This is a genomic window from Paenibacillus sp. FSL R5-0527 (assembly GCF_038008055.1).
Taxonomy (GTDB): Bacteria; Bacillota; Bacilli; order Paenibacillales; family Paenibacillaceae; genus Fontibacillus; species Fontibacillus macerans.
This window is the reverse complement of sequence record NZ_JBBOYI010000001.1, coordinates 5,788,897-5,846,567: the sequence shown is the minus strand read 5'-3', so window position 1 is coordinate 5,846,567 and position 57,671 is coordinate 5,788,897. Positions and strand designations below refer to the sequence as shown.

Annotated in this window: 56 protein-coding genes, 1 pseudogene and 3 riboswitches (2 of these 60 only partly in view); of the genes and pseudogenes, 48 read left to right on the top strand and 9 right to left on the bottom strand. The window is 52.0% G+C overall.

The window, feature by feature from the left end:
- The 3 genes from NYE69_RS25970 to NYE69_RS25960 form a co-directional block, all read right to left on the bottom strand.
- On the bottom strand, positions 1–72 hold the beginning of the coding sequence (locus tag NYE69_RS25970) for a hypothetical protein (RefSeq protein WP_316561843.1). It extends 303 nt beyond the left edge of the window; only the first 72 of its 375 coding nucleotides appear in the window; the start codon lies at positions 70–72; its stop codon lies off the left edge, out of view.
- A gap of 3 nt (positions 73–75) precedes the next feature.
- The gene (locus NYE69_RS25965; protein WP_316561842.1) at positions 76–675 is read right to left on the bottom strand and encodes an ImmA/IrrE family metallo-endopeptidase; all 600 of its coding nucleotides are present in this window, start codon (positions 673–675) and stop codon (positions 76–78) included.
- 118 nt (positions 676–793) lie between these two features.
- Positions 794–1,147, bottom strand: coding sequence for a helix-turn-helix domain-containing protein (locus tag NYE69_RS25960; protein ID WP_316561841.1), 354 nt, complete (start codon positions 1,145–1,147; stop codon positions 794–796).
- 572 nt (positions 1,148–1,719) lie between these two features.
- Here NYE69_RS25960 and NYE69_RS25955 point away from each other — a divergent pair.
- The 18 genes from NYE69_RS25955 (at position 1,720) to NYE69_RS25870 (ending at position 15,722) form a co-directional block, all read left to right on the top strand.
- Positions 1,720–2,220 carry an ArpU family phage packaging/lysis transcriptional regulator gene (locus tag NYE69_RS25955; RefSeq protein ID WP_340928586.1) on the top strand — a complete coding sequence of 167 codons (501 nt, stop codon included), beginning with the start codon at positions 1,720–1,722 and terminating at the stop codon, positions 2,218–2,220.
- 797 nt (positions 2,221–3,017) lie between these two features.
- Positions 3,018–3,944, top strand: coding sequence for a hypothetical protein (locus NYE69_RS25950; RefSeq protein WP_316561446.1), 927 nt, complete (start codon positions 3,018–3,020; stop codon positions 3,942–3,944).
- Positions 3,945–3,949: 5 nt separating this feature from the next.
- Entirely contained in the window at positions 3,950–4,282 is a 333-nt protein-coding gene (locus tag NYE69_RS25945; protein ID WP_316561447.1) for a hypothetical protein, read from the top strand.
- A gap of 2 nt (positions 4,283–4,284) precedes the next feature.
- Positions 4,285–5,742 carry a phage tail sheath family protein gene (locus tag NYE69_RS25940; RefSeq protein ID WP_316561448.1) on the top strand — a complete coding sequence of 486 codons (1,458 nt, stop codon included), beginning with the start codon at positions 4,285–4,287 and terminating at the stop codon, positions 5,740–5,742.
- A 22-nt stretch (positions 5,743–5,764) separates the two neighbouring features.
- Positions 5,765–6,181 (top strand): phage tail tube protein, encoded by a 417-nt coding sequence (locus tag NYE69_RS25935; protein WP_251595850.1) that lies wholly within the window; start codon positions 5,765–5,767, stop codon positions 6,179–6,181.
- Between the two features lie 43 nt (positions 6,182–6,224).
- Entirely contained in the window at positions 6,225–6,689 is a 465-nt protein-coding gene (locus NYE69_RS25930) for a phage tail assembly chaperone (protein ID WP_036620919.1), read from the top strand.
- 23 nt (positions 6,690–6,712) lie between these two features.
- Positions 6,713–6,832, top strand: coding sequence for a MucR family transcriptional regulator (locus NYE69_RS25925; protein ID WP_164815305.1), 120 nt, complete (start codon positions 6,713–6,715; stop codon positions 6,830–6,832).
- Between the two features lie 68 nt (positions 6,833–6,900).
- Positions 6,901–8,769: a hypothetical protein gene (locus NYE69_RS25920; RefSeq protein WP_340928578.1), complete on the top strand. Its 1,869-nt coding sequence runs from the start codon at positions 6,901–6,903 to the stop codon at positions 8,767–8,769.
- 16 nt (positions 8,770–8,785) lie between these two features.
- Positions 8,786–9,421 carry a LysM peptidoglycan-binding domain-containing protein gene (locus NYE69_RS25915; RefSeq protein ID WP_340928576.1) on the top strand — a complete coding sequence of 212 codons (636 nt, stop codon included), beginning with the start codon at positions 8,786–8,788 and terminating at the stop codon, positions 9,419–9,421.
- Entirely contained in the window at positions 9,421–10,422 is a 1,002-nt protein-coding gene (locus NYE69_RS25910; RefSeq protein WP_340928574.1) for an XkdQ/YqbQ family protein, read from the top strand. The genes NYE69_RS25915 and NYE69_RS25910 overlap by 1 nt, the downstream gene beginning before the upstream one ends.
- Entirely contained in the window at positions 10,412–10,816 is a 405-nt protein-coding gene (locus NYE69_RS25905) for a hypothetical protein (RefSeq protein WP_340928573.1), read from the top strand. Before NYE69_RS25910 ends, NYE69_RS25905 begins: the two co-directional genes overlap by 11 nt.
- The gene (locus NYE69_RS25900; protein ID WP_124332530.1) at positions 10,809–11,270 is read left to right on the top strand and encodes a DUF2634 domain-containing protein; all 462 of its coding nucleotides are present in this window, start codon (positions 10,809–10,811) and stop codon (positions 11,268–11,270) included. Before NYE69_RS25905 ends, NYE69_RS25900 begins: the two co-directional genes overlap by 8 nt.
- Complete coding sequence (locus NYE69_RS25895; RefSeq protein ID WP_340930537.1) at positions 11,270–12,388, top strand: baseplate J/gp47 family protein; 1,119 nt, start codon at positions 11,270–11,272, stop codon at positions 12,386–12,388. Before NYE69_RS25900 ends, NYE69_RS25895 begins: the two co-directional genes overlap by 1 nt.
- Positions 12,389–12,524: 136 nt before the next feature.
- On the top strand, positions 12,525–13,064 hold the full coding sequence (locus tag NYE69_RS25890) for a YmfQ family protein (protein WP_340930535.1): 540 nt from the start codon (positions 12,525–12,527) through the stop codon (positions 13,062–13,064).
- On the top strand, positions 13,054–13,695 hold the full coding sequence (locus NYE69_RS25885; protein ID WP_340928571.1) for a phage tail protein: 642 nt from the start codon (positions 13,054–13,056) through the stop codon (positions 13,693–13,695). Before NYE69_RS25890 ends, NYE69_RS25885 begins: the two co-directional genes overlap by 11 nt.
- Positions 13,696–14,176: 481 nt before the next feature.
- The gene (locus NYE69_RS25880) at positions 14,177–14,464 is read left to right on the top strand and encodes a hypothetical protein (RefSeq protein WP_036620935.1); all 288 of its coding nucleotides are present in this window, start codon (positions 14,177–14,179) and stop codon (positions 14,462–14,464) included.
- A 14-nt stretch (positions 14,465–14,478) separates the two neighbouring features.
- Positions 14,479–15,426 carry a peptidoglycan recognition protein family protein gene (locus tag NYE69_RS25875; RefSeq protein WP_340928569.1) on the top strand — a complete coding sequence of 316 codons (948 nt, stop codon included), beginning with the start codon at positions 14,479–14,481 and terminating at the stop codon, positions 15,424–15,426.
- Between the two features lie 17 nt (positions 15,427–15,443).
- Positions 15,444–15,722, top strand: a complete 279-nt coding sequence (locus tag NYE69_RS25870; RefSeq protein WP_340928566.1) for a holin — start codon at positions 15,444–15,446, stop codon at positions 15,720–15,722.
- A gap of 78 nt (positions 15,723–15,800) precedes the next feature.
- On the opposite strand, the gene NYE69_RS25865 is transcribed toward NYE69_RS25870, so the two are convergent.
- The 3 genes from NYE69_RS25865 to NYE69_RS25855 all read right to left on the bottom strand — a co-directional run bounded on the left by NYE69_RS25865 (position 15,801) and on the right by NYE69_RS25855 (position 17,064).
- Positions 15,801–16,199 carry a hypothetical protein gene (locus tag NYE69_RS25865; RefSeq protein ID WP_036620939.1) on the bottom strand — a complete coding sequence of 133 codons (399 nt, stop codon included), beginning with the start codon at positions 16,197–16,199 and terminating at the stop codon, positions 15,801–15,803.
- A 263-nt stretch (positions 16,200–16,462) separates the two neighbouring features.
- On the bottom strand, positions 16,463–16,582 hold the full coding sequence (locus NYE69_RS25860) for a putative holin-like toxin (RefSeq protein WP_445744792.1): 120 nt from the start codon (positions 16,580–16,582) through the stop codon (positions 16,463–16,465).
- 164 nt (positions 16,583–16,746) lie between these two features.
- Positions 16,747–17,064 (bottom strand): DUF6809 family protein, encoded by a 318-nt coding sequence (locus tag NYE69_RS25855; RefSeq protein ID WP_340928563.1) that lies wholly within the window; start codon positions 17,062–17,064, stop codon positions 16,747–16,749.
- A gap of 145 nt (positions 17,065–17,209) precedes the next feature.
- On the opposite strand from NYE69_RS25855, the gene NYE69_RS25850 reads away from it, so the two are divergent.
- The 18 genes from NYE69_RS25850 (at position 17,210) to NYE69_RS25765 (ending at position 34,683) form a co-directional block, all read left to right on the top strand.
- Positions 17,210–17,443, top strand: coding sequence for a helix-turn-helix domain-containing protein (locus tag NYE69_RS25850; RefSeq protein WP_340928562.1), 234 nt, complete (start codon positions 17,210–17,212; stop codon positions 17,441–17,443).
- 617 nt (positions 17,444–18,060) lie between these two features.
- Positions 18,061–18,267 (top strand): hypothetical protein, encoded by a 207-nt coding sequence (locus NYE69_RS25845; RefSeq protein ID WP_340930534.1) that lies wholly within the window; start codon positions 18,061–18,063, stop codon positions 18,265–18,267.
- 197 nt (positions 18,268–18,464) lie between these two features.
- Positions 18,465–19,265: a hypothetical protein gene (locus NYE69_RS25840; protein WP_340928560.1), complete on the top strand. Its 801-nt coding sequence runs from the start codon at positions 18,465–18,467 to the stop codon at positions 19,263–19,265.
- Positions 19,249–21,462: a peptidoglycan-binding domain-containing protein gene (locus tag NYE69_RS25835; protein ID WP_340928558.1), complete on the top strand. Its 2,214-nt coding sequence runs from the start codon at positions 19,249–19,251 to the stop codon at positions 21,460–21,462. Before NYE69_RS25840 ends, NYE69_RS25835 begins: the two co-directional genes overlap by 17 nt.
- A 20-nt stretch (positions 21,463–21,482) precedes the next feature.
- Positions 21,483–22,040, top strand: a complete 558-nt coding sequence (locus NYE69_RS25830) for a hypothetical protein (RefSeq protein WP_340928556.1) — start codon at positions 21,483–21,485, stop codon at positions 22,038–22,040.
- Between the two features lie 546 nt (positions 22,041–22,586).
- Complete coding sequence (locus NYE69_RS25825; RefSeq protein WP_340928554.1) at positions 22,587–23,219, top strand: 4Fe-4S single cluster domain-containing protein; 633 nt, start codon at positions 22,587–22,589, stop codon at positions 23,217–23,219.
- Positions 23,216–23,674: a hypothetical protein gene (locus NYE69_RS25820; protein WP_340928553.1), complete on the top strand. Its 459-nt coding sequence runs from the start codon at positions 23,216–23,218 to the stop codon at positions 23,672–23,674. The genes NYE69_RS25825 and NYE69_RS25820 overlap by 4 nt, the downstream gene beginning before the upstream one ends.
- Before the next feature lie 10 nt (positions 23,675–23,684).
- Entirely contained in the window at positions 23,685–24,254 is a 570-nt protein-coding gene (locus NYE69_RS25815) for a hypothetical protein (protein WP_340928551.1), read from the top strand.
- Positions 24,255–24,272: 18 nt separating this feature from the next.
- Complete coding sequence (locus NYE69_RS25810; RefSeq protein WP_340928549.1) at positions 24,273–25,955, top strand: AAA family ATPase; 1,683 nt, start codon at positions 24,273–24,275, stop codon at positions 25,953–25,955.
- Between the two features lie 12 nt (positions 25,956–25,967).
- Positions 25,968–26,171 carry a DUF2997 domain-containing protein gene (locus NYE69_RS25805; protein ID WP_340928547.1) on the top strand — a complete coding sequence of 68 codons (204 nt, stop codon included), beginning with the start codon at positions 25,968–25,970 and terminating at the stop codon, positions 26,169–26,171.
- A gap of 4 nt (positions 26,172–26,175) precedes the next feature.
- Entirely contained in the window at positions 26,176–26,472 is a 297-nt protein-coding gene (locus NYE69_RS25800) for a WXG100 family type VII secretion target (RefSeq protein WP_036620960.1), read from the top strand.
- Positions 26,473–26,495: 23 nt separating this feature from the next.
- Positions 26,496–27,677, top strand: a complete 1,182-nt coding sequence (locus tag NYE69_RS25795; RefSeq protein WP_340928544.1) for a hypothetical protein — start codon at positions 26,496–26,498, stop codon at positions 27,675–27,677.
- Between the two features lie 11 nt (positions 27,678–27,688).
- Entirely contained in the window at positions 27,689–27,973 is a 285-nt protein-coding gene (locus tag NYE69_RS25790; RefSeq protein WP_340928542.1) for a hypothetical protein, read from the top strand.
- The gene (locus NYE69_RS25785) at positions 27,949–28,296 is read left to right on the top strand and encodes a hypothetical protein (protein ID WP_340928540.1); all 348 of its coding nucleotides are present in this window, start codon (positions 27,949–27,951) and stop codon (positions 28,294–28,296) included. Before NYE69_RS25790 ends, NYE69_RS25785 begins: the two co-directional genes overlap by 25 nt.
- Positions 28,297–28,367: 71 nt before the next feature.
- On the top strand, positions 28,368–29,099 hold the full coding sequence (locus NYE69_RS25780) for a hypothetical protein (RefSeq protein WP_340928538.1): 732 nt from the start codon (positions 28,368–28,370) through the stop codon (positions 29,097–29,099).
- Positions 29,099–31,519: an Mbeg1-like protein gene (locus tag NYE69_RS25775; RefSeq protein ID WP_340928536.1), complete on the top strand. Its 2,421-nt coding sequence runs from the start codon at positions 29,099–29,101 to the stop codon at positions 31,517–31,519. Before NYE69_RS25780 ends, NYE69_RS25775 begins: the two co-directional genes overlap by 1 nt.
- A gap of 276 nt (positions 31,520–31,795) precedes the next feature.
- Positions 31,796–33,196 carry a glycoside hydrolase family 64 protein gene (locus NYE69_RS25770; RefSeq protein WP_340928535.1) on the top strand — a complete coding sequence of 467 codons (1,401 nt, stop codon included), beginning with the start codon at positions 31,796–31,798 and terminating at the stop codon, positions 33,194–33,196.
- A gap of 50 nt (positions 33,197–33,246) precedes the next feature.
- Positions 33,247–34,683: a glycosyl hydrolase family 18 protein gene (locus NYE69_RS25765; protein ID WP_340928533.1), complete on the top strand. Its 1,437-nt coding sequence runs from the start codon at positions 33,247–33,249 to the stop codon at positions 34,681–34,683.
- Between the two features lie 68 nt (positions 34,684–34,751).
- On the opposite strand, the gene NYE69_RS25760 is transcribed toward NYE69_RS25765, so the two are convergent.
- Entirely contained in the window at positions 34,752–38,120 is a 3,369-nt protein-coding gene (locus NYE69_RS25760; protein ID WP_340928531.1) for a discoidin domain-containing protein, read from the bottom strand.
- A gap of 295 nt (positions 38,121–38,415) precedes the next feature.
- Positions 38,416–38,503, top strand: a riboswitch (cyclic di-GMP riboswitch).
- Between the two features lie 89 nt (positions 38,504–38,592).
- Positions 38,593–38,679, top strand: a riboswitch (cyclic di-GMP riboswitch).
- Positions 38,680–38,770: 91 nt separating this feature from the next.
- On the opposite strand from NYE69_RS25760, the gene NYE69_RS25755 reads away from it, so the two are divergent.
- Entirely contained in the window at positions 38,771–39,424 is a 654-nt protein-coding gene (locus tag NYE69_RS25755) for an anthrax toxin lethal factor-related metalloendopeptidase (protein ID WP_340928530.1), read from the top strand.
- Between the two features lie 53 nt (positions 39,425–39,477).
- Here the strand turns inward: NYE69_RS25755 and NYE69_RS25750 are convergent, their stop codons facing one another.
- Positions 39,478–43,497, bottom strand: a complete 4,020-nt coding sequence (locus tag NYE69_RS25750; protein WP_340928529.1) for an S-layer homology domain-containing protein — start codon at positions 43,495–43,497, stop codon at positions 39,478–39,480.
- Positions 43,498–43,646: 149 nt separating this feature from the next.
- Positions 43,647–43,739, bottom strand: a riboswitch (cyclic di-GMP riboswitch).
- A gap of 329 nt (positions 43,740–44,068) precedes the next feature.
- On the opposite strand from NYE69_RS25750, the gene NYE69_RS25745 reads away from it, so the two are divergent.
- The 3 genes and pseudogenes from NYE69_RS25745 to NYE69_RS25735 all read left to right on the top strand — a co-directional run.
- Positions 44,069–44,890 (top strand): hypothetical protein, encoded by an 822-nt coding sequence (locus NYE69_RS25745; protein ID WP_340928528.1) that lies wholly within the window; start codon positions 44,069–44,071, stop codon positions 44,888–44,890.
- 181 nt (positions 44,891–45,071) lie between these two features.
- Positions 45,072–45,290, top strand: a complete 219-nt coding sequence (locus NYE69_RS25740; protein ID WP_340928526.1) for a hypothetical protein — start codon at positions 45,072–45,074, stop codon at positions 45,288–45,290.
- 40 nt (positions 45,291–45,330) lie between these two features.
- Positions 45,331–45,482 (top strand): annotated as a pseudogene (locus NYE69_RS25735) (GntR family transcriptional regulator); the annotation flags it as partial.
- Between the two features lie 604 nt (positions 45,483–46,086).
- On the opposite strand, the gene NYE69_RS25730 reads toward NYE69_RS25735, so the two are convergent.
- Positions 46,087–46,950, bottom strand: coding sequence for an AraC family transcriptional regulator (locus tag NYE69_RS25730; RefSeq protein WP_340928523.1), 864 nt, complete (start codon positions 46,948–46,950; stop codon positions 46,087–46,089).
- Positions 46,951–47,539: 589 nt separating this feature from the next.
- Here NYE69_RS25730 and NYE69_RS25725 point away from each other — a divergent pair.
- From NYE69_RS25725 to NYE69_RS25690, 8 genes are all read left to right on the top strand, one after another.
- The gene (locus tag NYE69_RS25725) at positions 47,540–49,330 is read left to right on the top strand and encodes an L-fucose isomerase (RefSeq protein ID WP_340928522.1); all 1,791 of its coding nucleotides are present in this window, start codon (positions 47,540–47,542) and stop codon (positions 49,328–49,330) included.
- A 547-nt stretch (positions 49,331–49,877) separates the two neighbouring features.
- On the top strand, positions 49,878–50,546 hold the full coding sequence (locus NYE69_RS25720; protein WP_326044373.1) for a class II aldolase/adducin family protein: 669 nt from the start codon (positions 49,878–49,880) through the stop codon (positions 50,544–50,546).
- A gap of 17 nt (positions 50,547–50,563) precedes the next feature.
- Positions 50,564–52,132 (top strand): rhamnulokinase, encoded by a 1,569-nt coding sequence (locus tag NYE69_RS25715; RefSeq protein WP_340928520.1) that lies wholly within the window; start codon positions 50,564–50,566, stop codon positions 52,130–52,132.
- Between the two features lie 46 nt (positions 52,133–52,178).
- Entirely contained in the window at positions 52,179–52,622 is a 444-nt protein-coding gene (fucU, locus tag NYE69_RS25710) for an L-fucose mutarotase (protein ID WP_340928518.1), read from the top strand.
- 486 nt (positions 52,623–53,108) lie between these two features.
- The gene (locus NYE69_RS25705; RefSeq protein WP_340928517.1) at positions 53,109–55,190 is read left to right on the top strand and encodes a bifunctional aldolase/short-chain dehydrogenase; all 2,082 of its coding nucleotides are present in this window, start codon (positions 53,109–53,111) and stop codon (positions 55,188–55,190) included.
- 114 nt (positions 55,191–55,304) lie between these two features.
- Complete coding sequence (locus tag NYE69_RS25700; RefSeq protein WP_340928516.1) at positions 55,305–56,063, top strand: DeoR/GlpR family DNA-binding transcription regulator; 759 nt, start codon at positions 55,305–55,307, stop codon at positions 56,061–56,063.
- A gap of 205 nt (positions 56,064–56,268) precedes the next feature.
- On the top strand, positions 56,269–56,997 hold the full coding sequence (locus NYE69_RS25695) for a (Fe-S)-binding protein (RefSeq protein ID WP_328273783.1): 729 nt from the start codon (positions 56,269–56,271) through the stop codon (positions 56,995–56,997).
- Positions 56,994–57,671, top strand: the beginning of a protein-coding gene (locus NYE69_RS25690) for a LutB/LldF family L-lactate oxidation iron-sulfur protein (protein ID WP_340928514.1). The gene runs 969 nt beyond the window's last position; the window shows 678 of its 1,647 coding nt (coding positions 1–678); its start codon is at positions 56,994–56,996; its stop codon lies beyond the right edge, outside the window. Before NYE69_RS25695 ends, NYE69_RS25690 begins: the two co-directional genes overlap by 4 nt.

Genomic DNA, 57,671 nt, shown 5'->3' with positions numbered 1-57,671 from the left:
CCGGGCTCGAACCACAAGCTGCAGAGGACGGGGGGCATCATCGTAAAAATCGCAAAAAGCCGCAATCCGCATCCGTTACATTCCTCCATTTCCTTTAATTTGACGCTCCAGTTGGGAAAGCACCCTTTGGGTTTCGCTCGACCATCCTGGAGCCGCTTGCTTTTGCCGCCGATTCGCGGCCTGGGCCGCCGCAATTAGACTGCCGTGCAGCACCCGCCGCTGGATTTGATCCAGCCGCTGCTCGGCTAGTGTAAGCGGGACCTGAAATTGTTCGGCAATATAGGGAATCGCTTCGCCGCGATGGTCCGGCACGGGCAGCTTGGCGAACATGTAAAACGGCACGGCGGCATACAGCACGAACTGCTCGGCTTCGCTTTCCTGGGCGTTTTTGAACAACGCGGTCATACGGCGCTGATCCCCGGCATGCCGGAGCACATGGCACAACTCATGAAAAAAGATAACCCGGGCTTCCGCCGCATCCTTGTATTTGTTGAGAAAAATCACTTTCTCCTCGTTATCGGAAAAGGATGGGCAAGATTCATACACCAGCTCCACGCCAAAAGCTTCGGCCACCCGCTCAATGTCGAGATCCGCCGGGCTCGCAATCCCATGGTTCAGGCATTTCGTATTAATCCACTGCTCCAGAAGGGTCTCATGATAATAGGCGAATAACATCCAAAAACCACCTCGAATAAGAATATATGTTCGGTTTGGGGTCCAAAATAAGGGCCCCGCAATCAGGGCCGTAACGTGCATTATGTAAAAACCGGATGTTGATCGGCATTCCTCTTGATTACTTCGGTTCATCTCCGCCCAGCAGCTTCTTTTTCTGCTCACGGTATGCTTTTAAGGCAGCTTCCATCATGGCGATTTCATCGGCCGTATACGCTTCGGGACCGCCAAAAAAAGACAGATTGCTCCCTTTCTCCCCGGAAGGGGACGGGTCCTGCGTACGGCCCAGCAAATAGTCGGCGTTCGTATCCAGGGCGTCGACGATCTTCCGCAGCGATTCGGGATCGGGCTTGCGGTCGTTCGTCTCATATCTGGACAGCTGCGCGACCGACATTTCCGCTTTGGCAGCCAGGTCTTTTTGCGTGAGGTTATTTTGTTCTCTTAAGGATTTGATCCGCTCACCTAGCGTTTGCATACTTACTCCTCATTTGCCGTTTAGTCCAGTATATCATGAATTGACAAATTGGTAAATAAGAAAAGCTAAATTTGGATGGATTAATGGTTGACAAAATGAACAACGTCCTGCGTTTTAACTTAAATGTACTCGATGCCCCTTTTACCCTGTTCGACAGCAATTTAAAAGAAACGATGCAAATGGGCTAAATCAGCCTATTTTGGAAGGTATACCTGTAGAAACTTTTTTTGCTATGTGCTCGTCTAATTAATAAATGGAAAAATTAAGGTGATTGGAAATTTGCCGAAGTGGCAATTTAATGTGTTGACATTACCAATATGGTAATTTATAATCAGGATACAACTTACCAAATTGGTAAAAATGAGGAGGGCAATTGAATGGGAAGGAGGAAATTTGAAGGAGACGGCTTGACAGAACAAGGAGAAGTCCCGTAATTCATGCTTGGCATATGAAACCTGTAATGGACAAGCAATGCTGTCTAGTGTTACCGAAATGGCATCAATTTAGAACCCGTTTTTATAGATCCGAGAACCGCGGCATTCATTTTAGCATAATGGACAGGAGGGCTTCTAATGGGAAGAAGACGGATTCATGTATATACTACTTTTTTTAGTGCGCTGCCGGTCAATGAGCCGGCCACCCGGTTGGCGGTGGAAAAACGGTTGGAGGAAGTGAGGCAGTTCCGCCAAATCGGAATGATCCGGCAGGAGGCGATGATTACCCCTGGATACGAACCCCGGTACCATGGCGTCACCAACCAGGTCAGCAAACCGACCGAGCATCTGGCGATCCGCAATGCCGACAAGGAGGCGGAGCTGATCCGGAAATCGGAACTGCTCGACATGGCGATGGAGAAATTGTCGGCGGATCAGCGGGAAGTGATCGAACGCAGCTATCTCAGCCCGGAAGGGGAGTACGATTTCATCAGCTGCGGGGAAATGGGCATCTCCGACCGGACCTACCGCCGCATCAAAGCCAGCGCCATCCGCATCTTGGCGGCGGCGATGAGGCTTGAGGTGTATGAGGAGCAGGAAGAGACAAAAGCGAAAAAAACGAAACACGAGGTCGGCTGACGCCGGCCTTTTTGCATATTGTGGGGAGGGGGAGGGCTCAACCTGGAATCCGGTGCTTGACAGCCGGCTGCCGGATCGGCCGAGCGTGGGCTGACAGTCGGCTGACCGTGGCTGGCTGTGAGCTGGCCGTTGGCTCAACCGTTGGCCTTCAAAAATAACGGCACTTTATGTACTTATATTCCGGAACCTAGCACGTTCATCTCCATTAGCGACATTTTATGTACTTATTTTCCTAAGAATGGTTCAGAAGATGGGTATATTCTTGCGACGAGGGAAAATAACGACCTAAATTGCCTCTATTTCTTTCAGATGGACGGATATCGGAGGAATAGCGGCATTTTATGTACTTATTTTTTACACAGGAGTTTTTACGTGGAGTTTCTCAGGCGGCCTGATTTTGTAAAGGGTTTTCCCGACACTATACCTTTCCTGTGCACGCTTTTCATACACTTGTCCGTTAGCTGTCCGGTGAATGTCCGCCGCTTGTCCGGCACATGTCCGGCACTTGTCCGTTCGCTTGGGTTTATCCGTGGTAAATTGGTAGTGTGGAAATCAGGGACACCTGATCTGATCCCTACTATAAACTTTGCGAAAGCCGCTGAGCCATCAGCGGTTTTTGTTTTGGAAGGAAGGATGCGTGTGCGGAAAAAGAGCAATAGCCTGCCGATAAAGGCTTCGGCGCAGGTCTGGGCTCAGCCGGAACGCTGCCGGAGCTGCATTTGGGGACGTTTTGAAGGAACCAGACAGTTTTGCAGCCTTCCGCGCTGCGTGATCAATGAGTTTCACCTGGAAAGGAGGTGAGTATCATTGCTGGAGATGCGATAGGCGTAATTCGCGGCAAACTGCTGGAAGCCGTGCCGGAGTTGCGGGAAGTGTACGATTCGCCGCCACCGGCCCAGACGGAAAGCGCATTGCCTTTTGCGGTTGTGCGGCCGGTCGGCGGGGACGGTGCGGACGGTGCGGACAGTGTGAACAGTGCTGAAAGTGCTTGGAAAGGGCTCAGGCTCTTAAATGAGGTCGATCTCTATGTATCCGCAGTTGTCCCGGAGGAAATGGACCGGCTGGGCGAACTTGTCGTTAATGCGCTTGATAAGCAGTTGCTTAAGGCGGATAGCGGGGAACTTTGGGCCGGTTTGTATTTGGGAATCTCGGGCTCGGAGGGAGACGACCTTGACGAAGAACGCGGGGCGGTAAAGCGCGGGATGCAGATCGCGCTGCTATCGCCGCAGCCTGTCTCGCAGCCGGTGCAGATCACCGGCGATTCGTGGCTTACGGCGTTAGCCGACTGGACGAAACGGACGCTTGGCCCGGAGTGGGCGGCGTTTTGCGGCGCTTGGCCGCCTGGCCATGCAAGGCCCGCGGTGCTGTGGCAAATGATCGGTATGGACGTGCGGACGCTCAGTCCGTCATCCTATGAGATCGAAAAGCGGATGACCGTGTTTTTCCGGGCGGAGAATGCCGATCAGGAGCACGCGGGTATGCTGAAGCTTCTTGAAGCGTTAGGCGCCGCGGTGAAAATCCCGCTGGACCGCGCGGAGCGGACGTTCCTGCGCATCGGCGAGCCAAAGGTGAGCGTGCCGACGGCCGGCTCGGGAACCGGGGCGGCAATGGGGACGATGTCGGCGGTGGGGCCGCTTACCGTTTCGCTAGTGCGGCGAACCGCCAAACCAGCGGAGGAAGCGCCGCTCATGCAATACGTTCATTATCAATCCAATATGAGGTGAGGCAAGTGGCAGGGAAAAAAGGAACGGCGGCCACGAAGGCAGCTCAGACGAGGGCAGTTCAGGAAACTGCCGCTGCGAAGGTCGCGGAAGATCCAGCAGCGAAGGTCGTGGAACATCCAGCAGCGAAGGCCGCGGAAGATGCAGTAACAGAAAAGGCTTATCCGCTTCATGAGCTGATGGCGGTGTCCGAAACGCTGCTGGGGGTTAAGCCGGAGGTGCTGGCCGGTGCTGTGGCTGGGGCCAGAGCCGGGGTCGGAGATGGGGCCGGTAAAGAGATGATGCAAGTGGAGGAAGCCAAGCGGCTGGTCAAACAATTTTTGGGGAAGAAGGTGCTGTAAATATGGCAGGAGGAACATGGAGTTTAACGGATCAGCCGGTATTGCCGGGACTGTACATGAATTTTGTGAGCGCGGCGGGGACCGCCATTCAATCGGGAGCGCGCGGCGTAGTCGTCGCTCCGGTCAAAGCCCACTGGGGGCCGGTGGGACAATTCACGGAGGTGGCGAACGAAGCGGCGATCCGGGAGCTGTTCGGGGATGACGACTCCGATGGCGCATCCGCGCTGACGACGCTGTATCTCGCACTGTTGGGCGGGCCGAAAAAGCTGCTCGCCTACCGGATCGCCGCCAGCACGGCGGCAGAGGCATCGCTGACGCTGAACAATGCGGAAGGCGCCGCTTCGCTTTTGCTCAAGGCCAAGTACCCGGGCAAACGCGGCAACAGCTTCAAGGTTACGGTTCAACCGAGCCTGTCGGTTTCCGGCAGTAAGGAATTGAAGCTGTATGAAGGTTCGACGCTGCTGCGGACGTTCCCGCTTGGCAGCGGATCGGCCGAGCTTGCGGCGGCCGCGATTAACGCGGATACGGCCAACCTCTGGATCACGGCCGAGATTGCCGGTGAAGGCGCGCTAGCCGATGTGTCCGGCGCGGCTTTGACCGGCGGGGAAAGCGGCATTTCCGGCGTCACGAACGCCGATTACGTGGCGGCTATCGCCGCTTTTGAAACCCAGGACTTCCACGTGCTGACGCTCGACGGTGTTTCCGACCCGGCACTGCGCACCAGCATCGTGGCTTGGGTGAAACGCGTCCGCGAAGAGGGCAAAGGTGTCATCGCGGTGCTGGGCGGCTCGGCGGCCGACGATACCGGAGCCGACGCGGTGAGCAAAGCGATCGCACGCAGCGCCGTTATCGATTACGAGGGCATCGTCAACGTCGGCACCGGCGCGGTTCTGAACGGCAAAGAGTACAGCTCCGCACAGATCGCCGCCTGGGTTGCCGGGCTGATCGCCGGCCAATCGCTGAAGGAATCGACGACGTATGCGGCTTCGCCTTTCGACGATGTTACGCGGCGCTGGACCCGCTCTGAGCAAGAGCAGGCGGTGCAGGGCGGCGTCTTCCTGCTCGTCCACGACGGCCGCAGGGTGAAGGTGCTGCGCGGCGTGAACAGCTTGATTTCCCCGCGCCAAGGCCAGAACAAAGGCTGGAAAAAAATCCGCAAAATCCGCGTCATCGACCAGATCAACGCCGATTTGCAGCGCACCGCCGAGGACTATTATATCGGCAAGGTGAACAACACCGAGGAAGGCCGGCTGGCCCTGATCGGCGCCGGGAAGCAGTATTTGCAGACGTTGGCCGCGGAGAGCGTCATTGAGGCAACGGGTTTTGACGTCACGCTTGATCCGCGTTTTTACGGCAGCGCGCCGCAGTTTGTCCCTGAGGACGATCAGGTTTTCCTGGCGTGGAAAGCGGACGACACCGATGTGATGGAACAAATTTTCGGCACGTTTTACGTGCAATAATTTTTGAGGGGAGAGCTTATCTATGGCACAATTTCTTGATCCCGGCCGCGTGATTATGGGCACGTACGGGCAAATTTTTATCGAAGGCCAGTGGCAGTCGAATTTGAATCACCTGGAGGCCAACGTCGAAGCGGAGAAGAAGGAACTGAATCTCGTTGGCACCGACTATACCGTTTACAAGCTGGGGCGCAAAAAAGGGACCGGCACGATGAGCGGCTACAAAGTAACGTCCGATATGATCGCGCGGGGATTTCAGAAGTTTTCGATCATCCATAAGCTGGACGACCCGGAGGCTTACGGCTTCGAGCGGGTTCAGTTGAACAACTGCATGGTGGACAAAATCCAACTGGCCAACTGGACGGCCGGCGAAGAAGTGACCGAGGAAACGCCGTTTACGTTCGAGTCGTACGAGCTGCTGGACCCGATCGTGGCGTCTTAATTTTGGATTATTAGGCCAGTAACGTACAAGAGGAGGAATCATTTTGAGTCAGGATGGGCTGTTGAATGAGCAGGAAATTTTGGACGGTCTTTTCGAAACGGCGGCGAATTTGCCGGAGGAGACCGTTTTTATCGGGCGGTTGGGTTTAAGGGTCACGCTGCGCGGACTGACGTCCAGCAAGGTGGACGCGATCCGGGAGCGGTGCACGATCCGCAAGACGACGAAAGGCCAGGTCACGGAAAAAATCGACAGCGAGCTGTTTAACGCCGCATTGATCAAGGAAGCGACCGCCTCGCTGGAAGTGGTTAAGAAGCGGGAGAACGGCGGGGAAGCGCAAAGTTTGAAGTTGAGCGGCTGGGGCGACGACCGCCTGATCAGCCGGCTGAAGCTGTCCGGCGGGGAAGAGGCGGTGCGCCGTCTGCTGCTGGCCGGGGAACTGGACGCCGTCGGCGATAAAGTGCTGGAGATTTCCGGCTTTGGGGTCGACATCGATGATCTAAAAAACTGATCGGCTCCGGCGGCACGACGACGCTGCTGTTCCATTTGTGGACACGGCATCATCTGCGCCCCGGGGAATACTGGTCGCTCCCCAAAGGAGAGCGTCTGCTGCTTAGAGCGTTTGCGGAGCGGGAGCTGGAGATGATGCAATGAGCGTCTCCCGGCTCCCGGTTTTCCCGCTTCCGGGCGGGCAGGCGTAGTACGGAGAAAGGAGGTAACGAATGGCCGACAAAGAGATCTATGAGCTCGAGATCGAGATCGAAAACCGCGACGTAGACAAAACGCAAAAAAAGCTACGTTCCCTGGACAAGCTGCTGCAGCAAACCCAGCGCCGCGCCGGGCTTTTGGGCAAAACGCGAATCAAACCCGCCGTCACGCTGGACGACCGCTTTTCTTCCGCCGCCCGTAAAATCGGCGACACGCTGACGCGGCTGCACCGCACCACGGTCAAACCGGTCGCCGAGCTCGACGACCGCGCGTCCAAAGCGGCCGTGAAGCTTTACGCCACGCTTGCGGCGCTCAGCGCCCCCCGCTGGCGTGTATCGGTCGCCGGAGTCGACTGGGAGACCGCGGTCGGGGATTCTTTTATGAAATGGATAAGCTCCGACGGCAAAAGCACGATGCAGCGTATCTCCGCGTCGATCGCCAGCGCGCTTGGCGGTGGATTGAAGGATGTTATGATGCAGGCGCTGGGGTTGGGGGATGCGGTAAAGGCGAGCGGAACTAGAAATAGCGGGGGGAGTTCGAGGAAACCGAAAAAGAGTAGCGACTTGGGGGTATCAGGAGAAGGCGCTTCTAGTCTACTTTCGCCCTCTTTAACGGATATTATAATCAAGGAGGGCAACAACAAGAGCAACAACACGGCTAAACAGCCCGGATTTTCCGAAGAAAGTGATACCAATCCCTTTACCGCCTCTCTTCCGGATTTTATGAAAAAATGGGATTTCAATAAGACTAGAAGACCGGGATTTTATGAGGATGGCTACTATGATGTTTTGAGCTTTCTTAAAGATGGTTTAAAAGATAAAGCTCAAGCAACTGCCCCCAAATCTCTAGAATCTACCCCCAATATTCCAGTGACCGGTATAAAATCGGGGTATAGTGGATCGATTTATGCAGAGGCGGGGTTACGAGCAGGAGAGGCATTCTTCCAAGCGTTTTTATCCGTCCTTGACTCTAATCAGATTGGTGAGAAGTTGGGCGGGGTAAGCTTTAGTCCAGTTGCTGAAACCGATAAGAAGTTGGCGAAGTGGGAAGAGGAAACCATAAATATTTTTAAAAGTGTCGCAACTTCGTTGTTTTCAAGCTGGTTATGGGGAAAACTTAATAAATGGAACGGCAGTTTGAGTAAGTATCTTATAACTGATTTGAGTAAAGTACCAAAACCTGTTGCTGGGCTTGCTAGCGGAGCAACCAAAGGCCTTGGAGAAGCAATGGGCCCATTAGGAACAATTTTGTTATTGAATGATGGATATAACATTTCTGCAGAATTAACTGACTTTGTATTGGGACATAAGGCAGGGGATCGTAAGTATAGAAACCCGTTGTTTGGATTTCCAGAAGATTACTATACGGACAGCGTCTCTCCGTTTGGTTGGAAGGAATTTTGGAATCATCCTGCAGTACAAAGTATAGTTAAACCCGAGCCATTATCTAGCTCGAGTTTTAAGCCATCATGGAATTTTAATGAATATAAAAAGGTATGGACTAAAGCGTGGAACGACCTGTGGGGCTTTTCTAGCAGTAATCAAGAAGAACCTTTAAATAATTTAGGTACACAGTTGAATACCAAGGGAAGTTTGTTAGCCCCGAGCGTAGGGGGAACAATGAGTCCGGATAAAGAAAGTCGTAGAATTATGGGAACATCAGTGCCTGATGCAGTTCTTCCTCCTTTTGCTTCAAACCAAATCAATTCACCGGAAAAAACATATTCAAAAGAGAACACTGGCTATCAAATCAACGTTTCCGTCGCCCAAGGCGCCCTCAACCTCACCGTCAACAAAGACGAGATCAATTACGACGAACTTGCCCAGAAGGCGGGCTGGAAAATCGCCAATGAGGTCAGGTTCGCCATGCAAAATCTGAAGTAAGGGGGCGATGAGGAAGATGGAAATCCATTTGATCGACGGAGCGGGCAATGACTTTTATTTTCCGGTGAATCCGGACGAAATTTCGATTTCCCGCGGGAAGGCGCTGGAGACGGTCAATATTTTGTCGCTGGGGGAATACGATTTCCCGGCTGGAGAGAAGGTGAAGGAGATCGCCTTCTCTTCTTTTTTTCCGGCGGTTTATGATCCAGGATACTGCAACTATGAAAATCTCCCCGACCCGCAGGAGGCGATGAATCAACTGACCGCGATGATGAACGGCAAATCGCCGGTACGGCTGATTGTTTCCGGTACGGCGGTGAATGTGCTCGTTACGATTGCCGCGCATAACAGCAGCTTTAAAGGCGGGGAGCCGGGGGACGTGTACTTCGACCTGACCGCCCGCACCTGGCGGGAGATGAAGGTCCATACGGCTGCTTCGGCGGCGGGGGCTTCGGCCAAAAAATCAACCCGTCCGGATACGAAAAAGCCGGCGAAAACCTACGTCGTCAAATCCGGCGACACGCTGTCCAAAATCGCTAAACTGGAGCTCGGGGACAGCTCGAAGTGGCAGCAGATTTACAAAGCGAATCAGAAAACGATCGGCAAGGACCCGAACAAAATCAAGCCCGGTCAAAAGCTGGTGATGCCGTAGTGAGTTACGAAGTGGTGCTGCAGAACAAATATTATTTGCGCGAGCTGGTGGAAGGGATCACGTTAAAGGATTCGCTGGACCAAATTTCTTACCAAGGGACGATACAGCTGAAAATTCCGGCGTCTTTTCCCGGCATTGAACCTGGGCAGGAAATCCGCATTAGCGGAGTGCCGTTTAGCGGGGGCGGCGGCGCTTCAGGAGCTGGCGGCAAAAGCATGGTGCATCTGCTCCACCCCGGCGTCGTTTGGGAATGCTCAAGCTCGATCAAGCAGGCAAAGCATATGACGGTGACGGTGTACGACCGGACGATTTATTTGGCGAAATCGGAGGATGAGTACCTTTTTTCAGCCGGAGGAACGGCCGGTCAACGCCTGCGAAAATACGCTGCGGACTGGAGCATTAAACTGGATTCGGTGCCCGACACGAAAACAAAACTGAAAAAAGCCGTCTACCGGCCGCAGACGCTTTACAGCATGATCATGTCCGATCTCAAAGAGACGGTTAAGGCTGGAGGTAATATGTACATTCCGCGGATGACGCCTGCCGGGCTGACGCTTTTTCAAATCGGCAGCAACAAAACGGTCTGGGTGCTGGAGCAGTTGGAGGAAGCGACGCAAAACCGCACGCTGGAAGGCTCGGTCACGCGGGTGAAGGTCATCGGCACCGAGGATCAGAAGGAAAATGCTCCATCCAAGGTGTTGGCCGTGGCAAGCGGGGAAACTGCTAAATACGGCGTGCTGCAGCGGATTGTTCAGGACGAAAACGTCAAAACCGCCAGCGCCGCCAAAAAGTTCGCCGAATCCATGCTGACGGGCCTAGGGCAGTCCTACAACGTCACCTGTGTGGATCTGAACACGGTTCGCGCCGGGGATAAGGTGAATTTTAACGGATTGAATCTGATCGTGACGTCGGTGTCCCACGAGCTAGGCGAGCCTGGTCATATGACGCTGGAGCTGGCGCCGGAGGCCGACGTGAAAAGGAGGTATTTTCTTGACAACTGATCCATATGCGGCATTGGCCGTTTCGCTGCGGGAAAATGCCGCGAGGAAAGCGGCGGAAGCTTTGGCGGGCGTTTCGGCCGAACTGGGGACCATTACGAGGTCGGGGCTGAAGCTGGACAACTTTAAGCATGAAATCCAGGATTATTTGGTCGCGGAATTTCCGGGGACGTTGAAGCTGCCTGAGTTAGCGCTAACCGGGGAGGTTGGCTGGCTGGATGACGAAAGAGAACGCATCGTGGAAGTACAGCAAGGTGAATTCTCTTTTGAACCCTCGGAAACCGCGGGAGTAGCGTTGACCTTGCGGTACCAGCCAGGCGACCGGGTGCTGGCGCTGCCGATTAACGGCGGGAATGATGCGATCGTCATTTGCAGGGTGGTGAGCGGGAATGGCTAATCTTTTTCCGGAAGCGGTGGTGGATGCGTGGTCCTCTGCCGAGGAAGAAACGCCGGAAACGACGAATGATGAGGTGGCTTTTGGGCGAAGCTGGCGTTTTGATTTTGAGGCCGGGGAATTCGTAATGACGCCCACGCGAAAAATAGCCCGGGCCGACGACACCGCCGCCTGGGTGGTGTGGTGTGAAAAAGCGATCCGCACGCCGCGCTACCGGCATTTGATCTATTCGCGGTCGTACGGGCAGGAATTCGAAGAGCTGATCGGCAGAGGCTACAGCCGCGCCGTCCAGGAAAGCGAGATCGAGCGGATCGCGACGGAGACGCTGATGGTGGATCCCCGCACTTTAAGCGTGGGGGATTTTTCTTTTTCATGGCAGGACGATGGATGCCGGTTTAGCTGCCGGGTGAAAAATGTCCGGGAGGAAGAGATGATCGCGGAAGGGAGTGTGACATGATGGCGGAGCTGCCGCTTTATTTGCAGGATCAAACGGAAGAACAAATTATGCAGCGGATGCTGGCTCGGGTGCCAGCGGATATCGATAAATCCGAAGGTTCTTTTATTTGGGACGCCGAAGCCCCGGCAGCATTTATGCTGGCGGAGGCGGCGGTGTGGGCACGGCAGGTGCTGGAGCGCGGGTTTGCAAGCACGACGTACGGAGAGTACCTCGATTTGCGGGCCGCGGAGCATGGGGTGACCCGGCGGCCGGCCGTGGCGGCGGCGGGCGTGGTCAGGTTTACCGGGACGCCCGGGAGGACGGTTCCGGCGGGAACGGTCGTGGCGACGCCGGCCGACGAGGTTACGGCGGAGGCGTCGATCGAATACGAGACGACGGCGTCGGTAACGCTGAATGAAAACGGCGAGGGAAGCGCTCCGATTCGGGCTATTGTGGCGGGGAAAGCGGGCAACGTGCCGGCGGGCGTGATCGAGATTATCGCAACTCCGGTGAGCGGCGTCACGGCGGTGACAAACCCGGAAGAGACCCGGGGCGGCGCCGATACCGAGTCGGATGAGCTGTTGTTGGAACGTTTTTATTCCCAGGTGCGAAACCAGGGAACGAGCGGCAACAAAGCGCAGTATATGAAATGGGCCGGAGAGGTGCCCGGTGTCGGCGGGGTGCAGGTAAAGCCGTTGTGGAAGGGGCCCGGAACGGTGGGGATTTATTTGTTGGACACGGAAAAGCGGGCGGCCAACGAGGAAATTGTGGCGGCAGCGCAGGCCTACATCGATCCGACCCAGGATGGACAGGGAGAAGGCATGGCGCCGGCAGGCCCGATCGTCACGGTGCTGGCGGCCGATGAAGTGCCGATCGACATCCGGGTGAAGCTGACGTTAGCGAGCGGGGCGACGCTGGCCGAGGTACGGAAGCGGATCGAAGACGGCGTGCGTGCGTATTTGAAGCAGCTGGCTTTTGCCGATCCGTTGGTGCGATTTACCCGGATTGCGGCGATTCTGCTGGATATTCCGCCGATCATCGACTACGCCGAGTTGACGGTGAACGGGAACGCGGATACCAATTTGGAGATTTACCCGGGACAGGTCGCGGTGCTGGGGACGGTGGAAGTTTATGAGTGAGCGTATGCTGACGAACATGAGGAGCATAGGGGAACCTTTGCTGGCGGATAAGAGTGGAGCTTTCCCGGGAAGTGCGGGTGAGCCTTTGCCGATAAGCACAAGTACCCCTTTACTTACGAGCCCGCAGGGGCGCGAAATGTTTTCCTATCTGCCGAGTTATTACGAAAACTCCCGGGTCATGCAGGCGGATATGAATGCCAAAGGCACTGAGCTGGATCGGCTATTCGAGGCATTAGACGAAACGCTGGAGCAGTTTTTTGTGCGGACGGCCACTTGGGGCCTCGATCGCTGGGAAAACGAGCTTGGCATCGAGACCGATCCTAGTAAACCGCTTGACCAGCGCCGGGCCGTCGTCGAGTCCAAGCTGCGGGGCAGCGGGAAGTTTTCGGGGCGGCTGGTGAAGAGTGTGGCGGAGGCGTATTACGGCGGGACGGTGGATGTTTTTTTTAAGCCCAGTGAATGGAGCTTTACGGTGAAGTTCGTGGATAGTGCAGGGATTCCGCCGAACCTAAACGATCTTATAGCCGTTATCGGAGAACTTAAACCGGCGCATTTGGCATTGAATTTTGAATTTTCTTATTTGCTGATTCGCGACATTCACGAGGTGCTGACTCTTAACCAGATGGAACAAATCTCATTGAACCAATTTGCAGGAGGTGATCCGGTTGGCCAGTAATACACCTAATCTTAACCTACTCAAAAAAGACCCGGCAACCGATGGAAACGATACGTTTAACATCCAAACGATGCTCAACGACAACTGGGATAAAATTGATGCGGCGGTGGGGGAAGTTCGAGAAGAATTGAAGGACATCAATGTTCCCGATGCTTCCCTCACACAGAAGGGAATCACGCAACTTTCCAGCGCCACGGACAGCACTGCCGAGGACAGAGCCGCAACGCCGAAGGCGGTCAAGGCGGCGTTTGATGTTGCAGCAGCGGCACAGTCAACAGCGAATATGGCATTACCCAAATCGGGCGGTACTATATCTGGAAACTTAGCTGTAACCGGCACACTCACAGTAGGTGGGGTAGATATAAAAGCAGCATTGGAGGTCGGGATTGTGAAATCAATACAGAGGTTTTATGTAGAATTGGTGGGACATACCAAGCAGGTGAACGTTACTATCCTGCCGGTGAATACATCCAAAACTGTTTTGAATTACTTAGGCGTCTCATGTACTGCAACAGACTCATCTAATTCGTTTATCACTTTACGACTCATTTCTAGCACAACTGTTGAAGTAAATCGAGCAATAGCTGCAACTGATGCCAAGGTGTCTTTTGAAGTTATAGAATTCAACTAAATCAGAAGGGTGGTATACAGATCAGGATGTTTAAGTCAAAAGATAGAGCAGAAGCAATAGAATTTAAAGATGGAGAGCCGTCAACGATCAAGGGAATCATAAAGTTAACGAGTTTGCGTGCTACTGTTGAGTATAACCTAGACGGAAGCGTACGGGCCGGGCTCATTGTAGGGCCAACCGAGACGCTCGTAGTTAAGTTGGGGCAGTATGTTTACAGAGAGAGCAGCGGGAAGATTGGCGTTTGTGATTATGAGCAGCTTATTCAAAAACACGAAGAAATCACCTACTCAACCACAGGGAGCGCCGCATAAGCGTGTTTTTTTTAGATTATTTTTTTTTATAAATTCTCAGCAGTGTTGAGCATTATACAAAAATCAGACTTATGTTCGTTCTGTCTGCTTTGAATGCACTTAATAGATGTTTTTCTTAGCCTTCGGAGCCGATCCGAAGGCCATTTTTTTATCGAGAGAGGGTGAGGGTAATGGATATTACGGTAATTACTGCGGTAACGTCGGTCTTGGCCGCGCTGAGCGGTATTGCTTTAGGGTGGGCGGGGCGCGCAAAGGCGATGCGGCAGGAGGCTGAAGAGGCGGCGGAGCTTGAGGCGGTACAGCGCGCCGATGTGGAATACATCAAACGTGGCGTGGACGATATGAAAATAGAACAAAAGCTGCAGGGGCAGCGGTTCGAGGCGTTTTCCGAGCGGTTAACGCGGGTCGAGGAATCGACCAAGCAGGCGCACAAGCGGATCGACCGCTTGGAAGAATAGATTGTATCAAGGAGGTGATAGTTTTGGATGTTACTAAATATAATATAGAGCGCCGGTACATTGCCAAGCGATCCAACGTAAGACCCGGCACAAGGCTGAAGACGGGGACGCCGGAATTTTTTGTAGCGCATGATACCGGCAATCCCGGGGCGACGGCGGACAACCACTTTAACTATTTTAACTCGCAGACCGACCGCTCGGCCTCGGCCCACGTTTTTATTGATGATACGAAAATTTTGGAGATCATTCCAACCGGCACCGGTTCCGATCCGGCGGAGAAGGCCTGGCATGTGCGGTATGATGTGACCACCGACAACGACGCTTTCGGCTATGACGCCAATGACGCCGCGCTGGGCATTGAACTGTGTTACGGCGGAAAAATCAACTTTACCGAAGCTTACAATAGATACGTTTGGTATTTGGCTTTATGCTGCGACAAGTGGAACAAAAATCCTTACACCTTTATTCCCACCCACAAACAGCTGGATCCGGCGCGGCGGAGCGATTGTGAGCAGGCCTTGGCCAGCGGCGGCAAAACTTTAAAACAGTTGCTGAATGACGTAGCCGCTGAAATCAAGTCCACCCGATCCGCTGGTTCGAATCCGAACGCCAATACTAACGGAAGTTTTACCCCATTGCCGGCCTACATTGCGCAAACGCTGATCGACAACTACGTATCCCCGGCATGGTTTGCGTCCCAACGGAAAAACGACGAAGCCGGCAAAACCCATTTTCATAACCTGGCGAACAATCTGCGTTTCGCTGCCGGAATCCCGCTTGCCAACGATGCGGTCGCAAAACCGCTCACCCGGCTTCCCAAAAGCAACGCCCAGGAAATCATTTTCCGTTGGCTCTCTCCCGCATGGTTTAAAGCCAAAGCCGAAGGAAACGACCCGCGGGCTCAGCATTTTCACAATTTGGCGAATTACCTGCGGCGGGCGGCAGGGATTCCCGAGGAATAAGAAAGGAGGCGATAAGAATGCAAAATGAAATTTTGACCAATGTCCTGGCCTTTGCTTCGGTCTTATCGGTATTTGTTTTAGCTGTCGTACAGCTCGTCAAAACAACGATAAACCTGCCGAAAAATTGGGTGCCCTTCATCGGTGTGATCATCGGTGTGTTGATTGGTGCGGCGGCGTACCCTTTTACGGACATGGACCTGGTGTTGCGGTTGTGGGCCGGCGGCTTGGCCGGCTTATCGGCAACCGGGTTGTTTGAGCTTGGCAATAACCGGCCGGGAACGACGAAGGACAAGTAAACCGGCGTAGCTGGAATAGACCGTCACCTACCTCTGGGGCGGTCTATTTTTTCTTTTTAATAATGTATACTACGGCGTTTATCTTTGCACCAAAGATTCATCGAAAACAAGGTCTACGGAGCCGATTTTTTGTTCGGTATCCGTCTCCACATCAAATTCCCCGTTATGATCCTCGTCCAGATAAAAGCTTATGGTGGCGTTAGCGTTGGACGGAGTTTTGACCTCTGCCACCAAATCGAAGCGCCCTTCCCGATCGACGGTCAACTTCCCTTCTCCTATAAAAGAATGCCCGTCTTCGATTTGATAGAAGAAATAAGTTTCCCTGAGATTCGATGCTTTTCCGGAAATTTGAATTTGCCGGGTGTCCAGAACCGTTCCCGGACGGGGGTTATCCAATTGCAGCTTAACTTCATTTCCGCCACAGGCTGTCAGCATTAAAATGAGGGCGATCAGCGGCAAAACAAGGCCATTTCTCATCATTTTCCTCCTGAAGGTTGTTTTTTTAGCTACTAAGATCACTTTAATGGATAGATTGGCGCCAATCAATAAACAACGAGGTGATCAAACATGGCTTGAATGGTATTGTCAATACCTTTTTTACTATGTTAGAATGAAATCAAACGAAACTGCATAAAATAAAGAGTGAAGATGCGCACATCTTCACTCTGGCAACAGCCGCTTTGAAGAGCGGTCAGCTGTAGTCGGTTAAAGGAATAGACCCTTTCCTTCCACGGGGTGGTCTATTTCTTTTTGTTTTGGTTTAACGTAGCAACTATCGTAATGACCAAACCGATCAGCGTTATTAAAAACGCCCCGAATTGAATCATTAAAGACAGCACGTCCTTAACCTCCACAGGCATCACCTCCCTTCAAGGGAGACTAGCCGACCACCCATCTCAGCCATTCTGTTGTTAGGGGTATTATACCACAAATTGGAAAGATACAGAGAGAGATGACTTTAGAAACAATGGCAATATTAGCAATCTCTCAAATTCATCATGTCTTCTAGGCTCGTTCGACTATCCTACTCTGGTAACTCATCAGGAAAATGGCATAATTTGTTGGCAAGTTCATTTTTGCCCGTTAAAATTTCTGCCACCAGTCCCGCTCCAAGTCGAAATCCGCAGGTGAAAGTTGCAGTCAACTCCATATCATGAATCTGAGCGTACAAATCCAGTAAAGCCTCAAGCTCCTTAAATTCCTCTTCGGAATGCCGTTTTTTCCAGTCCGTCATCGTTTCGTATACATCTATGTTTACCTGACGATACTGCGGATCCTCGGGAACTATCTTTTCAGCCGGACATAAAATGCCGTTGTAAAGCTGCTCTATAAGACTGTTCATTTCTCCCCATCCTTTCAGAACATGATAGAAAGATTGATATTTGCTTAAATGAATCATAACATAAAAAAACATTATTTTGTAGAGTATACTCCGTGGATTTATTGCTGTAGACAACGGGATAATAAATCCAAAAAGAGGTATTGTCTTGAAATCAGAAGTCATTTTTGGACAAGTTCTTAAGACAATTCGTAAAGAACAGAAAATAAGTCAAGAAAGTTTGGCACTTAGAAGTGACCTTGATAGAACGTATATATCTATGTTGGAGCGTGGCATCCATCAGCCGACATTAAATACTTTATTAGCCTTAGCCCATGCTTTAAATATGAAGGCATCTGAGTTGGTTAAAATTGTTGAAGATGAAATCGAAAAAAATGAATAGAGTCTTATAAAGAAACCGCTACTTTAAAGCGGTTTTTTCTATATTTAATTTGAGGATCAGTCCGCATGGAATGGTCAAATATAAGGAGGATTAACATTTGATTTAATAAAAACGGCACTAAGCCGAGATCAGTGCTTGACGAAATAAATTATGACTCTAGCTCTATTGATTCGAGGAGGCCGGACTGAGGACTGAGGTGGCTGTTCTATATATAGCATTCGTGTCTTGGTTTCCCTGCAGGCTGCTTTGCACGATTATCCCTTTCGTTCAGAGGGCAGGGGTTGGGGGCTAGGATGTGAGGGATTAATAAGGAAAAAATATCTGCTTCTTACAAACCTATCTTTTCTCCTGAATTTATCTTCTTCTCTGCTTCTCTGATTAAACGGGATAATCGTGCAAAGCGTCCGGACAGCGGATGTTGATCTGCCGACCTGCCCACCGGCCTTCCCTGTCCTCAAGCTTTCAACGCCTTTCCAGCTTTTCTTTCCATGACCGGTTGCCGACATCACTGTCAAGCACTGATGATTAGACTGAGTCAAAAAAACATTATTTCCCTGTTGTATAAAGAACGTATGTTTGTATATACTACAAACAAACGTTCTTATTTGGAGATGGTGCTGGTGAAAAAATACATCGGCCGGACCGTTGAGATCATTTACATGGACCGCTCGGGAAAAATCACGCAGCGAAAGATCGAGGTTCATGACGTCCGTGAGGATCTGGTGCGGGCAACTTGCCTTGCTTCCGGCGAACCCCGGGCTTTTCGGCTGGATCGGATTTTGGCCTGTGTTCCGGTTGAACGCCGGGGCCATGATGCTTCTTAACCTAGATAAGTAAATTATCCTCATAAATGTGTCCGGGGCAGCCCCGTGCTGCTCCGGACTTTTTGTTCATTTATATAGGTGAAACGGATCATTTGTGGGATATTATGCCAACTAAGGAATTGTGAGGCCGGCGGCGGGTTGATAGAATGTATTGAAGTGTCTTTTCCATAAAATATCTAAATGTCCAGGAGTACGGAATGAATAGGACTAACTATGTGCTGTCGAATGATGAGTGGTTTTACCTATGCTTGCTTTCCGGAGCCACTACCTTGTTCGGTTTGGAAAATGTGCTGAATGGCCTTAATTTGCAGGAGGCCCGCCAACGATGGGAGATCGTGTCCGGGCGGCTGAAGAGAAAACATATTTTGACGGAAGAAGATGAGGATCAACTATACATAAAGCGTGATTATGCCGCGATTGCGGAAATTTTGTCGTTTCCGGACCAGGTGTTTGCTTGCTTGGCGGAAAAAAACGGGGCAGTCTCCATGGAGTTTATCCATTGCCGGGCGGGGATGTTCACGCGCTTAACTGGAGAAGAGACTTGCGAGGTCCAGCTATGCACCGGGCGGGAAGAAGCGATTGCCATGCTTCGAGAACAGTTTTTGCTTAGCGATTGTGAGCAAGAGGCGTCTTACCGTCTACCTGCGACGGAGGTCAATTACGCTCTGGCGCTTGCAGGTACGGGAGAACAAGGAGCGGCAACGGTTCTTTGGCAAAAGCTTGGGATAGATCGTCAGACCTCGGAAGACTTAGCGGAAGCCTTTGGGCCACAGTCCGATTGCCGGGTCATTGCCGGATACCATTTGGCTTCCAGAGAGGAAGCCGAAGCGCTGTTTACCTGTGCGCGAACAGAAAAAGGAACCTGGATAATGGGGATGATGCCGGAGCGGGATCAGGTCCTCTTGTTTCGGCGCCAACCGCTTTCCGCTCTTGAACAACTTTTTGCGTTTCCAAGCATGTTGGCGAAGGGAGGGGAACGTCTTGGAACTGAAGGTTGATCCGGCCCGCATTAACGGGCTCGCAGACGAAGTACGCCGGTTGGAGCAACAGTTCGGGGATCAAGTCACAGTTACGCTAAAAAGGGTATCGGAGTTAGCCAGTAGAACAAGTTCGGCTTATTCCGAGCCGGGAGTCCGCTCCGCAATATCTGAAGTGGAGCGGCGGATGGAGCGGATTAGGCAGCTGTCCCGGGAGATCGGCGGCGAATTGCGCACGAAAGAGAAAACGCTGCGCTGGGCGGCGAACGAGTATACTCGCCAGGAGCAGGAGTCCTTTTTAAAGGCGAAGCAGTTAAAACTTCCAGTTACCTTAAATAAATTTGCCGCGCTCCCGACGACTTCAGGGAATAAAACGGCCGTCCTTCCTTTGCCGTTTTCGGCGTTTTCCTTATTCTCCCGGGCGGCGGTTTACCTCCCTATCACCGTAGAGCCACTTACGAAAGAACTGACCCTGGATCCGGAGCATAAGAGCGACGAAGTGTTAAAGCTACAAGAAAGATTGCAGGAACTGGGATACGAGCTGGAAGCAAACGGTTATTTTGACTCGGCCACGCTGGCAGCAGTTAAACGGTACAAAGAAAAATACGGCCTGGACAATACCGGCGATCGGCAAGGGATCGTGGATGAAAATGTGTGGCGGACTTTGTTCGGGACGCTGAGCGGGCTGCTGACGGTGCAAATGCACGGTCAAACCTATTCCGAGCCGTTGAAAATGGCGCAGCTGCGGTTGCAAGAGCTGGGGTTTGAGGTCGAGGCGAACGGCTATTTTGATGAAGCTACCGTACGCGCGTTGGAAGGGTTCCGGGAGGTTTACGAGAAGGATCAAGACGGGCTCCAGGGTGTAATCGGGCAGGCAACCTGGCAGGCGCTGTTTAATATTCCGAAAGTGGAACCGGTTGAGGAGGCCAAGCACGAGCCGCAATACTTTATTATGGCCGATGATCCGCGAAGCTATTCGCTGGACGATGTGCTAAACCGCGATGATCCGGAAGTTCAGGAGCGGCTGAACCAGACCTGTTGGGCAGATTTGACCAAGGAAGAACAAGACAGGATCTATAACGAGCTGAAAGAGCTTGAGAAAAAAGAAGAAAACGAGATGCGGCAAAAACAAAGCGGCATCGGCAATCCTTTTTTCGCGAACCTAATGGTCGGCGGGTCGAATGCTGTGGTGAACGCAATCAACACGGCCTCGGCAGGATTGCCGGAGCTGCTTGCCGAATGGATTATGGGACCGGAGCCGGAAGGATACGTAAATCCGCTGGATGATCCGTACGGCAAAGGAGTTGGCGAAGCTGCCGGAAATGTAGCCGGGTTCTTTTTGCCCTTTAAATATGTGAAGGCAGTGAAAACACCGGCGGCCCTCTCCAAGCTATCGCCGACGGTGGTCAGATCCATGACGGCGGGAGCGATCTTCGGCACGGCCACCGAAGCGTCTGACGCGGTAACCGACTTCAAGAATGACGGCGACCAAGACCTCACAGGCCGCGCCCAAAATATCGCCCTCGATACCGCTATGGCCGGAGCCGGGGACGTGACCTTCACCTTTGCATTTAAGTTCGTTTCCAGCGCACTCAAGAGTACTGCGGGGCAAAGGCTGACCGGGTGGTTGAAGCGTTCGGAAGTGGATGAGGTGCCGGCAACAAAGAATGTAGAGGTGTCAGGCAAGGGTGCGATTGCCGGTGTAGATGAACAAGCAGTTAAAAATGCACTTGAAAAAGGAAGTGAAAAAACCTGGAAAGAGTTTTTGGCTGCAAACCCTGGGAAAAGTGTAGAAGATGCCTCAAAATCGTACATCAAATTAATTGAAGAACAATCCCCATGGCCTGAGGGATTCGATATAAAAGCTAACATGACTACACTTAAACCGGGGGATACATTCCAAATGGCTCTAGATAGTACACAACCCTTAACTTCACCAGGTAATTTTGCTACGTTTGATGATATACTCAATACTGAATTTGTTAGAAACAATTTAGCAGTTAAGTCTGATTGGAAAGCCGATTGTAGTAAAGTTGTTACTTATAGGGTTAAAGAAGGCGTAGAATTGCCTGTAGTTAATGGCCCAGTTGGCCCACAAGTAGACTTAAGTATTGATAAATACTTACCGGGCGGAAGTAATCAAATACAGATGTTACTTGATAGGAGCATTAATAAAATGGATTACCTAGAGATTGTTTCAGTACGCCAGATAAATTAATTTTTTATGAGGTGAAAACTGTGGATGTAGAAAACTTTAAATGGGATAGCGAGAATCAAAATGTAAGTTGGTCATTTAACGGAAAACCTATTATTAAAACCTTTCATAATGCTTATTTTGCTTCTATAAATAATCAGAGACAATATGTAATTGTCGAGGCTGGCCAAAATTATTCCCAGGATCAAATTTATTACATTTCTTTCGATGGCTCAACTTTATTTGCAATGGATAAGAGTAATGGAAAAATTAGCTGGCAGTTAAAAGACCAACACGTTGAATTAAATTGCAAAGTTATTCTTCATGCGCAGATATACTTTGAACAGAATCTAGTTATTATTCTATCTTCAGAAAAACAAAACGAAAAAGTACTTAAAGGTTTTTCTCTAGATGGTACGCCGCTTTTTGTTAATCAACCGCCACAAGGTTTTGATTTTAATTATTTGTCAATTTTTAATAATCAGCCCTCTGTCGTCTGTGATGGGGACAAAGCCCACACTGATGCTTACAACAGGAACCGTTGGCATTTTATTATTAATAACCAAACTGGGGAAATGACAAGAGGAAATTTAGCGTATTGACTTTGAAAAGTCTTTTTGGAGGTTAGAGACATCAACAGAGCTCGAGCAACCGGTAGGCACAAACCCAAGCGCATCATCACTCTAACGGTTGCGACCGCCGCTATTGTGGCAAAATCAACCTGAAATAAATTGTAACGGTTGCAGGAGAGCTTATTTTGCATTTTTTAGGCTGCGGGGCTATTTTAATGCGAAATAAGCGCCACTACAACCGTTAGAAATCAAACCGCCCGTTTTTACGCCAAATAAGCGCGTCCGCAACCGTTAGAAATCGCCGCTAGAGCAAAATTTACCACGGCCCCATTAGTATCCAAACATTCAGGCTTACTCCCCCTCCGGAATAAGCCTTTTCATTTGCCGCCACGCGAGTTCCATCCGCCCTCACTTAAACCCATCCGAGTCTATTATCCCAAGCCTAAATACCCAATTTCTAGGGATGTATCAAGTAGGAAGGGTATATATTTTTAACATTGGATTTATAGTAAAATTAATCCAAACTGCCGCAATTTTATTTCCTGAATTTTCCTAGGGTTAAGGTTGGTGTATAGGGTGACTGCGCTTCGCATATCAGGAATCGTGGAAAAAACAAAAGTCGAAGGGCCCGGGCTGCGTTATGCGATCTGGGTGCAGGGTTGTCCGATTCGCTGCGAGGGATGTTTTAATCCGCATACGTGGGAGATGGACGGCGGGGAAATCCGCGAAATCGACGAGATCGTTTCAGATATACAGATGGTCCGAAATGCCTCTCCTGAACTGGAAGGTGTAACTTTCCTGGGGGGCGAGCCGTTTAGTCAGGCGTATGAGCTGAGCGTTTTGGCCAGGAAGGTCAAGGAGATGAACCTGTCGATCGTCACTTTCTCGGGTTATGACTATGACACCATCCGCAGATCCGGCCATCGTGGTTGGCAGCAATTGCTGAAGGAAACCGACCTGCTGATCGACGGTCCGTATATCCAAAGCCAACATGATTTAAGCCGCCCCTGGATCGGTTCGCGAAACCAGCAGTACCGTTTTCTCACGGATCGGTATAAAGAACTGGAGGCCCGTTTACCGAACATCGCGAATAAAATAGAAATACGGCTGCATGCCGATGGCACCATCACCGCTAATGGCATGGCTCAATTGGAGGATTTGGAGCTTTTGCTGGGGCTGGGTTACGAACGTAAGGAGGTTAGGGAATGAGTTTGGAAATTGTGCTGATCCCCGTTGCCATTGCATTAACCAAGGAAATTGCCGAAGGGATCTCCCGGAAACTGGAGAACCGAGAGAACAACCTTTTGATCCTGGAAACGCGCATGAAGGATGAAGCTTTACTGAAGCAAGCGCTCGAGGATTGGGATTGTTCATTCCGTACCGCGGAGGGGGTAGAGGCCGTAAAGTTTGCTTCCTCCGTTACGAACGAGGTTATTTTTACGATCAATGAAACGGGTTGCTACACGCTGATTCTGCCCGAAACGGCGGACCAGGACGCTTATGAAGAGTGGATTGCCAACGTGGAGCAATCTTATACCCGGCTCCTTCAGCAAAAGGTCTATCAGAATCTGGTGGAGAAGGCGAGAAGCCAGGGATTGATCCTGGAACAGGAGGAGCGGCCTAGAGATCGTTCGATCCAACTGACGTACATATTGAATAGATAAGGAGACAGGCATGTTTAGAACGTATACCGAGCGCGGGAAAGCCTGGGAAATCGCCAACAGCTGGTGGATTCTTCTGACTTTGGTTCCGTTCGCGATGACAAGTTTTATCGCTTTTTTGTACATAGGGCTCCGGGTAAAGCTTTGGCGCTGGCAAATCTGGGGGATTGTTTATTTGGCGGGCATGATCGTCGCTTTTTCTACGACGGCTATTGGGATCGGTGCGGCTATCGCGTTGTCCGTGTGGGTTGCGAGCATTATACATGCTTTTAATGTAAGGCCGGTTTTTCTGATTCAGTTGGATGTGTATAAGGCTAATGAAAAAGTAAGGAACCAGCAAAAAATCACCCAAATGAGACAAGAGGCGGAAGCGAAGTTCCAAGCGGCGGGGAGTACGACCCAGTTTAAGCCTCCGGCGCCGAAAAAGAAGACGGAAGCGGATCAGCCGGAACGTGCGGGGAACGAGGAGCACGAGGCCGAACATCGCGAAAAGACGGATGCGCCCGAAACAGATGCACCCGCAGCAGATACGCCCGCAACAAACCTGAACCAAACCGGCAGCGGACGCCGGATCGATTACTAATGAGATGGGGTTGAAAATGTGACTACCGCGAACCCAACCAATAAAACGAAAAAACATCTGGCCAATTTGTTCCGGGCGCGCTTTCCGTACCTTTACATTCAGACCTGGGAGGAGAACCGGATTTTATCCTTGATTCGCGAGGTCGCCCAGGACGCCGAACTTATCAAAACGCCGCGGGAAGTGATGATGTGGCGGGTAACGACCGGCATGATCGACGGGAAAGGCCAAGCGAAGGGGGATACGAAACCGCCCCTGAAGGCGCTGGAATTCATCGAAAAATACGATAAACCGTGCATTTTTGTGCTGCAGGATTTTCATGTGTTTTTTGGCGGGGAATGGCGGGCGCCGGATTATCAGCTCATCCGCAAGCTCAGGGATATGCTGACCAATATCAAGCAGAGCGAGCATCCGATCAACGTTATTTTTACGTCTCCGTTTTTGATGCTTCCGGACGATTTGCAAAAGGACGTCACGATCGTCGATTTCGAGCTGCCTTCCTTTGAAGAGATCAAGGCCGTGCTTGAGGAAATGATTCAAATCAATGAGCAGAGCGGGCGGATTCAGATCGATCTGGATGATGAAGGCAAGGAGCGGTTAGCCAAGGCGGCGCTTGGCCTGACGCTTTCGGAGGCGGAGAACGCCTTTGCCCGCGCCATGGTTGAGGACGGAAAGCTGAATGTCCACGATGTCGAAGTCGTCCTGCAAGAAAAAGAACAAATCATCAAGAAAACCGAAATTTTGGAGTTTGTACGCAGCGATCTGAAAATGGCGGATGTCGGCGGGCTGGAAAATTTGAAGCGCTGGCTGTCCAAACGCAACAAATCCTGGCTGGATTCGGCCCGCAAATACGGGCTGCCGGCTCCTAAAGGGGTGCTGATTACCGGCGTTCCGGGCTGCGGTAAAAGCTTGATCAGCAAATCGATCAGCTCGATGTGGCAGCTGCCGCTGCTGCGGCTGGACATGGGCAAAATTTTCAGGGGAATCGTTGGAAGCAGCGAGGAAAATATGCGCAAAGCGATCAAAACGGCAGAGGCGATTTCCCCGTCGATTCTGTGGATCGATGAAATCGAAAAAGGCTTTAGCGGATACTCCGGGGGCGCCGACAGCGGCACTTCGGCTCGGGTGTTCGGGCAGTTTCTGACCTGGATGCAGGAGAAAACAAGCCCCGTGTTTGTGATCGCGACGGCGAACAACATATCCGCGCTGCCCGCCGAATTGATGCGCAAAGGAAGGTTTGACGAAATTTTCTTTGTGGACCTGCCGACCAAGCGGGAAAGAAAGGATATTTTGAAGGTCCATATATCAAAACGGTTGACGGACCCGGAAGTTTCCGGCGAGTTTGAGCTGACGGATGAAATCCTGGAGCATTTGTCCTCCAAATGCGAAGGTTTCGTCGGCGCCGAGATCGAGCAGTTGGTGATCGATGCTTTATTTGAGGCGTATGCGGAAAGTTCGGCGGTTCGCCTGGAGTTTTTTGAACGGGCCATCGCCAACACCGTGCCGCTTTCGGTGACGCTGGCCGAACAAATCCGCGGGATCCGGGATTGGGCGAACGTTCGGGCGGTGGCGGCAACTCCGAGAGAGGACCGGGAAGAGTACGCGAATGAAGGCCTCGCCAACCCCTACGGGGGAATTCTGGCGGGCACGGGCGAGTTTGATGACGTCCGTTTCAAACGCGGCGGGAGAACGGTTGATTTTTAAGGGGGGAACATGATGGATGAAAAAATACAAATCCGGATATGTCCCGATGGCCGGATCGAAGTGGAGACGCTGGGCATCACAGGAGAGAAATGTAAGGATGTGATCGGGCTGCTTGAAGAGCTGCTGGATGCCGAAGTGGTGGAGACCACTTTGAAGCCGGAGTTTTACGAAACGGATGGGTTAAAGATACGCGAAACGTTAAGGCGGGAGGAATAAAGCGGTGTATTCAACGAGTGAAATCCGTTCGGCCGCGAGAAGAACGGCGCAAGGAGAAGCGGACTTGAGAAAGACCGAGAAACAGCTTGGCTCCCATGTGCAGGAGACGTCTTCCTGGTGGAAAGGCAAGGCCGGGACCGCATTCAAGGAGGATTATACAGGAAAAACCAGGAATGAAATCAACCGGTTGTGTGCGGAGATCCGCGATATAGAGTCGGGACTGGAACGGCTGGCCCGGGAAGTCCAGATCGCCGATGACCGGCGCAGGGCTGAGGCGGCCAAAAAAGCGTTTAAGAGATAATCCGAGATACGGAGTGCGATTGAATGATATTGAATGAACAACATTACCTATGGTTATGTGAATTGACGGGCACCGGGCTGCTGACTTCGCAGCATTCCGGGAGCGTGATGGAAATCGTTCGCGGCCTGCAGCCTTCCCTTGCGGGCCGGGGGCAGGGCGATTTGGCCGAGGCTATGCTGAAGTCCGCCCATTTAGCGGATTGGGAACTGCTTGGACGAGGGGGCGAGCGCGGCTCGGAATGGTTTCTTTTTGCGGATCAAACGCATCGTCAAGGCGCAATCGCCGTCTCGGAACCACGGGCATCGGAGGATTACGATACATATTCGTTCCCGTTGGACGAAGCGATACTTAAACTTCGGGAAATGCTGGTACCCGGGGGAAAGCATGTGTTTACCGGCCTTGGGCCAGGGGGCTGGCATGCCGCATTGCTCGCGGAAGCGCTGGGTGCGGAAGCCGTCGTTTTTGGCGCGCCGACCATGGAAGAGCTTCCGGGGAAGGCCGTCAACTTTGTGGGCGAGGATGATCCGGTAGGGGACCATACCAGGAAGGTCGTTTTTGTGAAACAAGCGGAAGACCTTGGCGAAGCGGACGAAGCCTTTTTGTATAGAAAGCTGGTTTTTGAAGAAAGCGGGAAGGCGGTTGTATCGGCACAAAGCGAATTTTCCCGGTTTGTGAGCTGGTTCTATAATACGGCCGGGACCGTGGAACCCGAGGTATGGAAGATCTTTTTTCCCGGATCGGAAGAAGAGGAGGCGGTGATTCTCGCGGATCTGGGCGTTTACTCCGTTTTCATGAAGGTCGGTGAACTGAATAAAGAGAAGCTTCTTCACGCCATTGACGCAGCAGTGCGATATGCCGCCGGACAATTGGAAACGGGCCGCGATCAGCTGGCAGCCGAACTGGATAAACTGCCTGATGAAAACTATGAAACCTTAGTATCGGAAAAGGCGGAAAAATATGCGATGAAGGCAACGGATTTCGTAATGCGCATCTTTGAAAGCGTCCAGACGGTGCTGATGGGAGTCGCTTTGTTTACGTTGGAGCAGGAAACGTTCGATATGAATACCCCGATTGACAGTTTCCGAACGCAAATCTATGACTTGCTGGACCAGGAATTGGAGCGGGTGAAGGCTTGCCTCGATCAAGCGATCGCCCGCCGGCTGGAAGCCTCCTTCCAGGTTCCCGATTTCGGCTTTGAATGGTAAGGGGAAGACGGATGAGTCAGCGGGCGGTACGGATTTTGCTGGTTATGCTGGCAGGAATGATCATTACTTTAGAAGTGAGCGGATGTATGGGTAAGAAGCAGGAGCCGGGCGCAATCAAGGAAAAAATGTTGGCTTATCTTGAAGAAAAATACGGGGAGGAATTTTTACCCCTTTCTTTTGAATCCAGCGGTTTTGCCTACAGCCATAATACTTTGTGGGCTTACCCCAAAAAGGGACCGAATCCGACAGATTTGAAGTCTGGGGGGCACGTATGGAGGACGGTTCGTACGAGATGAGTGACGGATATTTTGGGATATATATTAAGCCGAAATATGAAGAAATTTTGTCCGGTTTTGTGAGTGAGATATACAAAGATTTCAAGTTGTTCACTGGCTTTAATGAAGGGGTTTGGTCGGACGAACTGAATAAAGACACGAAGATAGAGGATATATATTTGAAGGACAAACTGTTCGGTTCAAATACGGTGATTTTTGTAAAAGAGGATTCTGCCAAGGGGAATGCAACACCGAGCGAAGAGAAAGAGTTATTTTTAAGAGATTACGAAATCATTAAAGTGACTCAAGAGCTTGAAGTGAAAACATATGGGGAGGGGAGCTAAATGGCGGAATTAAGAGAAAGCCAATCAATGCTCCTTTCCGAATTCGGCATTGAATGGTAAGGGGGAAACGGATGAGTCAACGGGCTGTACGCATTTTGCTGGTTATGTTGGCAGGAATGATCATTACTATAGGAGTGAGCGGATGTATGGGTAAGAAGCAGGAGCCGGACGCGATCAAGGATAAGATGTTGGCTTATCTTGAAGAAAAATACGGGGAAGAATTTTTACCCCTTTCTTTTGAATCCAGCGGTTTTGCCTATAGTTACGATACACTATGGGCTTACCCTAAAAATGGTACAAAAGAAGATAGATTTGAAGTATGGGGTTCACGTACAGAAGATGGCTCTTACGGGATGAGTGACGGATATTTTGGAATCTATATCAAGCCAAAATATGAAGAGGTCCTATCCGGTTTCGTGAGTGAAATTTACAAGGATTTTAAGCTGTTCACTGGTTTTGAGGAAGGGGTTATGGCGGATCGTCTGAATAAGAACACGAAAATAGAAGAGATTTATGCTCCCGATGAGTTGTTTTTTTCGGATACCGTCATCTTTGTCAACGAAGATTCAACCAAAGGGATTAGCGATGAAGAAGGGATCAGGAGAATAGCGGAGAAAATGAAAGAACATAAAATGGTTGGATCCGTCCGTTTATATGTCGTATTTAACGATAAGTTTGATTCCATAGGACTTAACGTATTAGATGCAACATCGGCGGAACGAAAGGAACTTTTTCCTCGGCCCCGTCAAATTATTAAAGTGACGCATGATCTTGAAGTTAAAAAATATGGGGAGGGGAACTAATGGCGGAATTAAGCGAAAGCCAATTAATACTCCTCGATAACCTAATTTATTTAAAAGGTGTTGCAAATAGCAGGGACAAAACAGTGGGCGAAATTGTTGATGATTTGCTGAATAATAACAAATTATCTTTAAGCAAGGATCCAAGGACGGGAAAATATCCCGGCTCGATGTCCAGAGATGAATGGATTGGCATTCTTAAAAATATTGAACGGGATCCTCAGCTAAAGGGGTTAACTGTCTTGCATGGGGACCCCGGCTTTGTTTATGACGAAAACGGAAAGATCGTTCAACATAAGCAGACTCCACTGGAAGTGGGGGCACGCATGGCAACCTTTGTTGATTTGGAGACAGACGAAGCTGTTGTCGTCTTCCGCGGCACCTCAGGAGACGCCGAGTGGCATGATAACGGAACGGGTGGTTATTTATCCGATACGGAGATGCAAAAACGAGCTTTGGAATACGTTGAAAGTTTGCCGTATAGCAATATCACGGTAACCGGCCACTCCAAGGGAGGCAATAAGGCCCAGTACGTAGGGATTCTTTCCGATAAGGTGAAACGAGTCGTATCCTTGGATGGCCAAGGGTTTTCCAAAGATTTTATTGAAAAATACAAAGATTTAATAGAAGCAAATAAGCATAAGATTACTTCAATTTCTGCTAGCGATGACCCTGTAAACAGCTTGCTTATTCCGGTTGCCGGGACGATTAAGTACATTCAAACGAGCGATCCCGACAATCCACTCGACATATTTTACTACCATAAGCCAAACATTGTTTTGAATGAAAAAGGCGAGTTAAATGATGAAACGGAACAAGGAGCAGTTTCGAAATTTTTAAATGATTTTACGATTTATGCCAGTACAACTATGCAAGAACCGTTCCGCAGTTATGTGCTCGACGGTTTGCTGGCGTTAAAGGAGAGCGGTCAGGAGGGAACGCCCAAGGAAAGTTTAACGCAATCGATTATTAGCGCAGTTATAGCTTTAAGTCACTTAGATGATTTTGCTCTTTCCAAAGTATCGGACAAATACGGAAATTTTGCCGAACTCGTTGCCGCAGCTCTCGGCACAGCTGTTTTTCCATACATTTTTATTGATGACTTGCTGCATTCAGTTTGGGAAAATTTGAATGACTTAAAAGATTATGTGGTTGCAAAGGTCAAGCAATTTGGAGATTGGCTTAATGACACGATGGATGCTGCATCCAAAAAATTCAAGGAGTTTGGGGAGCATATCGGTGCTGCGTTCTTGACTTTTGCCCAGCAAATTAAAAATGGTTGGGGCGCTATGGTCCAAGGTATGAATAACTTTTTCGCGGATCTCAGACAAGCCGGGGAAGCCGTAATGCAGAAGTTAAACCGGTTTATGGACAAATTCTCTCAGGGAGTCCAAAATTTCTGCAACTGGATTGCCGAAGGCACCAGGAAGGCGATCGAAGCCGCCAAAAATGCCTGGAACAGTTCCGTCGATAAGGTGAAAAGCTGGTTCGGGGACGTGCAAGAGAGCATTTCCAATAAAGCGGGCGAACTGAAAGACGGGATAAAGCATGTAGCCGAAATGACCCGGGAAGGCTTCCGTAAATTTATTGACGCGTCGGTAACCAAAGCGAAGGAGATCGGGAATTGGCTCGTTACCAAATTGGATCAGGCCCGGAAGACGGCGATTGAGATCGGCGCCAAAGTCAGCGCCGCCTTTACGGCGATGGCGGATAAACTGAAGGCGGGTTGGGAGAGCGTGAAAACCGGCATGGCAAATTTGGCCGGGAACATCAAAGAAACCGCCGTTCGGGTTGCCGAGGCGATGGCGCGTTTTGCCCAAACGTTGAGCCGGGCGGTTAAAAGCTTCTGCGATAAAATTGTTGCCGCCTATAAACGAATGATGGAAGGCCTGAAACAAGGCTGGGATAACCTCGTCGGCAATATCACTACGCTTTTCAGCAAAGCGACAAATTTGATCCGTCAGGAAGTTGATGAATTTAAAGACAACGTGAATTCGGCGGTAAGCATGGCCAGGGACAAAGTGACGGATTTGGGGAAACAGGCCATTAAGGGAATTAAGGGATTTACGGGCAAAGTCGTAAAGGGATTGTCCAAAATTTCCGGCGGGCTTCTCATGGTCAGCGTAAATCGGCTTACTGACCTGCAGACCAAATTTAAAAGAACGGACGACGATGTTGTTTCCACAACCAGCCGAATCGTCAACGATGCGGAACGGATCGCGTCGAACGTCTCGCGCGCTTATAGCGAGTCTAACGTGCAGAGCCAAGTTCGCCAGCTGCAAAGGGCGATCGACGATGTAAGGAACCGCCGCAATCAAGTCGCTGCCGAAATGCAGCGGAAAATCCGTTCCCTCGCCATGGCGCGGGATCAATACGTGAGGATCGAACGAATGTTGAAGAGTAATATGGGGAATCTGACGTAATCTAAAGCCATTTGCAAGAAGGCTTAGCACCCTGGGGAACCAAGGAGGGCTAAGCTTTTTTTGACTATATGAATATTCAAAAATATATAACTAAAATCATTGACAAAATATAGTGCATAAGGCAAATTATAATCGTAGAATTGCCTGCATTTTACATAATAAAAAATAACTTGATAGTTTGCCAGGCGATTATACGAGATTTTGACGGAAAGGGAGGGGATAACAAATCCATCAACTTGATCACTTTACGTTTCCAAATGAGAAAGGAGGAATACTATGACAAAAAAATGGCTTCAGACCAGCACCGTTTTGTTCATCGCTTTTCTTTTATCCTTTACTATGAATACCTCTTCTATGAACGTCTCGGCAGCGGGGGATTTTACTCAGGGTGTTGACGTATCCGGCAACAACGTGACTTTATGGTTCAAGTCAAAGGTCGATACGACGTGGGTGGATGTCCATTATAAGGTGAATTCGGGCGTTCAGCAAAATCTCAGAATGACTTACAACGCCGGTGCCGGAAGATACGAGCAATTCGTCGATTCGGCCGCCGGAGCCGTGATTGAATATTTCTTCACTTATAATAACGGCACTCCGGCTTATGACACAACGACCTTCACCTATCGAGGCGCGGGGCAAACGGACCCAACGAACCCAACGAACCCAACGAACCCAACGAACCCAACAGATCCAACAGGCGACTCGATCTACTCGATCCCGGCTTCTTCGATTCCTAATCCTACAGGCGGCGGGGTTAGCCTCAAAGTCATGAACGGCACCGGCGGGGCCTATCCCGACGATCAAATTTATTGGGGAGTTATCGGCAAAAATCCGGCCAACGGCCAATGGAGTTACTTGAATTTGTCCGGACAGCTCGTGCCCATTTCCACCGCTTTAAACGATGCCCCAGGCCACTTAACGAAAAATGGCGCCAATTATGCGAACATCTATCACAAGGTCAGCGACACTTCCTGGGTTAATCTTCCCAAGATCATTTCAGGCAGATTGTTCCTTAGCGTAGGTTCTCCTTTGTATATTAAAACCTTTGACGACGGCTTCGCCGGTCCGGATCTCAACAATCCTACCGATCCCAACCTCGATGTCTATTTTGACTTCGCCGAATTTACGGTGGATGATGCTGGATATCACGGGAACACAACAAGGGTCGATCAGTTCGGCTTCCCGATTCAGCACCGCTTGGTCAACAAGGCGGGAAATTACGACCGGACCGTAGGCGAGTTTGAAGCGGAAACCCGTTCAGGCCTGTTTGCAAAATATCGGAATGAAGTGCCTGCCGAGTTCAAATCGCTGGGAACCTTGCAGGCGCCCTACCGCATCGTCAGCCCTATGATCGGGCCGTTTAAGTCTGGTGGAGCCTATGAAAACTATTTTGCCGGCTACTCTAACATCTCCACCCGCGACATTCTGCTCGGCATCGGCGGCGCCAGCGATCCTCAAGTTTGTGCGGCGCTCAACCGGCATGTATTTACGGCTTCCGATTGGAATGATGTCAGCCAATATTATAAGGCTGCACCGGCCAACTATTATGCAAAATTTTGGCATGATCACAGCATCGACGGACTGGCCTACGGATTTGCCTACGATGACGTAAACGGGCAAGCCGCTTACCTGGAAGTCGGCGATCCCAAAGGTGTGATCGTTAGAGTAGGTTGGTAGACGGCGGCCTATTTTAATTTAGTAGATTGATAAGAGGAAGGACTGAACATATGAGGAATCATAAGAAGAAATTCTCTTTTTTAGTCGTGTTGGCATTATTGATTTCACTTTTCACTCCACTAGGGTTTAACGCGCAGGTATCCCAAGCGGCAGCCGATCAAGCTGCGGCCGCGGCCGATAGCGGCCGGGTTTTGCTGGCCAGCGCCTATCCGGCATGGGACAGCGGCAAAGTTTATCTCGCCGGAGACATCGTCTCCTATAACGGTCAGGATTACAAGGCCAAATGGTGGACTCAAGGCGACACCCCCGGTGCATCGGAGGTGTGGGAGCTGATTACCCCATCGGATGGCACCTATCCGGCATGGAACAGCAGTACGGCCTATGTTGGCGGAAATATCGTTTCTTACAACGGTCAACTGTACAAAGCCAAATGGTGGACGCAAGGGGAGACCCCCGGCGCCTCGGACGTTTGGGAACTGATCGGGGGCAATCCCGATCCGACGGACCCCACGGATCCAACCGATCCGACCGATCCTACCAACCCAACCGACCCGACGGATCCGCCCCTTCCAGGCGGCTTTAAAGTTGTGGGTTACTACCCGAGTTGGGAACCCGGCAAGATCAATACGATTCAATACCATAACCTGACGCATATCAATTATGCGTTTGCTATTCCGACCAGTGAAGGCGGGCTTCTGCCGCTGGAGAATGCCGGTGCCGCCAGCCAAATTATTGAGACGGCTCATGCCAACGATGTGAAGGTTTTGCTTGCGATAGGCGGCTGGTCTTACAACGGAACCCCGCTGGAGAACACCTTCATGGCGGCGACCAATACGCCGGAGAAGATTAAAAAGTTCGGCGACGCCATCGTCGGAATGGCCAAGCAATACGGCTTTGACGGCGTGGATATGGACTGGGAGCACCCGAGAACGGACGGTTCAAGCAAGCAGCAGTATGAAGATTTGATGGTGTATCTAAGCAAGGAGCTTAAAAAACAAAATATGCTTCTCACTTCCGCCGTCCTTAGCGGCGTGACTCCGGAAGGCGTAGTTTATTGGGATGCGGCGGCTCACACCGACAAGGTTATCAATGCGGTGGACTGGTTTAATGTCATGGCTTATGACGGGGGCGACGGCATCAGACATTCCACCTATGAATTTGCCGTGCTTAGCGGAAAGTATTGGAAGGAAACGAGAAAAATGCCCGCGGAAAAAGTCGTTTTGGGCGTGCCTTTCTACGGCAGACCTTCCTGGGCTTCCTATGCCGCTATTTTGCAAGCCAACCCCAATGCCTATAATACCGACGTTTCTATGATCAACGGGATGGAAGCTTACTATAATGGAATTCCGACCATTAAGAAGAAGACCCAGTTTGCCCTGGAGCAGCTCGGCGGCATTATGGCCTGGGAGCTGACCCAGGATACCACCGATTCCAGCAAAAGCTTGCTGCAGGCCATCGGCGATACCGTAAGAGCCTATAATAAATAGTTATTAAAAACGCGAGCAGCAAGGGACTAATCCCTTGCTGCCCGCGTGCTTTTCTTTGTACGGAACCCTTAATTGATCTCCAACTTAAACCCGTTCTGAATGTAATACAGATCAGGATGGGCAATCTTGCGGGTAACCAGGTTGTTGAATGTGGCGGAACCGTTGTTGGTGTAGGCAAAGATCGCCGCTCCCGGATGCGGTCCCGAGAAGCGCGAGGTGGTTACCCCGTCCAAGCCGGTACCGTCGATCGTAACGTTGTTGAACACGATGTTTTGGAAGCCGCCGGGGTACCCGAACTGGATAGCGTCACGTTGACTGTTGATAATGTCGATGTTGTTAAACGTGACGTTCCGGATAGCGTCCTTCGAAGCTTCCAGATCGATCGCCCCGCGTTCCCCGTTATATAGGTCTTTGCTGGTCCCGCTGTTGATGATCGTGGTATCCGAAAACTCAATGCCGGTGTTGTTTTGGAAATGATAGCCCGGGAACACAGTGTTCATGCGGATGCCGGAACCGCCGACGGCGTCGATGATCAGGTTATGGGTAGCCTTGTGTCCGCTGCCGCCAAAAATGCCGATGCCCCCGGCGCGCCAGTTGTTTTCGATCGTATTGTGCGAGAACGTATTGTTTACACCGGCGGGAGCGCCGTTTACGTCACTCGTCCAGATCGCCAGCGCGTCATCGCCGTTATTGCGCAGGCTGTTGTTGCGTACGGTCGAATGGCTGGTGCCCTGGGCGAAATTGACCCCATCGGCAAGGTTGTTGCGGATGCGGCTGTTTTCGATGACCAGCCCCGTTGCGATCATCGCCGGCGTATGGGCGTAGTCCCCGACCCAAAATCCGCATTCAAAATGCTCCACCCACACGTTGTGGATCTTCGAGTTGGTGCCGAAATTGTCCATGAACCCTTTATAAACGGCTTCTTGGTTGTACCGCGACCGCAAATTCGAGTTCATGTATACATTGCTGAAGTCAAGCTGGCCCGAAATACGGAGCGAGATGCCGCCGGACGCCCGATCGGGATTGGTGAACTGCAGGTTCGTATGCCAGATCCCCGCGCCCATGACCTTGAGATCATCGATCATCTTGCTCGCCGAGCCGATTTCCCACATGCCGCCGAGGTGGAAGGTGCCCTTCGGAATATACAAGGTTTTGCCTTCCGCCACCGCCGCATTTACGGCTGCTTTAAAAGCGTTGAGATCATCCTTGCCATCATTCGCCACAGCGCCGTAATCGGTGACGGAAACCGCATTGGCCGGACGGGCGATAGGATCGGGAACCTGCTCAACTTCGATGAAGTCTACCCCGTATTCAATGTTGTCGTTGCCTTTCTGAATGCGGATCGTATCGCCCGGCTTAAGCGGCATATCCAGCTTCCAGTGCACTTCGTCAAAACGGAAAAGCGGGCGTCCCGCACCGGGCGTATCTCCCGGCTGATCGCTCGAGAAGTATTGCCAGCTGTAGTAGGAGGTTAACGGTACGGCCTTCACCTTGGCGCCATTGACGTAAACGTCAAGCGAGCCGCTTTGCCCCATGCCGTCGGAGGAATCGGGCATCGTGAAGCGCATCGTCACGCCGTCCCCGCTTTGCCCCGGTTTAACCTTCCATTCCAGATAGGAGCCGCTTGAAGGCAGCGCGACGTATTTTTGACCGGAAGCCTCGGACGCGGTAATCGCCTGATCGAAGGTCGGAGCGCTCTTCAGTACGGCGCCGCCGCCGCGGACCGCCTCATCGGTTTCGTAGCGGAAATACGGCATGCTTGCCCCGCGCTGAGCGTATACGGCCAGGCTGGCCGAACTGGTGTTGTTTTCCCGTTTTCCCGCGATTTCATTCTTGTCCGGGGCCACGGTGAGCTGGATCGTGTAGTTTCCGTCCGCTGCCGTCCACGTTCCCGGAATCGCGATATTGGCGTCCGCGCCGGCCGCCAAAATGCCTTGATAAGCTCCATTTAGCGTTTGCAGCGTGGCGCCTGCGGCATTTTTAAGCGTCAGCGTGACTTCATGAGCGCCATCGGCCGTAGCGATAGTGCCTTGATTTTTCAGATTCACGTGAAATGATACCGCATTTCCGGAAGCCGGGGTGCTCGGCGTCCAGGAGACCGTGCCGACCAGGTCGGAGCTGGCGACGGGCGTAATGACGAGCGCCGTTGGATTCGTATACTCGTTGTTCGTCTCATTCAGCTCAATCACCGAATTGCGCGGGTCGGCCTTGGCGCTGACCGAATAAGAAGCGGCGGTTTTCGCGCCGGCAATCAGCGATACCTTCGCCACCGCGCCGGCGTCCAGCGCTTTGACAGGGGAAGTGCCGGCCAGCGTTCCGTTCAGGTAGAAGCCGACATCCGTCGCCGGGGAGGGACCTGTGCCGATATTTTTCACGGTTGCGGTCAAAGCGACGGCATCCGTTTCCCGCGGATTGCTCGGCGTCCAGGACAAATCGGTCACGGTCAAATCCGGATTGGCCGCCGGAACGCCGAAAACCTGAAACTCGGCGACCTGTCCGCCAGGGGCTCCGGAGTTTGCGGTGAAGCGCAGCTGTACGCTGCTCGCCGTTCCGCTGACGGGAATCTTTACGGTGTTTTTCGTAGCCGGGTTAAAGGTGTACTTGGCCTCGGAAACCAGGTTCGTGAAGGTCGCGGAGCCTTGCTCGCGGCCCAGCACCTGGATCGTTTGCGTGCGCGTTCCCCATATGCTCGACGGATTCAGTTTGATCACTACCGAGGAAAGGTTGGCGTTGGCTCCCAAGTCTACGGTTAATGTGCTTGGATGGCCGTTTCCTTCCCAATACGTGTTTATGTTGTCATCATTGGCATTAGCGGCCACATAATTGAAGGTGGCAGAGGAGGCCTCAATCGGTTTGCCGGCCGCCAGATTCGTCCCGTCGCCGGGCTCTTCACCAGGATCGGTGCCGGGATCGGGATTGCCGCCCCCGTTCTCGCTCCCGTATACCTCCACTTCGGAAAATTGCGCCGCCGGCCAGCCGGTATTGGCCGTCACATGGATTCGGACGTAACGGGTGGTCACGGCTGCGAAATCAATCTCCACCGTATTGCCGGCCGCCGGATCAAACGTATACTTGGCGGAATCGACGATAGACGAGAAGCTTGCGCCGTCATCGCTTCCCTGAACCGATAACGTCTGCGTGCGCGGCTCCCAGCCCGCCGGCAGCTTCAAAACAACCCGGTCGATGCTCGTTTTGCTGCCCAGATCGGTTTGAATCCATTGCGGGAACGCATTGTTCGTACTCTCCCAATAGGTGTTCTGATCATTATCGAAAGCATTTGCAGCAACATAAACGTCGTTATGTCCGCTTGCCGCATTGGCTTTTCCCAGTGCCAGATTCGCCCCTTCGGCGGCCTGAACCGCAGATGAACCGAGGGGGAGCAGAGCGGTCCCTACCAACAATGCCACGATACTTAACCATACCCAATATTTTTTCATCAGTAGCCTCCCATTTTCTTAGAATTCAACAATTTCAGACCGTTAAAATATACGATATATTCACTCCTTTTCTATAATTATAAAATAGTAGCACTTAATGTAAGTTATCATAAGCGTTAATTCTACTAAAGGGAAGTAGTTCCTCTACGGAAATGATGTGTAATTTTACGAAAAAACGGTAATTTTTCTAACCGGACGTTCTCGACATTTTTTTGCAAAGAACTCTTGACTATCTAATCTATCGGACTTATTCTAAAACTAGATTGGTAGATTTATGAAAGTTAAATAGTTTAGCGATTGATAAAGGCAAATCCATCGAAAGGTGGAGACGCAAAACTATAGGGGTTAAGGCGGCATGTTCGCTATACCAGCCAGTTACCGATCAAGAGGCCAGCGTTTTTTAAGCGTTGCACTACAGGACCTTCTTATTTCGGTAAGAAGGTCTTTTTTGTTGGATTTTGACGACATTTCATATTGATAAAGGCAAATCCATCGAAAGATGGGGACGCAAAGCTATAGGGGCTACCACGGAAATCCGTAACGCCAGCCAGTTGCCGATATGGAAGCCAAACGCAAATACGCGGTATTTCGTTTCTTCCTGATTCGGTTGAATACGCATCGTATTCGGTGCGCTTTGGGAGGAACACGGGATGAAACGAATCGTTTATTTGGCGTTTGCATTTATTTTTGCTATGAATCTAGCGGCAATTCCGGCTTATGCGGATGATAGCCAAAGTTTGGTGAATGATATCGTCGTGCTCCCCAAGGACGACTTCAACAAAAGCGACGCAGGCAAAATGATAAGCCGGCTCTCCGAAATCCCGGCTTCTCTTCTGGAAGGCTTAAAGGACAACGGCGTCAAAATCAAACTGGTCAACGGCAAAATTACGGATGAACCGGAGCTCGCCCAGTACAAGGGCGTTACTCCAAGAGGCTGGGAGAAGACCGGGCTGACCTGGGACGATGTGCCGGGCGTCAGCATGAACGTGGTGATCGTAAGAATCGGGTACAGCAACAAGGGGAAGGGCCATAACGGACAAAACCTGGAGCTTCATGAAACGTTCCATGCGATTGACCGGATTGTGCTGAATAACATCAGCTCTTCGCTCGAATTTACTGAAATTTGGAAAAAGGAAGCTAACAACGATTACAGCGGTGACGGTTATCTCTCGGCGTATTCGAACGAGTATTTTGCGGAAACGTCAACTTTGTATTTTTACAGCGAGGAAACGAAGAAACAGCTGAAAGAGGATATGCCTTTGACTTATGAGTTTTTGGACAAGCTGTACGCAAACTGGAAATAGTAAACATAAAAGGCCCCCTTCCGGTTGGTTCACCGAAAGGGAGCCTGCTTGCTTTAAGGATAGACGCGGCTAGCTTTTACTTCACTCCAAACCTCGACTCCGGATTCGCTTCTGGAGTATTCATGATGATTGGTGGCTTCAAGAATATCGTAGTAGTACCACATGCTGGAGATATTGTCCGGCCACTGTTTCGTATCCTTATGAATTCCTTCCTTATCGACTTTTCTGTTCAGTACGCTGTTGATGAATTTGGCGGCTTCAGCCCGGGTAATGTATTGGTCCGGTTTGAAGGTTCCGTCCGTGTAGCCTTTGATCCAGCCTTTATTGGCCGCGGAGGCGATATATTTTTCCGCCCAGTGTCCCGTAATGTCCGTGAACGTATCGTTTTGCCGTTCGTCCAGCTTGTCGAAGCGGGAAGCGATCGCCGCAAATTCGGCTCTGGTAATATATTGCCCCGGCTTAAAGGTGCCGTCCGGATATCCCGTAATAATTCCGGCATTCTCCATCGTCGAAATATGTTTATTGGACCAGCGCGTATTTCCAACGTCAGAGAAGGAATTTCCGGTTTTCAGGTAGGCGGAGCGGCTTTCATCATCGAGCAATCGGTAGAAAATCGCCGCGACTTCTTCACGGGTAATATTGTTCAGCGGCTTAACCGTGCCGTCCGGATACCCGTTAATGTAGTCGTAATGATTTTCCGTTTCCAGTTTTGGCGGAACGGCAGGCAGCGGCGGCAACGGCGGAAGCGGATCTACTTCCGGTGTGCTTGGGCTTGGATTCGGGTTTGAACTTCCCGAATTATCCGATCCGCTGGAACCGGATGAATCCGACGATTTTTTAGTGTAGTAGAACGTGTACTCTTGGCCCTCTTGATCACTAAACGTGTAGGAAGCGGTTGCTTTCACCGGATTGTACCCGGATACCGATACGGCCGTCAGCGTTTTCGTCTCTCCCGGTTTGCCGGATACTGTGGTCTGACTCGCCAATTGCCGGTTTGTGCCGTTTTCCAAATACTTGACGGTCAATTGCCGATCCGCCGGTGCGTTTTTCGTGTAATAGAAGACATAAGTCTGATTCGGATCGTCGGTCCAAGTATGCGTGTGGTTTGCAACTTCCGGAGTATATCCTTCTACCTGTTTAGCGGAGAGCTCTATTCCGGCACCAATGCGGCCTTTGTAGATCTCCTGTGCGGCCAACTCGTTACCTGTTTCTCGATCGCGATAAGAGACGGTGACCTGTGCCAGTTCAGCCGGTTCGCCTTTAACGTAGTAGATGGTATATTCCTGTCCAGCTTCTAGTGTAATTTTAATGTCGTATTTGGTTTGTTCCGGGAAATAAACGACATCGGTCACTGAAATTGGTTCAGGATAAAAGACCAAATTCGTTCCGGCGATACCTTTGGAAGCCGTTGGCTCGATAAGCTCTTCATCGGTCTCGCGGTCCACATGGTGGATCGTTACAATACGCTCCTGACCGGTATTGCCTTGGGCATACTTGAATACGAATTGCTGCACCTGATCTTCCGTGAAGGTGTACGGCACTTCATAAGCGTGCGGTTTGTAAACCGCCCCCGTAACGGTGTCTGTGTAATCTTTGGCCGTCAGGGTAATTTTTTCGCCTACTTTGCCCGAACGCTCAGTTGGATTGAGCAAGTCTTTACCTGTCTGTTGATCCACGTATCTGACGGTCAGAGTCCTGCTGTCATCCGGTTCGGTGGCGTTGGCTGTGTAGTAGAAGATATGCGGAGCGTTTTCCACGCCGAGCTTGTAGCTGGAGCTGGACTTCACCGGGGTGTAGCCCGGGATGCCAATCGCTTTGAGCTCGAGCGTTTGCCCGGTCACGCCTTCAACCGTAGTTGGGTCAGCGAGTTTCTTGTTGGTGCCTTGCTCGAGGTACTGTACTTCTACGCTTTGCTTATCGGCGACGTAGTAGAAGGTGTACTCGTTATTGCCCTCGGCTTTAACCACGTACTCGGCAGTTTTGTTTTCCGGAGTGTAGCCCGGAATTTCAGCTGCCGTCAGAGTTACAGTTTCGCCGGTGTGTCCCGTCACAGTGCGAGGTTCGATCAGTTCATTCCCCAATTCCTTCTCCACGAACTTCACTGTAACGGTTTGTTCGCTCGGTGTGTAGTAGAAGATATGCGGAGCATTTTCCACGCCAAGCTTATAGTTGTAAGTTGGCTCCACCGGGGTGTAGCCCGGGATGCCGATCGCTTTGAGCTCGAGCGTTTGCCCGGTCACGCCTTCAACCGTAGTTGGGTCGGCGAGTTTCTTGTTGGTGCCTTGCTCGAGATACTGCACTTCTACGCTCTGCTTATTAGCGACGTAGTAGAAGGTGTACTCGTTATTGCCCTCGGCTTTGATCGTGTACTCGGCAGTTTTGTTTTCCGGAGTGTAGCCCGGAATTTCGACAGCCGTTAGAGTTACTTTTTGCCCAGCGACACCTTTTACCGTAATTGATTGAGCGAGTTCCTTTTCTGTTCCCTGCTCCAAATAATGAACGGTAACTGTCCGTTCAACCGCTTCCTCATAACCAAACCAAACTGTCGGTGTCGGATTGGTAGCGGTAAGCCGGATGCTAACAGGATTTTCTCCTACCTTCAACTGATACCCGGCAATGTTTTTGGCCGATACGGAATATTCCGCAGCCCCGATCGGCAAAGCCTCATTCCCGTTTTGATCCTTGTAGTACTCGCTATAAAGCGATTCCGCGAATTCCGGCCCTTCCACTTCAACGCCTTCGGCATTGACAGGCTTGCCGCTCGCATTGACTTTATAGCCCTTCATGAGGATGGAACCGTTGCCGATGCTTACTTTCGGCACCTCAAAATCCTTCGAAACTTTCTCGCCCGTAACATTCGTATATTCGATTGTCGTTTTGCCGTTCGTAGGATAGAGGACATTAGAAACGGGGTTTTTGGATTGGTCCAAGACCACTTTGTAAGTTAATGTAGCAGGTTCACCTTCGGCGATATTGCCGACGTCCCAAGTAAATGTCTCGGTTGCGGCGTTCCAAGTTACCGTACCTTGCGATGCGGAATAATCCTGAGGACTGACTTGTTCGCCTTGTTTCTTGAGATTGAACATGTCTCCCATCGGATCAACGACTTTGGCATTTTGAGCCGCATAGGAAATCTTTCCGGCCATTTCGCGGAAAATCGTGTTCAATTCATCGCTGTTGGCAGGGAAGTAGCCTTCGCTTTGAATGTCTTTTAACACATTTATCGCGTTGCTGTTGTTTGAAACTTCCAAGCCTACCGAAAAGATCTTGAGCCCTGCATCTTTGGCGATTTTTGCTTCGGAAATGGTACCGATGCCGTTATCCTTGACTTGATAATTGTTAATGTTGTAGGTGTCGTTTTTACAGTTAAAACCAAAGATATTACAATCATAGTTTTTAAAAGTAAAATCTGCACCTGTCCCAAGGGTTTTTCCGTAATCAAAACTCGTAATCGAAAAGTTGTTGCTGCTGTTAGGCCAGTTGAATCCTTCAGCATGTGTTCCCTTGAAGCTGAATGTCGGTTCACCGTCGCTTAACAACACGATTATTTTGTTTTGCGCGATACTGTTCGCCAACAGGTCACTAGCTTTCTTCAAGCCCGCCTGGATATTCGTTCCGCCGGTCGGTTCAATACCTTCTATGGCATTTTTCAAAGCGTTCTTATTGCCAGCACCTTTAAAACCTGAGACAAGGGTAGAGGATTTATTAAATGAGACCACAGCGATTTGGGTGGAAGAGTTTGGTAACAGCAAATTATCCACAAATTTCTTTGCGGCATCTTTAGCGTTATCCATCTTCGATGGTGTAAACCATCCGCTTCGCTGGTCCATGCTCCCCGACTTATCGATGACCAGCACGATGTCCGAGCTTGTCCGGACGTTTTTTCCCTCAGCCTTGAGCGTAATTTCCCATTCGCCAGGGCTCCCTGTAGGTTGGGCGGTTTTGCTCAATTGAATGGCTCCGGGATTCGGCCAGACGGGGTCCCCCAAACTTGCGCCGAAGACGGACAGGGGGCTGGCAAAAAGCGAAAACATGCAAATCCAGGACAATATTATTTTTAACCCGCGTTTCATTGGTTCCTCCTCATTTTTTCATAGAATTCCTCCCTTTCAGGCACTAATTTTCTACCCTCCTTGCTTTGGGTATATTATATATCTCACGGAAAAATCCGTTGAGAACGAGGTGAAAATAAAAAAGGCTGCATAAACAATAGTATTCATTGTTATGCAGCCGGACGGTCATTAATTCGCTTGTCGAATTGTTAGACTCCAAGGCTTTGCGACCTAATCTTTCGATTAGTGTGCCGAATATTCGATTATAGTTAAAAAGACCTGCTCGTAGTAAAATATTACTAATATCCTATCAAACAATTTCAATATATTTCAAAAAAAAGCACTTGTCAACAATGTAATAGATAAAATAATCACAGTATAGACAATCCAATCTTCTAAAAAATGGGAAATATTCACAAAGAAAGGGCATACTTTTTTTGGGATATTATCGTAAAAAGACAAACGGTGTTCCTCTTTTTTCAATGGTTAAATAATTTCAAACATTAAATAGCAGAAATGACACAGAACTAGTGTAGCATTGTTATACAATAAAAGAAGCGCATGAAATTTTGGTTAAAGGAGCTCAAATGTATTGAACAAAAAGGCACTCCAGTTTGTAATAGGTATCATGATTTGTTCGGCGATTCTATCGGCTTGCGGGAATATAACAAGCGCGCCTGCTTCCACGGAAAAAACAAAAACAGAAGTTACTCAAACGAAAAATGAAACCAGCCCTGCAACTGATAATAGTAAGGGATCTCAAAAAACAATCAGTCTCGATGTCGATGGCGAGATTTATAAGGTGGCAGTAAAAGACGAAAATGCGGAGAAATATACCTTTGCCGTTAAAACACCCAAAGGAATGGTCTGGATTCCTGCGCCTACGCTAGAGCAGCGTCCTGATACGGAAAGTTATCCAGAGTACTATCCTACCGAGCCTTTTAGTATATATCTAAGTAATGCAAAAGATAATACGCTGGATATCAACACATCGACGAAACTTCTAACCCTCCCCCTCAAAGATGGCGAAGCCGATGTCGAAGTTGATGACTTATTTGCCGTAAACGATACGATTTTATATCATACCGTTTCCGATTTTCGTGGTGGCGCTCAGCCTCTAAGACAACAATTATGGGCAATGAATGTTAATGATCCAAGCAGCAACAAGGTCATCGAAGAATTTCATGCCTCTGGAGGCAGATTTTATCATTATACAATAGATAATTCGGAAGGTTTGTACGTGGGCGTTTACACTACGCCAGGCAATCCGGATGGGAGTTACACCAATGAAGCATTTGTCTATAACACCAAAACCGGTCAGAAAGAGATACTTAGGGATTTCGAATTCGATAGCGGGGAAATTCAATTTACTTATGAAGGAAAAAAACATTTATACGAACTGACAATAAAGTAAAAATAGAAAGTGCGTCGTGAATATTCACGACGCACTTTCTAATGAACATATCGATTCGCCATTAAACATTATAACGTTTATCCAAAAGAGGCGAGTAAAGTGAAAGAAAGATTCGTTCTCCGCCATCTTAAACGGGGGACCGGAGAAAAGATCGACGTCGTGGACGGAAAAATAGAATGGGGTGGGAGACGGTTTCGCCAGCGGGATCATCCACGGCGAGCTGGAGGGCTTCGCCAGCAGGATCATCCACGAGGGCTTCGCCCCTGTGCAAACCGTCCGGTTTGCGGCCGCAGCGGGGATACTGGCGCATACCGTGCCGGGCGACACCCCAATGGCGGCGGAGGCGGAAATCCACCGGGGGATGGAGCAATCCTCCCCGGGGATGTGGAAAGGTAGGTAAACAGGGTCGTGAGTTTGCCTGTAAAGATAGACCGTTATATTTGCAAATTAAAAACATCATCAAGGAGCGGATTCTCCACGGCGTTTACCCGCTGGGGACGAAATCCCCTCCGAGCAGCAGCTTGAGCAGGAGTTTGCAGTAAGCAAGATTACTGTCCGCGGGGCGATTCAGGAGCTCGTTCAGGAGTTTTACGATGCATAAGAAACGCCTGCGCGCCAGTGTACGGCGTTCACTTATTCCAATAAAGGCTGTCCTGGCAGGGGTTCCAATCCGCTTCTGGAGAGCCGGGGGACATTACTTTTGTCGGCTCGCGCTTTTTTGCTGGCACCGTGCGAACGGAGGGGACCAAATGCAAAAATGCATTTGATTTTTCCGCAAACCGCCATTTTCGAGCAAGCGAAATGCAAAAATGCATTTGATTTACAGCCGTTCGATAAAAAAGTCTCTTTTGACCGGATATGAACTGCACATTTGCATTTGAACCCCCCGTTTCGAGGAGTTTCGACGAAAATCGCCTGCACTTTTGCAGTTCGTAGCAGTTCGTAGCAGGTTCGCAGCAGTTCGCAGCAGTTCGCAGCAGTTCGCATACCGCTCTAGTCTCTTCTTTATCCCCGTCTATCCCCCATACCCAACGTAAGAGAACAACTTTTCTTCGGCTTATCCTGCGCCCCCACTTGATGGTTTAGCGGACAAATCCGTCGCTACGGTTTAGTGGACTACTCCGATTCTGCGTTTTACCGCACACTTCCGCTGCTCAACGCTCGGAACGCTCATCGCGCTTTTACTTTTCCGGTGCTCAACGCCCGTCCCGTTTTTGCTTTTCCGCGTCCCGGTAGGCGCTGGGCGATTGGCCGGTCACTTTTTTGAACAGCATGGAAAAATACTTGTCATTCCCATACCCGACGCGGGAAGCGATTTCATGGATTGGCGCGTCGCTATCCGACAGCAGGCGTTTGGCCTCTTCGATGCGACGGGTGATCAGGTAGTTGACGGGCGAATCGCCCAGTTCCTTTTTGAACAGGTGGGATAAATAATGCTGGCTGACGTACAGCGTGTCGGCGATTTCTTTTAACGTGATGCTGCGGGTGTAGTTTTTATCGATAAATTGCTTGGTCCGGACCGTGATTTCGTTTTTGTCCTTGAGCGGGTCAAACGGATGTTTGACGTCGACGATCCGGTACAGGAGCGTAATGAGCGACATCAACAGGTTGTTGCTGAGCGTTTCGTAGCCCAGTACCTGTGAATCGCACTCCTGCAGCATTTCGGACAGGCAGCTTTCCACTTTGTAGGCGTATTTTTCGCATGGAATGACCGGTTCCACGTACGCGGGAAGCAGCTGCCCTTGCGGGACGCCTTCGATATGCACGTTATTCAAGCCGCAGTAAATCAATTTGAACGGTTCCGGGCTCAGCGAGCGTTCCTCGTGCGGTACGCCGGCGTTGTATACGGCCACGTCCCCGGGGCGAACCTCGTACGTTTTGCCCGCGATCCGGAATTCTCCGGCACCTTCCACAATATAAATAATTTCGCAAAAATCATGGATCTGCGGCGGGGCGTAAAATCGGCGCTCATCGACGACTTGGCCGGCGAACAGCAGCTCGGGCGTTTTTTTGAAGCGAAAACGGTCGCTTTTGCGATGCGGAATTTCGATTTTCGGCACGCTAGGGTTCCTCCCCCACGATCGGATGGATACGCCTATTATATCCCAAGCGGGTGAGGTTGGAAAAAAAAGCTGGACCGTAGGCTTCACATTTCAACAAGCCGATATGATCGGGAGGCGGTTTAAGGTTTTCGCGGTCTGCCTGGCCGGGCGTTCTGATTGGAAATCTCCAATGGAATCAGAAATGAAGTGGGGATGCAGCAGTTTGATTGGATTTTTCCAATAGATGAATCCCAGCATGGCGCAATACAGACGATTAGAGCGGAATCTATTGGATATTTCCAATGAGAGGTCAAAAAGTCGTTGGATATCTGGCAATCTATTGGATTTTTCCAATGAAGGATGGGGTAGCGACGGGCTGAGAGGATCACTAGTGTACGGAACGCGAAATTCTCGCTTGTGGCAGGCCGCATATTTTCAATGGATGCGCTATTTGGAAGCTATGCCGGGGCGGATGAACGGGGCTTGCGGGAGAGGTTCACTTTTTTGCGGTTTTGTGCTGCGAATAAGGCAATATAGTAGGTTCACGAAGCCGGTTAGCTCATTTTAAAATGAGACCATATTCCAAGGCCAAGGAGGCAGGACAGGTATGGTTGAAAACGATTACAGATGGAGAAACGGATTTCCGAAAATCGGCATTCGCCCAACGATTGACGGCAGACGGCGAGGAGTCCGCGAATCGCTTGAGGAACAGACGATGAACCTGGCCAAGGCGGTTGCGCGCCTGCTCAGCGCCGAGCTGCGTTATCCGAACGGCCGGCCGGTGGAATGCGTCATTGCCGACACATGTATCGGCGGGGTAGCGGAAGCGGCGGCCGCGGCAAAAAAATTCAAGCAAGCCGAAGTCGGCCTGTCAATCACGGTGACCCCTTGCTGGTGTTATGGCACGGAAACGATGGATACCGACCCGCTGATTCCGAAAGCGGTGTGGGGCTTTAACGGCACCGGGCGGCCGGGGGCGGTCTATCTGGCGGCGGTCTTGTCCGCGCACGCGCAAAAAGGGCTGCCGGCGTTCGGCATTTACGGGGAAGACGTGCAGGACGAAGGCGACGACCGGATTCCGGACGATGTGCAGGAGAAGCTGCTGCGTTTTGCCCGCAGCGGGTTGGCGGCGGCGATGATGCGTGATCAGGCCTATCTCTCGATGGGATCGGTATCGATGGGCATCGCGGGTTCGATGGTGAACGACTCCTTTTTCCAGGAATATCTGGGCATGCGGAACGAATACGTTGACATGAGCGAATTTACGCGCCGGATCGAAGAGGAGATTTTTGACCCCGAGGAATACAAGCGGGCGCTGGACTGGGTGAAAAACAACTGCCAGGAAGGGCCGGACAACAACCCGGAGCATCTGCAAACGTCCCGCGAGCGCAAGGATCGGGAATGGGAAACGGTCGTCAAAATGACGCTGATCGCGCGCGATCTGATGATCGGCAATCCGCGCCTGGCCGAGCTGGGCTTTGAGGAGGAAGCGCAGGGTCATCATGCGATCGCCTCCGGATTCCAGGGGCAGCGCCAGTGGACGGATCATTTTCCGAACGGGGATTTTATGGAGACGCTGCTGAATTCGTCGTTTGATTGGAACGGAACGCGTTCTCCTTATGTAGTGGCCACGGAAAACGACAGCTTAAACGGCGTCGGCATGCTGTTCGGGTACCTGCTGACCAATACGGCGCAGATTTTTGCCGACGTGCGCACGTACTGGAGCCCTTCCTCCGTGGAACGGGTGACCGGCTATAAGCTGGAAGGCCGCGCGGCGGGCGGCATTTTGCATTTGATCAATTCGGGCTCGGCGGCGCTGGACGGCACCGGCGAACAGACGAAAAACGGCGCGCCCGCGATCAAACCGTACTGGGAAATCAGCGCGGAAGAAGTCGAACGCATGCTCAAAGCAACGCAGTGGCGCCCGGCTTCGGTGGAATATTTTCGCGGCGGCGGGTTCTCGACCGATTATTTAACCCGCGGCGGCATGCCGATGACGATGGCGCGGCTCAATCTGGTGAAGGGGCTCGGCCCGGTGCTGCAAATCGCCGAAGGTTACTCGGTCGATCTGCCGGAACACGTGCACGATACGCTGGATCAGCGGACCGACCCGACCTGGCCGTCGACCTGGTTCGCCCCGATCCTGACCGGCAGCGGCGCGTTCACCAGCGTTTACGACGTCATGGACCATTGGGGCGCCAATCACGGCGTGATCAGCTACGGGCACATCGGCGCCGACTTGATCACACTGGCGTCGATCCTGCGCATCCCGGTCAGCATGCACAACGTGCCGAAGGAGAAAATCTTCCGCCCGCGCGCCTGGGGCCTGTTCGGCACCGAAGACGCGGAAAGCGCCGATTTCCGCGCCTGCACGGCGTTCGGACCGCTATACAAGTAGCTCCGAGAATAAGTCTGAGGCTCTGTTGTCCGTCGCTTACCCTGGTGCTCGCGCAACGGGTAGCGCACTCCCAAAGGATCCCCAGCCGCAAGATAAAGGCAGGGCGCCAAGCTTCAGTATCTCGCTTGGCGGAAACCCGGTTTCCGCTGAGGAACCGGGGCCCAATGCTTTCGCACAAGTCAAAGAAGGATTCGGAGTTGACAGTCTCCCTCTTTTGCGGGAGCTGGGGTGAAAACCGCTGTGGATGTCCTCAATGGGCGGGAGGGGCCAATACTGTATTCTTACAGAGGACAAAATGCAAAACTGTCTTTTCAGAAGAGGACATAAGGTATATAGGGAATGGTAAGGCAGAAGTGTCCATATTTGGTGAGCAGGGACAGACTTGTTTCTATATATAGTAGACAGATTGGTTTGAGGACATTACTTTTCTGATTTCAAAGTGTCCACCTTATGAAAGACATTTTCGCCAAAAGTACACACCAAAAGGACGAAAAGCCAACTCGACCGATAAAATCAACATATTAAGCCCAAAAGGAGAATTGCAAAAATGGATCAGGATAACGCCGGAGAAATCCGGCAGGAACTTTGCAAATACGCCCGCAAAATCGTGGAAAACGGGCTGGTCGTAGGGCCGGGGGGCAATATCAGCGCCCGGGCGGGAGATAAAATGTACTTGTCGCCGAGCGGTTTCGCCCTTGAGGAGATCGAGCCGGAGCAGTGGATCGAAGTGGACATTCCGACGGGGCAGGTGACGGATATCGGGCTGCGCCCGTCATCGGAAGTGCTTATGCATTTGTACGGATACCGGCAAAAGCCCGATATCGGCGCCATGGTGCACACTCACCCGCCGAATTGCATCGCTTTTACGCTGATCGAGCGGGAGCTGCCGATCATGTTTCCGGATCAAGCCGCACTGGTCGGACGGACGGCGTATATTCCGTACCTGATTCCGACGACCGACCTGCTTGCTGACGCCGTGGCGGCCAAAGTTGGCGAGGCAAGCTCGATTTTGCTGGGCAACCATGGGCTTGTAACGACCGGCCGGAATCTTCGCGAGGCGTACTATCGGACCCAGGTCGTCGAGGAGAGCGCGAAGATTTATTTAAGCGCCCGGGCGGCGGGAACGCCGGTGCCGCTCACCGATCGGGAAGTGGCGGATATCGCCGCGCTGGAGAGCGAGGATTACCGGATTCAGCTGCTGCAAAAAATGAAATAACGGAAGGTGCGTTAAGCATGTCCATGTCTATGAACGTGAGCGAACGGCGACTTCCATTTCCTTGCGTTTTGGCGTTTGATTTGGGAGCGGGCAGCGGCCGCGCCATTATAGGCGAGTTTGTTGCGGAGGGCGCACAAGGCCAAGGCAAGCTCAAAATTACGGAAGTCCACCGTTTTCCGAACGTTCCGGTCCAAATCGGCAGCCATTTGCATTGGGATACGCCGAGGCTGCTGCAGGAAATCAAAAACGGGATTCGCAAAGCTTTTCAGGCCGGCTTCCAACCGGAAAGCTGCGGCATCGATACCTGGGGCGTCGATTTCGGACTCCTTGACCAAAACGGCGAGCTGCTGGGCATCCCGTACCATTACCGGGACCGGCAGACCGAAGGATTGGTGGAGGAAGTATCCGCCCTGGCCGGTCCGGAGCGGCTGTTTCGCGAGAGCGGGCTGCAGTTTATGCCCTTTAATACGATATATCAGCTTTACGCGATGAAGAAAGCCGCTTCCCCCAAGCTGGACAACGCTGCAACTCTGCTGCTCACGCCTGATTTGCTGAACTATTTTCTCACCGGAAAACAGTCCTGCGAATTTTCGATGGCGACCACTACGGGGCTCTATGACCCGGGACGGGGCGCTTGGAACCGGAAGCTGATGGAGGAGCTTGGTTTGCCTGGGGACATTTTTCCGGAACCGGTGCCGCCGGGGACGGTGATCGGCGAGCTTACGGCCGAGGTTTGCGCTGAGCTGGGCGTGCCGCCGATCCAAGTGGTCGCCGTCGCTTCGCACGATACGGAATCGGCCGCGGCGGCCGTGCCGGCAGCGTCCTCGTCCTTCGCGTACCTGGTCAGCGGCACTTGGTCGCTGCTCGGCACGCAGATGCCTGGGCCATTGCTCACGCCCGCGGTGTTCGAGCAGCAATTTTCCAATGAAGGCGGCGTGGACGGAAGCTTCCATTTGCTGAAAAACATCATGGGGCTGTGGATTTTCCAGGAATGCAAGCGCAAATGGGAGCAGGGAAGCGGCGACAGCTTCACGTTTGCCGAACTCGTCAGGCTGGCGGAGGAGGCCAAGCCGCTGCGCTCCTTGATCGATCCGGACGACCTGCGCTTCATGAATCCGGCGGACATGCCGGAGGAAATCCGCGGCTACTGCCGGGAGACCGGGCAGCCGGAGCCGGATTCGGTCGGCGGCACGGTCCGCTGCATCCTGGAAAGCCTGGCGCTGCGCTACCGGCAGGTGCTGGAGCAGGCCGAGGCGCTGACCGGCTCGCGTTTTGCCGGCCTGCATATGGTCGGCGGCGGCGTTCAGAACGAGCTGCTGTGCGGCTTTACGGCCGACGCCATCGGACGCCCGGTCTGGGCCGGACCGGTGGAGGCGAGCGCGATCGGCAATCTGCTTGTACAGTTCAGAGCCGCCGGCCGGATCAAAGATATGCGGGAGGGGCGGGAACTGGTGAAGTCGTCGTTCCCGCTCCGAGCTTTCGAGCCGGGCAGCCCGGAGCGCCGGGCGGAATGGGCGAGAGCCTATGAGCGGTATCTGCGGCTTGCCGCTTCCCCGACCGGCGGCCGTTCCCGTTCCGGCAGCTAGGTGGGCGGTTCGTTTACTCGCTATAAGAAATTTGGGAGGCCGGTGTATGCTAAAAGGAATTTCCGGCTTGATCACGCCGGATTTGATCAAAATTTTGATGGAGATGGGACATTCGGACGAAATCGTCATCGCCGACGGCAATTTTCCGGCGGCCAGCCATGCCCGGCGTTTGGTGCGCTGCGACGGACACGGGATTCCCGAACTGCTGGAGGCGATCCTGCCGCTGTTTCCCCTCGATGTTTATGTCGACCGGCCCGTGTCCTTAATGGCGGTGACACCGGGGGACGCGGTGGAAACGCCGATCTGGAACAAATACCGGGAAATTGTAAGCCGGTACCATCCGGTGGACGACAATGACCCTTTCGAGGAGGTGGAGCGGTTCGCTTTTTACGAAAGGGCCAAACAGGCTTACGCTATCGTATCCACCGGGGAAAAAGCGCTGTATGCCAACGTGATTTTAAAAAAGGGCGTCGTCATTCAGGCCCCGTAGAGGCTGCTCTAGCAAGATAGCTGATTCCCGCAATCCCGGGGTCAACGCAATGTTCTAATTGGAAATACCCAATAGAATTGAAAAAATACCGGCAAATCCCCACGGCTATATTCAACCGTTAGAATATTGGTGAGCCCAGAAAATGTATCTTGCCAGATTTAAATGCAACGCCAGTGCTAGAATCGGCTTGGCACGGTGAAAAACGGGCGCTTTGAGCGAAATCTATTGGATATTTTTCAATTAGAGATCAAAATTGCCTCCGATTTTCGTCAATCTATTGGATTTTTTCCAATCAGGCGGTAGGGCAACTGAACTTTGTTACGGTTATCGGCAGGCCGATTCGAAAATCTTCCGTTAAGGGAACGGAGGATTTTTTTATTTTTTTATTGAAAGCGCTATATCCAAAACAAAACAAATGGTTTAAAATTAAAACAAACAAAAATAAAGAAAAAAACAAACATTCAAAAATGGAGGTAAAGAAAAAACATGGTTCAGAACTTATGGGATTCATCCAAAGCAGCGGCATTAACTCCCGGACTTGATGAGCTGGTGTACCGCTCCAACCTGCTGGGCGTGGACCGCCGGGTATGCAACTGGGGCGGAGGCAACACGTCGAGCAAAACGATCGAAAAAGATTTTCGCGGGCGCGACGTCGAGGTGATGTGGGTAAAAGGCAGCGGATCGGACCTGGCGACGATGAAGGCGGGAAATTTCACCGGCTTGCGTATGGACGATATCCGGCCGCTGTTCGAGCGGGAGGAGATGTCCGATGAGGAGATGGTCGCTTACCTGGCGAACTGCATGATCGATGCTAAACATCCGCGCGCGTCAATCGAGACGCTGCTGCACGCTTTTTTGCCGTTCAAGCATGTGGATCACACCCACCCGGACGCGATCATCAGTTTGTGCTGCGCCGATAACGGCAAAGAGATTGCCCGGGAAATTTACGGCAGCCGTTTCGTCTGGGTTCCTTATATCCGGCCGGGCTTCACGTTGTCCAAAATGATCGCCGAAGGCGTGCTGGCCAACCCTGAAGCGGAGCTGGTGCTGATGGAAAAGCACGGGCTCGTGACCTGGGGCGATACGCCGGAAGCCTGCTACGCCAAAACGGTCGCGATCATCAATGAAGCGGAACGATACATTGAAGCGCAGGTTCAGGCGCAGGCCGCGGAAGGCCGCGTGTTCGGCGGAGCTAAGGCCGAGCCGCTTCCGGCGGAGCAGCGCAAACGGATCGCGGCGGCGGTGATGCCGCTGGTCAGGGGGCTGGCGAGCGGCGACAAGCCGGTGATCGTCACGTTTGACGACGAAGCCGATGTGCTGGAATTCACCGGCAGCCGGAACGCCGCGCAGTTGTCGCAAATCGGCGCCGCCTGCCCGGATCACCTGGTGCATACCAAGGTGGTGCCGCTGTTTGTCGACTGGACGCCGGACGCGGACGATATCGATGGCCTGAAAAACAAATTAAAGGACGGTATCGCGGCCTATAAAGAGCAGTATCAGGCTTATTTTGAGCGCAACAAGCAGGCGGATGACGTGATGTCGGGCGCGGCTCCCCGCGTGATCCTGATCCCCGGCCTCGGGATGCTGAACACCGGCAAAAGCTGGACCAACTCCAAGCTGAGCGGCGCTTTGTACCACCGGGCGATCGCCGTGATGAAAGGAGCGACCGCGCTCGGCCGCTTCGTGTCGCTTAGCGAAAACGAGTCTTATAACGTAGAGTACTGGCCGCTGGAGCTGTACAAATTGTCGCTTGCCCCCGCAGAAGCAGAATTCTCCCGCAAGGTCGCTTTTATTACCGGAGGGGCCGGCGGCATCGGCAGCGAAACGGCACGGCGTTTGGTAGAAGAAGGCGCTCATGTTGTGCTCGCGGACCTCAACCTGGAAGGCGCGCAAAAAGTGGCCGCCGAAATCAACGCCAAATTCGGGGAAAACCGGGCGCTGGCGGTCAAAATGGACGTAACCCAGGAAGACCAGGTGGCGGCGGCCTATGCGGAAACGGCGCTTGCCTACGGGGGCGTGGACATCATCGTCAACAACGCCGGACTTGCCACCTCCAGCCCGTTCACGGAAACGTCGCTAAAGGAATGGAATTTGAATATTTCCGTGCTTGGCACGGGATATTTTCTCGTGGCCCGCGAAGCGTTCAAACAGATGAAGGAGCAAAATACCGGCGGCAGCATGGTGTTCATCGGCTCGAAAAACTCGGTGTATGCGGGGAAAAACGTCACCGCCTACAGCTCCGCCAAAGCGCTGGAAGCCCATTTGGCCCGCTGCATCGCCGCCGAGGGCGGGGAAATCGGCATCCGCGTCAATACGATTTTGCCGGATGCAATTTTGCAGGGTTCGGCGATATGGAACTCTAACTGGCGCAACGAGCGGGCCGCCGCCTACGGCATCGAACCGGATCAATTGGAGGAGTACTACCGCAAGCGGACGACGCTGCTCGTCAACATTTATCCGCGCGACATCGCCGAAGGCGTGGCGTTCTTCGCTTCGTCGAAAGCGGCCAAAACGACCGGCTGCATGCTGACGATCGACGGCGGGGTTCCGGCGGCTTTTGTCCGCTAATTTGTTTGCTAATATGAAGACTAGTTTTATGAGGGGGTTCACGGAGGGGCTCAGGCAGCACCTCACGTTATTTTCAAAACGTTCAACTAGAAAGGATAGGGCAGGAGGATGCAGATGTTAGCTGCGGAGAGATATGAAAAAATCGTCCGCCTCGTCAACGAACGCGGCAGCATGCGCGTGTCGGAACTGAGCGAGCTGTGCCAGGTGACCGAGGAGACGATCCGGCGGGACCTGGACCGGCTGGAAAGCGCGGGGCGGCTGCTCCGCTCCCACGGCGGCGCGGTCAGTGTGCAGGGCCACCAGCCGGAGACGCCTTACTTCGAACGCGAGGTCATGCAGGCGGAGGAGAAAAAAAGAATCGCCCGCGAAGCGGTGAAGCGGATTCAGCCCCGGGAGCGGATTTTGCTTGATGCAAGCACGACGGCCTGGTACATGGCGGCCGATTTGCCGGATATGCCGCTGACCGTGCTGACCAATTCGCTGAAGGTGGCCGCCGAGCTCGGGAACAAGGAGCAGATCGAGGTCATTTCCACGGGCGGCCAGCTGGCGCGGCGTTCGATGTCCTGGGTGGGGCCGCTCGCCGAGCGCTCTTTGGACGCGTACCACGTCGACAAGCTGTTTTTATCATGCAAAGGGTTCCACCTCGAGCGCGGGATCAGCGAGTCGAACGAACTGCAGGCGATGGTCAAGCGGAAAATGATCGACATCGCGGACGAGGTCGTGCTGCTGGCCGATGCCAGCAAATTCGGGCAGCAGTCTTTTGCCCATGTGGCTCCGACCGAGCGGCTGCATACGATCATCACCGATTACCGGCCGGATGAAGCGGTTTTGGGCGAGCTGGGCAAGCGGTCGATCGAGTTGGTTTCGGTTTAAGCTGATCTCGGTTTGAGCGGATGAGCGGATTGACCGGATGAGCGGATTGACCGGAGTATCCGCTACGCTGCGAACACCGGCAGGCAAGAAAAACGCATGGGAGGTGCTTAAGATGGACAAACAAACGGACGATGGAGTGCGTACGGAAATAGGGAAGATCGTAACAAATTCAGCGGAAAAGACAGATTCGGCCGCCGCTCCGGACATCAAGGTGTCGATGTTTATCACCTGCATCAGCGACGCGGTGTACCCGCGCATCGGCGAGGCGATGGCCCGGCTGCTTGCAAGGCTGGGCGTCAAGCTGGAGTTCCCTGCGAAGCAGACGTGCTGCGGACAACCGGCGTTCAACAGCGGGTACTGGGATGAGGCGCGGAAGTCGGCGGCCACGCTGCTGGAGGCTTTTGCGGACAGCGACTTTGTCATTGCGCCCTCGGGGTCGTGCATCGGGATGATCCACCATTACCCCAAGCTGTTCGAAAACGATCCCGTTCGGCTGGCGATGGCGCGGGAGCTGCAAAACAAATCGTACGAGTTTACGCAGTTTCTCGTGCAGGTGCTGGGCGTTGCCGACCTGGGCGCCGTGTTCCCGCATAAGGTCACTTACCATCCTTCCTGTCACGGCATCCGGCTGCTGGGCATCAAGGACGAACCGATGGCGCTGCTGCAAAACGTCAGGGAACTGGATCTGGTTCCGCTTCCGTTCGCGGAGGATTGCTGCGGCTTCGGCGGAACGTTTGCAGTGAAGATGGCCGGCATCTCCGGGGCGATGGTGACGGAAAAAGCCGACCACGTGCTGGAGACGGAGGCGGAGGTGCTGACCGGGCTGGATATGGCCTGCCTGATGAACATCGCCGGCAATTTACGCTACCGCAAGCAGCCGGTGCGCGTCATGCATCTGGCGGAACTGCTGTACGAGGGGGTGAGCGGAGCATGAACCAGGGAAGCACGACAGCTTCGCAAGCCCAAGCTCAAACTCAAACTCTAGTCCAAATCCAAACCCAAACCCGGCCTCAGCCTGCCACGGTCAAAAAGCGCGCGGAGCTGGCGCTGAACAACGATTTTTTGCGCAAAGCGGTGCGTTTTACGACGGAACGGCTGCGGGACGGGAAAAAGAAAGCGTCCGCAGATCACGGCCATTGGGAGGAATGGCGGGAGCGCGGGCGGCAAATCCGCCTGCATACGATCGCCCATCTCGACTACTACTTGAACCGTTTTGCCGAGCAGGCCCGGGCCAACGGTGCGCACGTCCATTTTGCCGCGACCGGCGAGGGGGCGGTCCGCATTGCCCTGGAGATCGCCGAGCGCAAGCACGCCGGCTCTGTGGTCAAATCGAAGTCGATGGTCAGCGAGGAGCTGCATATCAACAAAGCGCTGGAAAACATCGGCGTGGAGACGGTGGAAACCGACCTGGGCGAATACATCATCCAGCTCGCCGGGGAGGCCCCGTCCCATATCATAATCCCGGCGATTCATAAAAACCGCTACCAGATCGCCGAACTGCTGTCGCGCGAGGCGGGGGCGGAGCTGCCGCCCGATACGGCCGTGCTGGCCGGTTTCGTCCGGCGGAAGCTGCGCGCCAAATTTCTGGAGGCGGACATCGGCATGACC

Excerpts from the sequence above, each read along its gene's own strand:
- NYE69_RS25880 (WP_036620935.1), top strand. The coding sequence starts at position 14,177 with ATGGATATTACGGTAATTACTGCGGTAACGTCGGTCTTGGCCGCGCTG.
- fucU (WP_340928518.1), top strand. The coding sequence starts at position 52,179 with ATGCTAAAAGGAATTTCCGGCTTGATCACGCCGGATTTGATCAAAATT.
- NYE69_RS25865 (WP_036620939.1), bottom strand. The coding sequence starts at position 16,199 with ATGAGAAATGGCCTTGTTTTGCCGCTGATCGCCCTCATTTTAATGCTG.
- NYE69_RS25920 (WP_340928578.1), top strand. The coding sequence starts at position 6,901 with ATGGCCGACAAAGAGATCTATGAGCTCGAGATCGAGATCGAAAACCGC.
- NYE69_RS25785 (WP_340928540.1), top strand. The coding sequence starts at position 27,949 with ATGGAGGACGGTTCGTACGAGATGAGTGACGGATATTTTGGGATATAT.
- NYE69_RS25965 (WP_316561842.1), bottom strand. The coding sequence starts at position 675 with ATGTTATTCGCCTATTATCATGAGACCCTTCTGGAGCAGTGGATTAAT.
- NYE69_RS25760 (WP_340928531.1), bottom strand. The coding sequence starts at position 38,120 with ATGAAAAAATATTGGGTATGGTTAAGTATCGTGGCATTGTTGGTAGGG.
- NYE69_RS25715 (WP_340928520.1), top strand. The coding sequence starts at position 50,564 with ATGTCCATGTCTATGAACGTGAGCGAACGGCGACTTCCATTTCCTTGC.
- NYE69_RS25775 (WP_340928536.1), top strand. The coding sequence starts at position 29,099 with ATGGCGGAATTAAGCGAAAGCCAATTAATACTCCTCGATAACCTAATT.
- NYE69_RS25755 (WP_340928530.1), top strand. The coding sequence starts at position 38,771 with ATGAAACGAATCGTTTATTTGGCGTTTGCATTTATTTTTGCTATGAAT.
- NYE69_RS25705 (WP_340928517.1), top strand. The coding sequence starts at position 53,109 with ATGGTTCAGAACTTATGGGATTCATCCAAAGCAGCGGCATTAACTCCC.
- NYE69_RS25780 (WP_340928538.1), top strand. The coding sequence starts at position 28,368 with ATGAGTCAACGGGCTGTACGCATTTTGCTGGTTATGTTGGCAGGAATG.
- NYE69_RS25815 (WP_340928551.1), top strand. The coding sequence starts at position 23,685 with ATGTTTAGAACGTATACCGAGCGCGGGAAAGCCTGGGAAATCGCCAAC.
- NYE69_RS25900 (WP_124332530.1), top strand. The coding sequence starts at position 10,809 with ATGGCTAATCTTTTTCCGGAAGCGGTGGTGGATGCGTGGTCCTCTGCC.
- NYE69_RS25960 (WP_316561841.1), bottom strand. The coding sequence starts at position 1,147 with ATGCAAACGCTAGGTGAGCGGATCAAATCCTTAAGAGAACAAAATAAC.
- NYE69_RS25890 (WP_340930535.1), top strand. The coding sequence starts at position 12,525 with ATGTTTTCCTATCTGCCGAGTTATTACGAAAACTCCCGGGTCATGCAG.
- NYE69_RS25870 (WP_340928566.1), top strand. The coding sequence starts at position 15,444 with ATGCAAAATGAAATTTTGACCAATGTCCTGGCCTTTGCTTCGGTCTTA.
- NYE69_RS25935 (WP_251595850.1), top strand. The coding sequence starts at position 5,765 with ATGGCACAATTTCTTGATCCCGGCCGCGTGATTATGGGCACGTACGGG.
- NYE69_RS25805 (WP_340928547.1), top strand. The coding sequence starts at position 25,968 with ATGGATGAAAAAATACAAATCCGGATATGTCCCGATGGCCGGATCGAA.
- NYE69_RS25860 (WP_445744792.1), bottom strand. The coding sequence starts at position 16,582 with ATGCCTGTGGAGGTTAAGGACGTGCTGTCTTTAATGATTCAATTCGGG.
- NYE69_RS25720 (WP_326044373.1), top strand. The coding sequence starts at position 49,878 with ATGGATCAGGATAACGCCGGAGAAATCCGGCAGGAACTTTGCAAATAC.
- NYE69_RS25770 (WP_340928535.1), top strand. The coding sequence starts at position 31,796 with ATGACAAAAAAATGGCTTCAGACCAGCACCGTTTTGTTCATCGCTTTT.
- NYE69_RS25915 (WP_340928576.1), top strand. The coding sequence starts at position 8,786 with ATGGAAATCCATTTGATCGACGGAGCGGGCAATGACTTTTATTTTCCG.
- NYE69_RS25840 (WP_340928560.1), top strand. The coding sequence starts at position 18,465 with ATGAATAGGACTAACTATGTGCTGTCGAATGATGAGTGGTTTTACCTA.
- NYE69_RS25765 (WP_340928533.1), top strand. The coding sequence starts at position 33,247 with ATGAGGAATCATAAGAAGAAATTCTCTTTTTTAGTCGTGTTGGCATTA.
- NYE69_RS25895 (WP_340930537.1), top strand. The coding sequence starts at position 11,270 with ATGGCGGAGCTGCCGCTTTATTTGCAGGATCAAACGGAAGAACAAATT.
- NYE69_RS25855 (WP_340928563.1), bottom strand. The coding sequence starts at position 17,064 with ATGAACAGTCTTATAGAGCAGCTTTACAACGGCATTTTATGTCCGGCT.
- NYE69_RS25725 (WP_340928522.1), top strand. The coding sequence starts at position 47,540 with ATGGTTGAAAACGATTACAGATGGAGAAACGGATTTCCGAAAATCGGC.
- NYE69_RS25700 (WP_340928516.1), top strand. The coding sequence starts at position 55,305 with ATGTTAGCTGCGGAGAGATATGAAAAAATCGTCCGCCTCGTCAACGAA.
- NYE69_RS25955 (WP_340928586.1), top strand. The coding sequence starts at position 1,720 with ATGGGAAGAAGACGGATTCATGTATATACTACTTTTTTTAGTGCGCTG.
- NYE69_RS25820 (WP_340928553.1), top strand. The coding sequence starts at position 23,216 with ATGAGTTTGGAAATTGTGCTGATCCCCGTTGCCATTGCATTAACCAAG.
- NYE69_RS25795 (WP_340928544.1), top strand. The coding sequence starts at position 26,496 with ATGATATTGAATGAACAACATTACCTATGGTTATGTGAATTGACGGGC.
- NYE69_RS25940 (WP_316561448.1), top strand. The coding sequence starts at position 4,285 with ATGGCAGGAGGAACATGGAGTTTAACGGATCAGCCGGTATTGCCGGGA.
- NYE69_RS25750 (WP_340928529.1), bottom strand. The coding sequence starts at position 43,497 with ATGAAACGCGGGTTAAAAATAATATTGTCCTGGATTTGCATGTTTTCG.
- NYE69_RS25790 (WP_340928542.1), top strand. The coding sequence starts at position 27,689 with ATGAGTCAGCGGGCGGTACGGATTTTGCTGGTTATGCTGGCAGGAATG.